The 55,206-nt window shown below is 69.7% G+C and carries 56 protein-coding genes, 1 tRNA gene and 1 other RNA gene (2 of these 58 only partly in view); 33 read left to right on the top strand and 25 right to left on the bottom strand.

The window, feature by feature from the left end; all coding sequences use genetic code 11:
- Positions 1-484: the 5' portion of an SDR family NAD(P)-dependent oxidoreductase gene (locus G406_RS0141420; protein WP_028938448.1), read on the bottom strand. Its footprint begins 254 nt before the window's first position; only the first 484 of its 738 coding nucleotides appear in the window; it begins with the start codon at positions 482-484; its stop codon lies off the left edge, out of view.
- Positions 485-654: 170 nt separating this feature from the next.
- On the opposite strand from G406_RS0141420, the gene G406_RS0141415 reads away from it, so the two are divergent.
- The 9 genes from G406_RS0141415 to G406_RS0141375 all read left to right on the top strand — a co-directional run bounded on the left by G406_RS0141415 (position 655) and on the right by G406_RS0141375 (position 9,199).
- Positions 655-1,266 carry a glucose-6-phosphate isomerase family protein gene (locus G406_RS0141415; RefSeq protein ID WP_037081226.1) on the top strand — a complete coding sequence of 204 codons (612 nt, stop codon included), beginning with the start codon at positions 655-657 and terminating at the stop codon, positions 1,264-1,266.
- Positions 1,263-1,898 (top strand): bifunctional 4-hydroxy-2-oxoglutarate aldolase/2-dehydro-3-deoxy-phosphogluconate aldolase, encoded by a 636-nt coding sequence (gene eda, locus G406_RS0141410; RefSeq protein WP_028938446.1) that lies wholly within the window; start codon positions 1,263-1,265, stop codon positions 1,896-1,898. The genes G406_RS0141415 and eda overlap by 4 nt, the downstream gene beginning before the upstream one ends.
- Positions 1,898-2,800 carry a shikimate dehydrogenase family protein gene (locus G406_RS0141405; protein WP_028938445.1) on the top strand — a complete coding sequence of 301 codons (903 nt, stop codon included), beginning with the start codon at positions 1,898-1,900 and terminating at the stop codon, positions 2,798-2,800. Before eda ends, G406_RS0141405 begins: the two co-directional genes overlap by 1 nt.
- A gap of 62 nt (positions 2,801-2,862) precedes the next feature.
- Complete coding sequence (locus G406_RS0141400) at positions 2,863-3,777, top strand: NAD(P)-dependent oxidoreductase (RefSeq protein WP_211241422.1); 915 nt, start codon at positions 2,863-2,865, stop codon at positions 3,775-3,777.
- A complete protein-coding gene (locus G406_RS0141395) occupies positions 3,774-4,643 on the top strand; it encodes an SIS domain-containing protein (RefSeq protein WP_028938443.1) in 870 nt (289 codons plus the stop codon). Before G406_RS0141400 ends, G406_RS0141395 begins: the two co-directional genes overlap by 4 nt.
- Entirely contained in the window at positions 4,636-6,147 is a 1,512-nt protein-coding gene (locus tag G406_RS0141390) for a sugar ABC transporter ATP-binding protein (protein ID WP_051343414.1), read from the top strand. The genes G406_RS0141395 and G406_RS0141390 overlap by 8 nt, the downstream gene beginning before the upstream one ends.
- Positions 6,144-7,121, top strand: coding sequence for an ABC transporter permease (locus G406_RS53025; RefSeq protein ID WP_084216812.1), 978 nt, complete (start codon positions 6,144-6,146; stop codon positions 7,119-7,121). Before G406_RS0141390 ends, G406_RS53025 begins: the two co-directional genes overlap by 4 nt.
- A 28-nt stretch (positions 7,122-7,149) precedes the next feature.
- A complete protein-coding gene (locus tag G406_RS0141380; protein ID WP_037081224.1) occupies positions 7,150-8,166 on the top strand; it encodes a substrate-binding domain-containing protein in 1,017 nt (338 codons plus the stop codon).
- 10 nt (positions 8,167-8,176) lie between these two features.
- Positions 8,177-9,199, top strand: a complete 1,023-nt coding sequence (locus tag G406_RS0141375; protein ID WP_028938440.1) for a zinc-dependent alcohol dehydrogenase — start codon at positions 8,177-8,179, stop codon at positions 9,197-9,199.
- Between the two features lie 42 nt (positions 9,200-9,241).
- Here the strand turns inward: G406_RS0141375 and G406_RS0141370 are convergent, their stop codons facing one another.
- From G406_RS0141370 to G406_RS0141360, 3 genes are read right to left on the bottom strand one after another with little or no spacing between them, the layout of a single operon-like run.
- On the bottom strand, positions 9,242-9,613 hold the full coding sequence (locus G406_RS0141370) for a hypothetical protein (RefSeq protein ID WP_028938439.1): 372 nt from the start codon (positions 9,611-9,613) through the stop codon (positions 9,242-9,244).
- Positions 9,610-10,542: a carbon-nitrogen hydrolase family protein gene (locus tag G406_RS0141365; RefSeq protein ID WP_028938438.1), complete on the bottom strand. Its 933-nt coding sequence runs from the start codon at positions 10,540-10,542 to the stop codon at positions 9,610-9,612. The genes G406_RS0141370 and G406_RS0141365 overlap by 4 nt, the downstream gene beginning before the upstream one ends.
- A 40-nt stretch (positions 10,543-10,582) precedes the next feature.
- On the bottom strand, positions 10,583-11,215 hold the full coding sequence (locus G406_RS0141360; RefSeq protein ID WP_028938437.1) for a TetR/AcrR family transcriptional regulator: 633 nt from the start codon (positions 11,213-11,215) through the stop codon (positions 10,583-10,585).
- A 314-nt stretch (positions 11,216-11,529) separates the two neighbouring features.
- On the opposite strand from G406_RS0141360, the gene G406_RS0141355 reads away from it, so the two are divergent.
- Together G406_RS0141355 and G406_RS53020 are read left to right on the top strand one after the other, a co-directional pair.
- Complete coding sequence (locus tag G406_RS0141355; protein ID WP_245607425.1) at positions 11,530-12,312, top strand: ion transporter; 783 nt, start codon at positions 11,530-11,532, stop codon at positions 12,310-12,312.
- Positions 12,313-12,371: 59 nt separating this feature from the next.
- A complete protein-coding gene (locus G406_RS53020) occupies positions 12,372-13,397 on the top strand; it encodes a YVTN family beta-propeller repeat protein (protein ID WP_064743171.1) in 1,026 nt (341 codons plus the stop codon).
- 44 nt (positions 13,398-13,441) lie between these two features.
- On the opposite strand, the gene G406_RS0141345 is transcribed toward G406_RS53020, so the two are convergent.
- Both G406_RS0141345 and G406_RS0141340 read right to left on the bottom strand, forming a co-directional pair.
- Positions 13,442-14,644 (bottom strand): hypothetical protein, encoded by a 1,203-nt coding sequence (locus G406_RS0141345; protein WP_156935443.1) that lies wholly within the window; start codon positions 14,642-14,644, stop codon positions 13,442-13,444.
- A gap of 97 nt (positions 14,645-14,741) precedes the next feature.
- On the bottom strand, positions 14,742-14,981 hold the full coding sequence (locus G406_RS0141340; RefSeq protein WP_028938434.1) for a hypothetical protein: 240 nt from the start codon (positions 14,979-14,981) through the stop codon (positions 14,742-14,744).
- A 117-nt stretch (positions 14,982-15,098) separates the two neighbouring features.
- On the opposite strand from G406_RS0141340, the gene G406_RS0141335 reads away from it, so the two are divergent.
- Together G406_RS0141335 and G406_RS53015 are read left to right on the top strand one after the other, a co-directional pair.
- Positions 15,099-15,830 (top strand): DUF6879 family protein, encoded by a 732-nt coding sequence (locus G406_RS0141335; RefSeq protein ID WP_028938433.1) that lies wholly within the window; start codon positions 15,099-15,101, stop codon positions 15,828-15,830.
- An 18-nt stretch (positions 15,831-15,848) separates the two neighbouring features.
- The gene (locus tag G406_RS53015) at positions 15,849-16,694 is read left to right on the top strand and encodes a helix-turn-helix domain-containing protein (protein ID WP_037081222.1); all 846 of its coding nucleotides are present in this window, start codon (positions 15,849-15,851) and stop codon (positions 16,692-16,694) included.
- Between the two features lie 8 nt (positions 16,695-16,702).
- Here the strand turns inward: G406_RS53015 and G406_RS0141320 are convergent, their stop codons facing one another.
- A complete protein-coding gene (locus tag G406_RS0141320) occupies positions 16,703-17,110 on the bottom strand; it encodes an ankyrin repeat domain-containing protein (RefSeq protein WP_028938432.1) in 408 nt (135 codons plus the stop codon).
- A gap of 11 nt (positions 17,111-17,121) precedes the next feature.
- Positions 17,122-18,270 (bottom strand): hypothetical protein, encoded by a 1,149-nt coding sequence (locus G406_RS53010; protein WP_037081220.1) that lies wholly within the window; start codon positions 18,268-18,270, stop codon positions 17,122-17,124.
- 211 nt (positions 18,271-18,481) lie between these two features.
- Between G406_RS53010 and G406_RS0141310 the strand changes: the two genes are divergently transcribed.
- Positions 18,482-19,009, top strand: coding sequence for a hypothetical protein (locus G406_RS0141310; protein ID WP_028938431.1), 528 nt, complete (start codon positions 18,482-18,484; stop codon positions 19,007-19,009).
- Positions 19,010-19,029: 20 nt separating this feature from the next.
- A complete protein-coding gene (locus tag G406_RS0141305) occupies positions 19,030-19,944 on the top strand; it encodes a hypothetical protein (RefSeq protein ID WP_211241421.1) in 915 nt (304 codons plus the stop codon).
- A 76-nt stretch (positions 19,945-20,020) separates the two neighbouring features.
- On the opposite strand, the gene G406_RS0141300 is transcribed toward G406_RS0141305, so the two are convergent.
- Entirely contained in the window at positions 20,021-22,048 is a 2,028-nt protein-coding gene (locus G406_RS0141300; protein ID WP_156935442.1) for an ABC transporter ATP-binding protein, read from the bottom strand.
- A gap of 825 nt (positions 22,049-22,873) precedes the next feature.
- On the opposite strand from G406_RS0141300, the gene G406_RS0141295 reads away from it, so the two are divergent.
- Both G406_RS0141295 and glmS read left to right on the top strand, forming a co-directional pair.
- Positions 22,874-23,158, top strand: coding sequence for a hypothetical protein (locus G406_RS0141295; protein ID WP_051343373.1), 285 nt, complete (start codon positions 22,874-22,876; stop codon positions 23,156-23,158).
- 43 nt (positions 23,159-23,201) lie between these two features.
- Entirely contained in the window at positions 23,202-25,001 is a 1,800-nt protein-coding gene (gene glmS, locus G406_RS0141290; RefSeq protein ID WP_028938427.1) for a glutamine--fructose-6-phosphate transaminase (isomerizing), read from the top strand.
- A gap of 57 nt (positions 25,002-25,058) precedes the next feature.
- On the opposite strand, the gene G406_RS0141285 is transcribed toward glmS, so the two are convergent.
- Positions 25,059-25,547, bottom strand: a complete 489-nt coding sequence (locus G406_RS0141285; protein WP_028938426.1) for a methylated-DNA--[protein]-cysteine S-methyltransferase — start codon at positions 25,545-25,547, stop codon at positions 25,059-25,061.
- Complete coding sequence (locus G406_RS53005; protein WP_051343372.1) at positions 25,544-25,948, bottom strand: hypothetical protein; 405 nt, start codon at positions 25,946-25,948, stop codon at positions 25,544-25,546. The genes G406_RS0141285 and G406_RS53005 overlap by 4 nt, the downstream gene beginning before the upstream one ends.
- 48 nt (positions 25,949-25,996) lie before the next feature.
- Between G406_RS53005 and G406_RS0141275 the strand changes: the two genes are divergently transcribed.
- From G406_RS0141275 to G406_RS0141255, 5 genes are all read left to right on the top strand, one after another.
- Positions 25,997-26,920 (top strand): LysR family transcriptional regulator, encoded by a 924-nt coding sequence (locus G406_RS0141275; RefSeq protein ID WP_156935441.1) that lies wholly within the window; start codon positions 25,997-25,999, stop codon positions 26,918-26,920.
- A gap of 90 nt (positions 26,921-27,010) precedes the next feature.
- Positions 27,011-28,240: a cytochrome P450 gene (locus G406_RS0141270; RefSeq protein WP_028938424.1), complete on the top strand. Its 1,230-nt coding sequence runs from the start codon at positions 27,011-27,013 to the stop codon at positions 28,238-28,240.
- Positions 28,237-29,199, top strand: coding sequence for an MBL fold metallo-hydrolase (locus G406_RS0141265; protein ID WP_028938423.1), 963 nt, complete (start codon positions 28,237-28,239; stop codon positions 29,197-29,199). Before G406_RS0141270 ends, G406_RS0141265 begins: the two co-directional genes overlap by 4 nt.
- Positions 29,196-30,833 carry an FAD-dependent monooxygenase gene (locus G406_RS0141260; protein WP_028938422.1) on the top strand — a complete coding sequence of 546 codons (1,638 nt, stop codon included), beginning with the start codon at positions 29,196-29,198 and terminating at the stop codon, positions 30,831-30,833. Before G406_RS0141265 ends, G406_RS0141260 begins: the two co-directional genes overlap by 4 nt.
- Positions 30,834-30,872: 39 nt before the next feature.
- Complete coding sequence (locus G406_RS0141255) at positions 30,873-31,472, top strand: LURP-one-related family protein (RefSeq protein WP_028938421.1); 600 nt, start codon at positions 30,873-30,875, stop codon at positions 31,470-31,472.
- Positions 31,473-31,478: 6 nt separating this feature from the next.
- Here the strand turns inward: G406_RS0141255 and G406_RS0141250 are convergent, their stop codons facing one another.
- Positions 31,479-32,018, bottom strand: coding sequence for a DUF7715 family protein (locus tag G406_RS0141250; RefSeq protein WP_084216810.1), 540 nt, complete (start codon positions 32,016-32,018; stop codon positions 31,479-31,481).
- 685 nt (positions 32,019-32,703) lie between these two features.
- On the opposite strand from G406_RS0141250, the gene G406_RS0141245 reads away from it, so the two are divergent.
- Entirely contained in the window at positions 32,704-33,435 is a 732-nt protein-coding gene (locus G406_RS0141245; RefSeq protein ID WP_028938419.1) for an MgtC/SapB family protein, read from the top strand.
- A gap of 125 nt (positions 33,436-33,560) precedes the next feature.
- Here G406_RS0141245 and G406_RS0141240 read toward each other — a convergent pair whose 3' ends face one another.
- Positions 33,561-34,481 (bottom strand): alpha/beta hydrolase, encoded by a 921-nt coding sequence (locus G406_RS0141240; RefSeq protein WP_028938418.1) that lies wholly within the window; start codon positions 34,479-34,481, stop codon positions 33,561-33,563.
- 160 nt (positions 34,482-34,641) lie between these two features.
- Between G406_RS0141240 and G406_RS0141235 the strand changes: the two genes are divergently transcribed.
- Complete coding sequence (locus G406_RS0141235; protein WP_245607411.1) at positions 34,642-35,391, top strand: enoyl-CoA hydratase; 750 nt, start codon at positions 34,642-34,644, stop codon at positions 35,389-35,391.
- A 228-nt stretch (positions 35,392-35,619) separates the two neighbouring features.
- On the opposite strand, the gene G406_RS0141230 is transcribed toward G406_RS0141235, so the two are convergent.
- Complete coding sequence (locus G406_RS0141230; RefSeq protein ID WP_028938416.1) at positions 35,620-36,588, bottom strand: LLM class flavin-dependent oxidoreductase; 969 nt, start codon at positions 36,586-36,588, stop codon at positions 35,620-35,622.
- 115 nt (positions 36,589-36,703) lie between these two features.
- On the opposite strand from G406_RS0141230, the gene G406_RS0141225 reads away from it, so the two are divergent.
- Positions 36,704-38,056 carry an MFS transporter gene (locus G406_RS0141225; protein ID WP_028938415.1) on the top strand — a complete coding sequence of 451 codons (1,353 nt, stop codon included), beginning with the start codon at positions 36,704-36,706 and terminating at the stop codon, positions 38,054-38,056.
- A 182-nt stretch (positions 38,057-38,238) separates the two neighbouring features.
- On the opposite strand, the gene G406_RS53000 is transcribed toward G406_RS0141225, so the two are convergent.
- Together G406_RS53000 and G406_RS0141215 are read right to left on the bottom strand one after the other, a co-directional pair.
- A complete protein-coding gene (locus G406_RS53000; protein WP_084216808.1) occupies positions 38,239-38,832 on the bottom strand; it encodes a DUF4232 domain-containing protein in 594 nt (197 codons plus the stop codon).
- Positions 38,833-38,861: 29 nt separating this feature from the next.
- Complete coding sequence (locus G406_RS0141215) at positions 38,862-40,271, bottom strand: MFS transporter (RefSeq protein ID WP_028938414.1); 1,410 nt, start codon at positions 40,269-40,271, stop codon at positions 38,862-38,864.
- Between the two features lie 51 nt (positions 40,272-40,322).
- Here G406_RS0141215 and G406_RS0141210 point away from each other — a divergent pair, with 51 nt between their 5' ends.
- Together G406_RS0141210 and G406_RS0141205 are read left to right on the top strand one after the other, a co-directional pair.
- Positions 40,323-40,775 (top strand): TIGR03668 family PPOX class F420-dependent oxidoreductase, encoded by a 453-nt coding sequence (locus G406_RS0141210; protein WP_028938413.1) that lies wholly within the window; start codon positions 40,323-40,325, stop codon positions 40,773-40,775.
- Positions 40,776-40,807: 32 nt separating this feature from the next.
- The gene (locus tag G406_RS0141205; RefSeq protein ID WP_037081214.1) at positions 40,808-41,455 is read left to right on the top strand and encodes an HD domain-containing protein; all 648 of its coding nucleotides are present in this window, start codon (positions 40,808-40,810) and stop codon (positions 41,453-41,455) included.
- Between the two features lie 32 nt (positions 41,456-41,487).
- Here the strand turns inward: G406_RS0141205 and G406_RS0141200 are convergent, their stop codons facing one another.
- The 8 genes from G406_RS0141200 to G406_RS0141165 form a co-directional block, all read right to left on the bottom strand.
- A complete protein-coding gene (locus tag G406_RS0141200) occupies positions 41,488-42,423 on the bottom strand; it encodes an NAD-dependent epimerase/dehydratase family protein (RefSeq protein WP_028938411.1) in 936 nt (311 codons plus the stop codon).
- Positions 42,424-42,484: 61 nt separating this feature from the next.
- Complete coding sequence (locus G406_RS0141195) at positions 42,485-43,102, bottom strand: LysE family translocator (RefSeq protein ID WP_028938410.1); 618 nt, start codon at positions 43,100-43,102, stop codon at positions 42,485-42,487.
- A gap of 36 nt (positions 43,103-43,138) precedes the next feature.
- A complete protein-coding gene (locus G406_RS0141190) occupies positions 43,139-43,414 on the bottom strand; it encodes a hypothetical protein (RefSeq protein ID WP_028938409.1) in 276 nt (91 codons plus the stop codon).
- Positions 43,415-43,429: 15 nt separating this feature from the next.
- A complete protein-coding gene (locus tag G406_RS0141185) occupies positions 43,430-44,527 on the bottom strand; it encodes an EstA family serine hydrolase (RefSeq protein WP_028938408.1) in 1,098 nt (365 codons plus the stop codon).
- A 60-nt stretch (positions 44,528-44,587) separates the two neighbouring features.
- Entirely contained in the window at positions 44,588-44,854 is a 267-nt protein-coding gene (locus G406_RS0141180) for a hypothetical protein (RefSeq protein ID WP_028938407.1), read from the bottom strand.
- Positions 44,855-44,873: 19 nt separating this feature from the next.
- A complete protein-coding gene (locus G406_RS0141175; RefSeq protein WP_028938406.1) occupies positions 44,874-45,665 on the bottom strand; it encodes an alpha/beta hydrolase family protein in 792 nt (263 codons plus the stop codon).
- A 158-nt stretch (positions 45,666-45,823) separates the two neighbouring features.
- Positions 45,824-46,159: a hypothetical protein gene (locus G406_RS57640; RefSeq protein ID WP_156935440.1), complete on the bottom strand. Its 336-nt coding sequence runs from the start codon at positions 46,157-46,159 to the stop codon at positions 45,824-45,826.
- Positions 46,160-46,471: 312 nt separating this feature from the next.
- Positions 46,472-46,561, bottom strand: a tRNA-Ser gene (locus tag G406_RS0141165).
- Positions 46,562-46,642: 81 nt separating this feature from the next.
- On the opposite strand from G406_RS0141165, the gene ffs reads away from it, so the two are divergent.
- Both ffs and G406_RS0141160 read left to right on the top strand, forming a co-directional pair.
- Positions 46,643-46,739: signal recognition particle sRNA small type (gene ffs, locus G406_RS55335), an RNA gene on the top strand.
- A gap of 661 nt (positions 46,740-47,400) precedes the next feature.
- Positions 47,401-49,389 carry a DNA polymerase III subunit gamma and tau gene (locus G406_RS0141160; RefSeq protein WP_028938404.1) on the top strand — a complete coding sequence of 663 codons (1,989 nt, stop codon included), beginning with the start codon at positions 47,401-47,403 and terminating at the stop codon, positions 49,387-49,389.
- An 87-nt stretch (positions 49,390-49,476) separates the two neighbouring features.
- Here G406_RS0141160 and G406_RS52995 read toward each other — a convergent pair whose 3' ends face one another.
- Positions 49,477-50,520, bottom strand: coding sequence for an N-acetylmuramoyl-L-alanine amidase (locus G406_RS52995; protein WP_245607410.1), 1,044 nt, complete (start codon positions 50,518-50,520; stop codon positions 49,477-49,479).
- A gap of 124 nt (positions 50,521-50,644) precedes the next feature.
- Here G406_RS52995 and G406_RS0141150 point away from each other — a divergent pair, with 124 nt between their 5' ends.
- From G406_RS0141150 to G406_RS0141135, 4 genes are all read left to right on the top strand, one after another.
- The gene (locus G406_RS0141150) at positions 50,645-52,462 is read left to right on the top strand and encodes an ABC transporter ATP-binding protein (protein WP_084216806.1); all 1,818 of its coding nucleotides are present in this window, start codon (positions 50,645-50,647) and stop codon (positions 52,460-52,462) included.
- Positions 52,459-54,192 (top strand): ABC transporter ATP-binding protein, encoded by a 1,734-nt coding sequence (locus G406_RS0141145; protein ID WP_028938402.1) that lies wholly within the window; start codon positions 52,459-52,461, stop codon positions 54,190-54,192. The genes G406_RS0141150 and G406_RS0141145 overlap by 4 nt, the downstream gene beginning before the upstream one ends.
- 139 nt (positions 54,193-54,331) lie before the next feature.
- Entirely contained in the window at positions 54,332-55,003 is a 672-nt protein-coding gene (locus G406_RS0141140; RefSeq protein WP_037081212.1) for a TetR/AcrR family transcriptional regulator, read from the top strand.
- Between the two features lie 39 nt (positions 55,004-55,042).
- Positions 55,043-55,206, top strand: partial view of a YbaB/EbfC family nucleoid-associated protein gene (locus G406_RS0141135; protein WP_028938400.1) — the beginning only. It continues 187 nt past the right edge of the window; 164 of the gene's 351 nt are visible here — the first part of the coding sequence; its start codon is at positions 55,043-55,045; its stop codon lies off the right edge, out of view.

Raw genomic sequence — 55,206 nt, 5'->3', positions numbered from 1 at the left:
CGCTGACACCGGCCTTGGACGTGTTGTAGGCGGCTTGGCGCTGCGGATGGTTGACCACCGCGTTGCCGGACATCGAGGCGACGTTGACGATCGCGCCGCCGCCCCTGGCGAGCAGCTCACGGCCGAACTCCCGGCAGGTCAGGAACACTCCGCGCAGGTTCACCCCGAGCACGGCGTCGAACTGGGCGATCGACATGTCCTCGGCCGCCACGTTGTCCTCGACGATCCCGGCGCAGGTCACCAGGTCGACCGGGCCGTCACCCGTCGAGTACAGCTCGCGCACCGCGGCGACGACCGAGCTCTCGTCGGTCAGGTCGAGCGCGACACCGCGCACCTGGTCGGGCAGCACGTCGAGTCTGCGCAGGTCGAGGCCGTACACCTGGGCGCCCTGGTCGGCGAGGCTGGTGCAGATCGCCAGCCCGATGCCGCCCGCCGCGCCGGTGACGGCGACCCGCCGGCCGGCAAATCTTTCGGTGCGCTCCATCGCGCGGACTCCCGTGTCTCGACAACCGTGATGTAGTACTACTAGCTCAGTCAGGGTTGACATGCAAGGATTTCCCGGGTTTCCTGAGCGCATCCCGCAGCTGGACGTGAGTCAGGCCACGGGTTTGCTGTGAAAGATGTAGTGAGACTACAGATCGGGAGTCACTTCTGATGACGGCTACCTCGTCCGTACCGGAACCTGGAGCGCTGCTCGTCGGCGTGGACGGTGCCCTGCACGGCCGAACCGGCGGGTACCAGAAGCGGCTCGGCGAGATGGCGGGCGTCTACCGGGACGCGGCGGCCTACCGGCGAGCGCTCGACGAGCACGGCGCCGGACAGGTCGTCTATCACGTCGAGGAGCACCGCAACTCCGGCGACGAAGGCGCGCTGATCATCGGCACCAGCATCCTGCAGCCGGGCAGCTACGGCGACGAGTTCGCCATGACCAGGGGCCACCTGCACCGCAAGGCTGACCGGGCCGAGCTGTACCACTGCCTGTCCGGCCGAGGCGTGATGCTGCTGGAGACCCTCGACGGCCGCAGCCGGGCACTGCCGATCACCCCGGGCGCCGCGGTGCACGTGCCGGGCCACTGGGTGCACCGCAGCATCAACGTCGGCGACGAACCGCTGGTCACGCTGTTCTGCTACCCGGCGGACGCCGGCCAGGACTACGAGCTGATCGCCGACGCCGGAGGCATGGCGCAGCTCGTGGTGCGCGACGAGGACGGCTGGACCACCCGGCCGAACCCCGACCACACCGGATACCGGGGGCAGCAGCGATGACCGTGCTGGACGACATCGAGCAGCTGGCCGTCGTGCCGGTCGTCGAGATCGAGGACGCCGAGCAGGCCGTCCCGCTCGCCCGGACGCTGGCCGAGGCGGGGCTCCCGGTCCTGGAGGTCACCTTCCGCACCCCGGCCGCACGGGACGCGGTGGCCGCGATCGCCGCCGAGCTGCCCGACTTCCTGCTCGGCGCAGGCACCCTGGTGACCGCAGACCTGGTGGTCGCCGCCGTCGAGGCCGGCGCCCGGTTCGGGGTGTCACCCGGGTTGAGCCCCCGCTGCCTGGCCGCCGCCGACGAGCTGGACCTGCCGTTCGTTCCTGGCGCGGTGACGCCGAGCGAGGTCAACGCGTGCCTGGACGCCGGGGTGCGGCACGTGAAGTTCTTCCCGGCCGGTGCCTACGGCGGCCTCGACACCCTCGCGGCCCTCGACGGGCCGTTCGGCTGGACCGGTATCCGGTTCATGCCGACCGGCGGGGTCCGGCCGGAGAACGCCGCCGAGTACCTGGCCCGCTCGAACGTGTTCGCCGTCGGCGGGACGTGGATCGCGCCGCGCGCCGACATCACGGCGGGCCGCTGGGACGTCATCGCCGACCGGGCCCGCGCCGCGCTCGAGCTGCGTGGAGCGCGCTGATGGAACCTGCACGCGTACCGACGCTGTACTTCATCGGCGTCACCACCGGCCGGTCGTCGATCAGGACGGTGTTCCCGAAGTGGGCCCGGCAGCTCGGTCTGGACGGCGCCGAGCTGGTCGGCGTCGACCTCCCGCTGCACGCGCCGGCCGAGGACTACCGCCGCGTCGTCGAGTTCATCGCGGGCGATCCGCTGTCCGCCGGTGCGCTCGTGACCACACACAAGATCGACCTGTTCCACGCGTGCCGGGACCTGTTCACCGAGATCGATCCCCTGGCGAAGCTGACCGGCGAGGTCAGCTGCCTGTCCAAGCGGGACGGCTGGCTCATCGCGCACGCGAAGGACCCGATCTCCGCCGGCCTTGCGCTGGACGCGTTCCTCCCGGCGGGGCACTGGTCCGAGAGCGGTGCCGAGGCGTTCCTCATGGGCGCCGGCGGTGCGTCGATCGCGATCAGCTGGTACCTCGCCCAGGGCGCCGACGGCCCGACCCGGATCGTGGTGTCCGACCGCAAGCCCGAACGGCTTGCCGAGCTGCGCGCGGTCCACACCGAGCTGGGCACGACGATCCCGCTGGAGACGGTGACCGACAACGACGCGGCACTCGCCGGGCTGACCCCCGGTTCGCTCGTGGTCAACGCGACCGGGCTCGGCAAGGACGGCCCCGGCTCGCCGCTCACCGACCCGCGCTTCCCGGACGCCGCGATCGCCTGGGATCTGAACTACCGGGGTGACCTGGTGTTCCTCGACCAGGCCCGGGCCGAGGGCGTCACGGCCCACGACGGCTGGGTCTACTTCCTGCACGGCTGGACCCAGGTGATCGCCGAGGTCTTCGACATCACGATCCCCACGTCAGGCCCCGCATTCGACACCCTCGGCACGCTGGCGACCGGAGCCCGCCGATGACCCCGGTACCCGTGAGTGGCGAGTGGTCCCCTGAGACCACTCGCCACTCACGGGGTGTGTTGGTGACGCCGAGGTCGTTGACGCAGGCCGGGCTGGAGAACGTCGCTGAGCTGCAGCCGCTGCGCGCGGCGGGGTTCGAGCTGGTCAGCGGTCCGGTCGGCAGGCAGCCGAGTGCGGACGAGCTGCGGGACCTGCTCCCCGGTTGTGTGGGCTGGCTGGCGGGCGTCGAACAGATCACCGCCGAGGTGCTCGACCGCGCCGACGAGCTGGAGGTGATCAGCCGCAACGGCACCGGCACCGACGCGATCGACCTCGACACGGCGCTCCGGCGCGGCATCCGGGTCGAGCGGACGCCCGGCGCCAACGCCCGCGGCGTCGCCGAGCTGGCCCTGGCCCTGGCGCTGGCATTGCTGCGCGAGGTGCCCCGGTCCGCCCACGCGCTGAAACACGGCGGCTGGCAACGCTGGCAGGGCCGCGAACTCGCGGACTGCCGGGTCGGCGTCGTCGGCCTCGGCGCGATCGGGTCGAAGGTCGCGGAGCTGTTCACGACACTCGGCGCCCAGGTGGTCGGCCACGACCCGTACCCGCCGGAGAACCCGCCGGTGCCGCTGCGCGAGCTGACTGACCTGCTCGCCACCTCGGACGTGATCAGCCTGCACGCCCCGCCCCCGCCGGACGGAAAGCCGCTGCTGGACGAGACGAAGCTGGCCCTGTTGCCGCCCGGCGCACTGGTGATCAATACCGCCAGGGCGGGGCTGGTGGACGAGGCAGCGATCCTCGACGCGCTCGACACGGCGAAGCTCGGCGGCTACGCGGTCGACGCCTTCGAGACCGAACCACCGGAGCCGAGCGCGCTGCTGCGTCACGACCGGGTACTCGCCACGCCGCACATCGGCGGCTACACCGGCGCGAGCGTGCGCAGGGCCACCGAGCAGGCTGTCGCCAACCTGTTGGCCGTCCTGGATGGTGCCCGATGAACGACAAGAGCCTGCTGGAACAGATCACCGAGCGCACCGCGCACCTGCGCCCGTCCGAGCAGAAGGTCGCCTCGGTCGTGCTGGCCGAACCGGCGCTGGTCGTCGGCTACGGCATGGCGAAGCTCGCCGAGGCGGCCGGGGTCAGCGAACCGACCGTCATGCGGTTCTGCACCGGCCTCGGGTTCGACGGGTTCCAGGCGTTCAAGCTCGGGCTCGCGCAGGCATTGGCGATCGGCATTCCGGTCACCCACTCCGCGATCGAACCGGACGACTCGGTCGCCGCGATGGCCGCGAAGATCTTCGACCACACGCTGAGCAGCCTGGACCGCGCTCGTCGCTCACTGGACACCGCCGCCGTCGCACGAGCTGTGGACCTGCTGGTCGACGCCAGCAACGTGCTGTTCGTGGGGTTCGGCGCCTCCGGGATCATCGCGCAGGACGCCCAGCAGCAGGGGGTCCTGTTCGGCGTCCCGTGTGCCGCGCCGATCGACCTGCACCAGCAGTACATGGCGGCCGCGATGGCGAGCCGGGGCACGGTCGTGGTGGCGATCTCCAACACCGGCCGCACCTCATCCGTACTGGACGTGACCGAGGCGGCGAAGGCCAACGGCGCGTCCGTCATCGCGGTCACCGGCGGCCCCGGTCCGCTCGCCGACCTCGCCGACCTGGTCCTGGTGCTGCGGACCTTCGAGGACACCGACATCTACACCCCGACGGTGAGCCGCCTCGCCGGGTTGGTGCTGGTCGACGTGCTGGCCACAGCCGTGGCGGTCCGCCGGGGCCCGGAGCACCTGGAGCGGCTGCGGTTGATGAAGGAAGCGCTGTCGACGTTCCGGGGGAGCAGTGGAGGTGCAACAGATGGCTGACGTGGTGTTCTCCGCACGTGGTGTCGGGCAGCGGTATCCCGGCGTACAGGCGCTGACCGACCTCGACCTGGACGGCTATGCGGGCGAGGTGCTGGCGATCTGCGGCGCGAACGGCGCCGGCAAGTCGACCTTCGCCCGGCTGCTCGCCGGCCAGGAACCGCCCGCGACCGGCGAGATCTTGGTGGAGGGCCGCCAGGTGCGCGACCCGGCCGACGCGGAACGGGCCGGCGTCCTGCTGATGCACCAGGAACCCCTCGTCATCGACGACTTCACCGTCGGCGAGAACGTCTGGCTGTACCGGTTGCGCGGCGGACGGGACATCCAGCCGTGGTCCCGCTCGCGCAGCGGGACCGACAATCGGACCAAAGAGGTACTCGCCGAGGTCGGCCTCGGACATCTCAAGGTCGACCAGCTCGCCGCGACCCTCGCCCCCGGCCAGCGTCAGATGCTCGCGCTGTCCAGGGCCGCCGTCACGACGCACAAGGTACTGATCCTGGACGAGACCACCGCGTCCACCTCGGAGGAACACTTCCGCGAAGTGCAGCGCATGGTCGAAGCGGAGAAGGCGGCCGGGACGGCGATCGTGTTCGTGTCACACCGCATGCCCGAGGTGTTCGCGCTGTCCGACCGGATCGCGGTGCTGCGCGGCGGACGACTCGTGCAGGTCCTGCGCACCGAGGACACCGACGCCGACGAGATCACCACGCTCATGATCGGCGACGCGGTCCGTGCGCTGGAACGCCCGCCAGTGCACGTCGGCGGCGCGACCAGGCTCGCGGTCCGCAACCTGCATGCCGGGTCCGCGCGGGACGTGTCGTTCGAGGTGCGCGCTGGCGAGGTCGTCGGCCTGTACGGGCTGGTCGGCAGCGGCCGCAGCTCGATCGCCCGCGCGGTCTCCGGCCAGGGTGAGTCGCGCGCCGGCACGGTCGAGGTGAACGGCGACCCGGCGCGCATGCGCTCCCCGGGAGCCGCGCTGCGCCGGGGCGTCGCCTACCTGACCGAGGACCGCCGCAAGGAGGGCTTCGTCGACGACTTCAGCAACGCCGAGAACCTCAGCCTCGTGACGCTGCCCCGCATGTCCAGGGCAGGAGTGGTCCGGCGCGGCCTGGAGCGGTCCAGGGTCACCGAGCTGATCAGCCGGTTCCAGATCAAGGGCGGGCCGGACACCCCGACCAGGACGCTGTCCGGCGGCAACCAGCAGAAGGTGTGCCTGGCGAAGTGGCTGGAGGCCGAGCCGGACGTGATCGTGCTCGACGAACCGACGAAGGGCATCGACGTCGGTGCCCGGTTGAACATCTACCAGATCGTGCATGGGCTGAGCAGCCAGGACAAGGCGGTGCTCGTGGTGACCAGCGAGGCCGAGGAGGCGCTGCTGCTGTGCCACCGGGTGCTGGTGCTGCGCGACGGGCAGGTGGTCGCCGAGTTCGACCCGGACCGGGCGAGCACCGAGGACCTGATCAGAGCCGCACTCGACGGCCATTCGAACGGAGAGGACGCGGCATGACATCAACGCTGGAGGTCCAGCCAACGGCGGTGCCCGCTGCCCGGGCCAAGGACTGGCTGCGCAACCAGTACCCGCTGCTCATCCTGATCGCGCTGCTGATCTTCGCGAGCAGCACGAGCGACGCGTTCCTGAGCCCGCGCAACCTGGAGAACCTGGTCCTGCAGATGTCGGTCGCCGGCATCGTCGCACTCGCGCAGTTCATCGTGGTGATCTCCGGCGGCATCGACATCAGCGTCGGCTCGGTGCTCGGCCTGTCCTGTGTACTCGGCGCCGGCCTGTTCGGCGGCACGTCGGTGCTGGTCGCGGTACTGATGTCGCTGCTGGTCGGGGTGGCGCTCGGCGCGGTCAACGGCTTCCTGATCGCGTTCCGGGGCCTGGAGCCGTTCATCGTCACGCTCGGCATGCTCGCGCTGGCCAGGGGCCTGGTCTACGCCTATACCGAAGGCGTTCCGGTGACCCCGAAGGCGCCCGGGTTCACCTCGGTCGGCACCGCGACGGTCGCCGGGTTCCCCGCACTCGGCTGGCTGTGGCTGCTGCTGGCACTCGGCATGGGCTTCCTGCTGCGCCGCACCGTGTTCGGCCGCCGGGTGTACGCGATCGGCAGCAAACGCGACGCCGCGCACGCCGCCGGCATCCCGGTGCGTGGCACGCTCGTCGCGGTCTACTGCATCGCCGGCCTGCTGGTCGGCCTCGGCGGGTTCCTGCTCGCCTCCCGGGTCGGCGCCGCGACCCCGACCGCCGGCACGAACTTCGAGCTGGACGCGATCGCCGCCGTCGTCATCGGCGGGACCCGGCTCAACGGCGGCCAGGGCCGCATCTTCGGCGCGGTCATCGGCACCGTCATCTTCGGCGTGATCACCAACCTGCTGGTGCTGCTCAACGTGTCGACGTTCCTGCAGGACGCGTTCCGAGGCGCGCTGATCCTGGTCGCCGTCACGCTCGCCACGATCGGCCGCCAGAAGGCGAAGCGCTGAAGTCTTTCAACGAAGAAGGAGCTGTTCCATGCGTGTTCCCCGTCTAGCGATCCCTCGTCTTGTCGTCACAGCACTGTCCGTGGTCGCGCTGTCCGCCTGTGGCACGGTCGGGTCCGGTTCGGCACCCACCGGGCAGAAGGAGGCGAAGGACGTCCACCAGGTGAAGATCGGCTTCGCCCAGCGTCAGATGGACGCGCCGTACTACGCGGCGATGCAGGCCATCGCGCAGCAGAAGGCGAAGGAGCAGGGCTTCACGCTGCTGTTCCAGAACGCCAACGGTGATCCGGTCACCCAGATCAACCAGGTGCAGACGATGCTCTCCCAGGGTGTCGACGCGCTGGTGGTGGACGCGATCAGCCCGGAGACCGAACGCACCCAGCTCGCGCAGGTCGCCGGCCAGGTTCCGTTGATCTTCATCGACACGTCGATCCCCGGCGTCGGGCTCACCGCGGTGCAGTCGGACAACAAGCAGATCGGTGAGCTGTCCGGGAAGCTGACCGCCAAGCGGTTCCCGCCGAGCTCGACGGTCAAGGTCGGCATCCTCAACGGCGGCCCGAACGACGAGATCGTCGGCCCGGCCCGCCAGCAGGGCTTCCTCGACGGGCTGAAAGCGGGTGGCGTGACGCCGGACGTCGTCGCCTCGGCGACCGCGACCTACACCCAGGAACAAGCGGTCCCGGCGACCGAGTCGATGCTCGCCGCGCACCCGGACATCCAGCTCGTCCTCGGCCTCAACGACTCGATGGCGCTCGGCGCACTCAAGGTCCTGCGCGACCAGCACAACACGACGACGCTGGTCGCGGCGTCGGCCGACGGGCAGAAGGAAGCGCTCGCCGAGATCTCCAAGGGCGGCTGCTCGGGCCAGTACGTCTCGACCGGGCTGAACTCACCCAACCTGGCGGCCGAGGGCGGTTTCGACATCGCGGTCAAGGTGGCGACCGGAGCGCTGGACCCGAAGAGCGTGCAGCCACAGACTTACACCAAAGCCGCCGGCATCGGGTGCGACAACATCGCCGAGTACTACAAGCCGGACAGCATCTTCTAGAAGGAGCGGTATGCGTCAGGTCGTGGTGGGTTCAGCCGACGACATCCGGATCGAGGACGTGCCGTGGCCGGCGGCACCGGGTGACGGGCAGGTGCTGGTGCGCAGCGCGCTCGTCGGTATCTGCGGCTCCGACCTGCATGCCTGCGCCGGGCACCACCCGTTCATCGACCTGCCCTACCGGCCCGGCCACGAGGTGGTCGGGGCGGTCGGCGCGGTGGGCCCCGGTGTCGATGGGTTCGCCGAGGGCGACCGGGTGGTGCTCGAACCCAACGTGGTGTGCGGCAAGTGCCGGCAGTGCCTCGACGGGCGCTACAACATCTGCCGAGAGCTGGCGGTGATCGGCTGCCAGACCCCCGGTGGGATGGCGGACGCGTTCCTGGTCGCCGCCGACCGCCTGCACCGGCTGCCGGCCGAGGTGGACAACACCCTCGCCTCGCTCGTCGAACCGCTGGCCACGCCGGTACATGCGGTGCGCAGGTCCGGCATCGGTCCGGGCAGCAAGGTCGCGGTGCTCGGCGCCGGGCCGATCGGGCTGCTCGTCCTGGTGGCGGCCCGCGCGGCCGGTGCCACCGAGATCGTGGTGACCGACGTGCTGCCCGGCAAGCTCGAGCGTGCCAGGAAGCTGGGTGCCGCCGCGGCGCTCGACGCGACCGGGCCGGACCTGCTGGACGTCGCGCGCGGGGCGTTGGGTGATGCGGCCGACGTGGTGTTCGACTGCGTGGCGAACCAGGCCTCGATGGGCCAGGCGCTGGAGCTGGTCGACAAGGGCGGCACGGTCGTGGTGGTCGGGGTGGCGGCCGGCCCGACGACCGTCGGTCTGCATCTCGTTCAGGACCGGGAGATCACCGTGCTCGGCAGCCTGATGTACACCCGCGAGGACATGAGCCGGGCGATCTCCCTGCTGGCATCCGGAGCGGTGACCGCCGACGACCTGGTCACGGCGGTCTTTCCGCTGGCCGAGGCCGCTCGGGCGTTCGCGGCTGCCCGCGATCCGGAGCAGATCAAGGTCCTGATCAGCGTCGACAGCTCGTGAGTGTTGAGTGTGGCTATAGCCACACTCAACACTCACGAGGGGTCAGGCCAAGATTGCCACTGCTGTCAGGCCGCCGGAGACGGCTATGAAGGACAGGGTGCTCAGGAGCTGGAACCACTTCGCGGTCGCCGAGCGCTCGTTGAACATCAGGGGGACGAACAGCGCTGGGTTGACGATCGTGCCCGCCGCCAGCACCACTGCGAGCCAGGTGGGGATGCCCGGCGCGACCAGGGCGACCGCGATCAGGATCAGCCCCATGATGATGAAGTCCAGATGGGTCTGAAGGATCCGCCGCGGGCTCACGATGCCGATCCGACGGATCAGGTCGGGAGTGGTGAACGACAGGAGCACCGCCCAGCCCAGCAGCGCGCCGAAGGCCAGCTCGATCAGCCCGACCCGGGCCAGCCCGCTCATCGGTTCACCAGCTGACCGGCCGTGTGCTTCTGGTACCAGCGGGTGCCGTGCCAGCGTTGGTAGTGCCAGAACGCGGTGGCCGGCGCACCCCTGCTGTGCAGCCAGAAGCCGCGCGGCGTGCTGGCGACCGGGGTGCGTCGACCGGGCGTGACCTCGGCGAGGATCACGCCTTCGCCGTCGTCGCGCCCCAGCTCGGCGAGCACGGTGCCGTCCGCCTCGGTGATCACCGAGGACCCCTCGAAGCGCCCCCGGTAACGCAGCGGCAGCCACGGCATGTCGCAGTCGAGTGTGCCGGCATGCGCGGCATGAACGCAGGGCGCGCCGATGAACTGCGCGAACGTCACGGCGGCGGTGCGTGCGGTGGCGGTGTTGGCCCGCTCCAGACGGCGGAACAGCGGCGCCGGCGCCCACTCGGGCACCGACCACCAGCCGGACCCGGTGAGCAACAGATCGACCTGCCCCTTCAGTCGGTGCACGGTCTGGGTGCGCATCAGCTCCCAACACACCGCCGCGCCGACCCGGTACCTCCCGGCGTCGAGCACACCCGGATCGCTGCCGCCCACGTAGAAGGCGTTCTCCCACATGGTCGGCAGGTCCTTGTCGTGCCGCCCGAGGACGCCGTCCGGCCCGGCGAGCAGGTAGGCGTTGCGCACCTGACCGTCGCCGTCCCGGCACAGGAACGACCCGCCGACCAGCGCGCCGAACCGGGCCGCGAGCGAACACAGCAGCTCGGTCGCCACACCGTCGGGAGGCAGAGCCGCGCGGGCGAGCCGCTCGTCGAAACCGATGCCGGTGGTGAAGAACTCGGGCAGCGCGATGACCTCGGCGCCCGCCTCACCCGCCCGCACACCCAGTCGTTCACACGCCGCGAGGTTGGCGTCGACGTCCGCCAGCACCGCTTCGAGTTGCACCGCTGCGACCCGCACCATGAATCGAACGGTACTACGAAACTGAACGCTACTACAAGAACTACTGGGCAAGCCCCCGAAACACCAGGTCACGGCCGATCGTGATGACCTCATGCAGCTCGTCGGCGTCCAACGCCAGTCGGTCCGGTCGCATCCGCAACGACAGCACGCCGTTCCACGCGCCCCACAGGAACACCGAGGTCCGCTCCGGCTGCGGGCAGGTGATCTGGCCCGCGGCATCCGCCCGGCGCAGCACGTCGGCGACCGCCCCGACGAGCGTCTCGACCTTGTCCGCGATGCGCTGTTCGATCTCGCTGGCCAGGTCACCCGGAGGCACGTCCAGGACCCGCAGCGCGATCATCCGGAAGTAGCCGGGGTTCTCCAGGTGGAACCGGCAGTAGGCGTCGCTCGCCGCGTACAGCTCCTCCAGCGGCGTGCGGCCCTGCCCGTAGGCGCGCGCCATGTGCTCTTCGTTGACCTGCAGCGCCCGCTCCACCAGCGCCAGGTACAGACTCTCCTTGCTGCCGAAATGGTGGTAGATCGACCCGACCGCGATACCCGCCTCGGCGGCGATCGCATCCATGCTCGCCGCGTGGAAGCTGGAGGCGGTGAACAGCTTCTCGGCGGCGTCCAGAATCGCCGCCGTGGTCCGCGCGGTCCGCCGATCCACCCGCCGGGACGAGGGTGCGCTCATACCCAGAGCCTATGTCTGCTGGCCGATGGACCCCATACAGCTGCTGAAGTCGGCTCCGCGAGTCTCCCGGAGGGAGTTCCGGCGAAGGCCGGCGTAGTGAATGCCGGCGACCAGGCCCCGCAACGTAAGGTGGCGGCTCTCAAGGTGGGCACAAGCGCGCGCCCGGCCGACGAAGGAGGCTTGTTTTTCTGATGACACCCCCGAAGCGAAGCGAGCGGGGTGGCGGCAGAAAAACTCCGCGCGGGACAGGCCCGGAAGGAACAGAGCTGAACAGCGGCATCTTGCCGGGCAACGTGCACGCTGATGACTGGATCATGTTCGTCCTGGCGATCATCTCGGTCGGGCTGCCCAGCTATCTGCTGCTCAGCCCGGCGCCGCCGCCGCACATCGCGCGGTGGATGTTCTACGCCGACTGCGCGATCTGCGGGATCTTCTTCCTCGAGTTCCTCTGGCGCTGGCACAAGCGTCGCTGGCGCAAGAAGTTCCTGGCCCGCAACTGGTACGAGATGCTGGCGATGATCCCCATCGCGCACGTGGCGATGGTGCCGCACCGCTTCACCATGGTCGTGCTGCTGCTCATCCGCATCGGCAGGGCGGCGGACCGCGCGGTCGGGGAGCAGTTCACCTACCGGCTGGTGGACACGTTCTCCGAACCGATCGTCCGCGCGATCAAGAAGCCGATCACGGTCGCGGTGCTCGACGAGGTGGTCAAGGTCCTGGAGACCGGCAACTACCCGGAGAACCTGGCCAAGTCACTGACCGAGAACCAGACCGAGCTGCGCGCCATCATCAGCGAGAAGATCGCCGCCGACGAACAGCTGGGCAAGCTGAGGCACATCCCGTTCCACGGGGAGATCGTCCAGGCGGTCATCGACACGGCCTTCCGGGTGATCCTCGAGGTGCTGGCCGACCCGCGCATCGACGACTTCTTCTCCTCGGTCGTGCGGGACAACCGCGAGCAGATCCGCTACGCGGTCGTGCTCGGGCTCAACGACGTGGACTCGGCGGAGCAGGAGCACGAGCTGCGCACCCGGACCCAGCGTTCGGCCGCCCGGGAGTACGACGAGCTGCACCGGCGAGGAGACCCGAGGCGGTGACCGGTTAGGTTGACTCCGATCGAGTAGCCCTGAACGGCTTTCATGAGGAGTTGCCGGACATGACTCGGCCGAGACGGCTGGTGACCGTGGTGCTGGTGGTCGGTGCGGCGTTGGCCGGATGCACCTCGCAGCCACCGCCGACCGTGCGGCCCGCCGCGCCCGCGCCGCCATCTGGTTCGGCGATCGAGGTGGGGTCGAACCCGTCGGACGTGGCGATCACCCCGGACGGGCGCACCGCGTACGTCACCAACTACGACGCCGACTCGGTCTCCGTCATCAACACCGCCGATGACACCGTGGCCGGCACGATCCCGGTCGGCGACGCCCCGGAGCGGCTGGCGATCAGCCCGGACGGCCACCGGGTGTACGTGGCGAACAACAGCTCGCGGTCGGTGTCGGTCATCGACACCGCGACCAACACGGTGACCGGCACCATCGGTGGGTTCGTGGTGCCCCGCGCGATCGGTTTCTCCCCGGACAGCCGCGTCGCCTTCGTGTCCGACTTCGGCGTGAACAAGGTCCTCCTCGTCGACACCGCGACGTTGAAGGTCGTCGGCGGCATCGCCGTCGGGCAGGCACCCGGCGGCATGGTCGTCACCCCGGACGGCCGCCGCGTCTACGTGCTCAGCAACTCCGACCCCGGCAAGATCACGGTGATCGACACCGCGCGTCGCCGGGTCACCGGAATCATCCCGATCCACGACGGACCGCTCTGGCTGGCGATCACCCCGGACGGTCGAGTCGCGTACAGCGCGAACGCGGCGGGCTCGGTCTCGGTCATCGACCTCGCGCGCAACCGCGTCCGGGCGACCCTCCCGCTCGCCCAGGCGGCCAACAGCATCGCGCTGGCCCCGGACGGCCGGCATGCCTACGCCGCCGACAACACCGGCACGGTCACGGTCATCGACACCGCCGGCGACAAGGTCGTACGAACCATCTCCGCCGGCGGGTCGCCGGACGCGCTGGCGATCACCCCGGACGGGCACCGCGGCTATGTCACCAACTTCGGCGCGAGCACCGTCTCGGTGATCGACGTCCGCGCCGAGGAGAACAAACCGATCGCCGAGGGCCCTCGGAGCCGATAGCTCCCACGCGGTGCCGGACAGGACCGCCCGCACCCGACGGTGGTTCAGCCCGGGATGACGGTGGCGCTGTCGCCGCTGGGCGCTGCCGGGGGCTGAGTGGGCTTGCTCGTGACGGGTGCGCTGCTCGTCGAGGGTGAGTGGCTCGGGGCGGCCGCACGGCTGGGCGTCGCGGACCGGGTCGGCGTCGCCGAGGTGGTCGGGGTGGCGGCCCGGCCGGACTGGCTGCTGCTGGTGGTGCTTCCGGTGGACGTCGAGCTCTCCGTGCCCGTCGAGTTGCCCGTACCGGTGGAGTTCCCGCTGTTGGTGGAGCTCCCGCTGTTGGTCGAGCTCCCGCTGTTGTTCGAGTTGCCGGTGCCCGCAGAGCCGTTGCTGGAGCCGCTGGTGCCTGTGGAGCCGTTGGTGCCGGTCGAGCTGCCGGTGGAGGACGAGTCGTCGTTGCCGGTGGTCGAGCTGCTCGGCGTGGACTGGGAGGTCGAGCCGCCGGTCGTGGACTTCTGATAGCAGATCACGTCGTTCGGCCCGGCGGTCTGCAGTACCTGCTTGAGGGTCGCGGTGTCGGTGACCTCCTTGGTGCACGTGGCGCTGACGTCGGCGCTCGTGCCGCCGGAGCTGGTCCCGCTCCCGGTCGAGGTCCCGCTGCTCGTACCGCTGCTGTTGGTGCTGGTGCCGCCTCCGGTGGAGGAGCCGTTCGACGTGCTCGTGGAGCCGGTGCCGCTCGGGGTGTTCATGCCCGTCGGGCCTGCGCCGGAGTCGTTGGACCCCGAGTCGTCGCCGCCGGTGCTGGTCGAGGTCTCGCCGCCCGTATCCCCTGAGTCCGAGCCGCTGTCCCCGCTGTCCCCGTCGTCCGAGTCGCCCTTGTCGGAGTCGCCCTTGTCCGAGTCACCCTTCTCGGAGTCACCCTTCTCGGAGTCACCCGAGTCCGAGTCATCGGAACCGGAGTCGTCCGAGCCCTTGTCCTCGGAGTCGTCGGAGTCCCCGGAATCGCCCGAGTCATCGTCCCCTGAGTCGCCGGACTCGTCGTCCGAGCCGGAGTCCGAGTCCTCGTCGTCGCCCTTGTGCTTCTTCGACATGACCGGCCCGTTGAACGCCAGGAACCCGTGCTGGTCGGAACCGGAACCGAACAGGCTGGCGATGGCGGCGAGACCGATGACGACGGCGGCGAGGACCGCGCCGACCACGACGGCCGTGCGCGTCACGTCGCGCCGTCCGTTGAACGGGCCCTGTCCCCGGTAACCGCCACTAGCCATGACACAGAGCAAAGCGGCAGACGCCCAGGTAGCGCACGTTTTCGGCGCACAACCGGTGCGATCGCGAACGAAAAACGCCAACTTTGAGTAGTTGCCCCTATAGGCGCGCCCCTCGGGTGGTCGACTCGGCGGCGAGCAGCTCGAGCGCTCGGAGCGCGACCTTGGCCAGAAAACACGGGTGCTCCGGCGACCGTCGACACCCGGCACACGTGCTGCCGTTCTCCTCGCGTCGATGCGCGGCCAGCGTGCGCTCGGCACAGCCAGGTTCGCCGGCCATGAACAGCGCGGCTGCCTCGAACCCGTCGGACTCCTCGTGCAGCCGTCGATCCAGTGACATGCTTCCTCCTCAATCCATTATCAAAATGAATCTAACAGAATATCTGTCTCGAACTTGACTAGTTGAGGATAAGTGATAACACTTGCCACGTCGGTCGGTTCGGGGAGGGAGAACGTGATGACCAAGGTGCTGCGCGCTGAGTCCTGCGACGTCGGGCAGACGTGCGCACGAATCGATCGGGTGGAGGGGAGCTACGAGATCGTGGGGACACATGTGCCCGATGCGGGGCTGCCCGCACACGAGCGAAAGGTGCGTGTCCCGGCCACGATGCTCCCTGAGCTGGGCCCGTTGGACATCCCTGACTTCAGCCTGTGGCAGGCGCGGCATCGACGTGCGCCGGGAGACATGATCCGGGTCCAGACGTTGAACTCCTACGCGGTCGCCAGCGACGACGCAGACTTTGTCGGCTACCTGAACGGAGCGCCCGAGCCCACCTCACCGTTCCGTGAGCCGTGGTTCAAGCAGATCCGCGACGAGCTGGCGATGGGTATGAGACGGCGCAATCTCACCGTCGTGAACGGTTGGCCATCGGACTATCGGCGATACGGATTCGAGTGGGTCTGTCAGGACAACGTTGACGCAGGACAGGAGACCCGCGTGTTGGACCTGGTGGAACATCCGAGTGCGGCCATGCTGCTGCGCACCGGCGACTTCTGGGTCGTCGAAAGCAAGTACGTCGTTCTTGTGCGGTACGACGACGACGGTCGCCATCTTGGCGAGGTCGCGGTAGAGGACTCGGGTGCGACCGGCTACGTCGCCGCCGCCGAGTTAGCCTGGCACCTCGGCACGCCGTTCACCGAGTGGTGGGCGGCCCATCCGGAATATCGGCGCGGAGCAGGCGCCGCCTGAGCAGGACGATGAGGAGCTATGCCCGACCGGAGCGGCGGCCGTGACGAGCTCTCGCGCAGGTTGCGAGAGCTGCGCGATGCCGCCGGGCTCCGCCAGGTCGACGCGACTGGTGAGTCGGGCATCAGTCAGCCGACCATCGCCCGGTTCGAGACCGGCAGGCAGATACCGCGACCTGATCAGGTCGACAAGCTCTGCGCCACCTACCGCGCTTCGGACATCGACCGCGACGAGCTCATGGCGATGGCTGAGGACCTGCGAGCCGGCAATCGTCGTGTGGTGCTGCGCAGGGAACCAGGTGCCGCGCAGAGCCAGATCGCACGGATTCGAGCCACCTCGGCGTTGGTCCGGACGTTCTCGCCGAGCGGTATCCCCGGGCTGCTGCAGACCCCCGCGTACTGTCGCGCGGTGTTCGGTGAGGGACTCACCGATCGGGCTGCCGAGGACGGGATCGCTGCCCGCATCGCCGGCCAGGCGATTCTGGACGACCGCGAGTCCGGGCGGCGATTCGAGCTGGTGATGAGCGAGGGGTCGTTGGGCTGGTCAGTGCTCCCGCCGACGGACATGGGCGAGCAGATAGATCACATCGCGGCTGCCACCTACCTGCCCAATGCCCGGGTCGGCATCATTCCGTGGGGTGTGACCGCGTCGGTCCTGCCGCTGCACTCGTGGACGATCTTCGATGAGCGTGCCGTCATGGCGGGTTCCACCACCGGGGTTGCGCTGCTGACCGAGCGGGCGGATGTGGATCGGTATGTGGAGCTGACCGAGCAGCTGGAGCGCCTCGCGGTGTTCGGCGCCGAGGCTCGGGCGATTCTGGGTCTGGTCGCGGATCGGTACCGGCGGATGGCCGAAGAGGGGCGCTGAGCGGCGGCTCAGTCGGGCGGCGATGCCAGGAGGTCGAGCAGGTCCTGGCGGCCGAACATCGACGCCGTGTCCAGAGCGGTCGGATGGCCCGCCGCCGGGTCGGCACCGCCCGCCAGGAGCGCGCGCACCACGTCGTCCTCACCCTTGAAGACCGCGCCGGCGATCGGCGACTGGCCCCGGCCGTTGAGCCGGTTGACGTCGGCGCCCCGGTCGACCAGTGCGGATACCGTGTCGGCGTGCCCGTGGTACGCGGCGAGCATGATCAGGCTGTCGCCCTTGTCGTTGCTCAGGTTCACCGGAACCCCGGCGTCGACATAGGCGACCAGCGAGCCGGTGTCGCCCTCCCTGGCCATCGCGAACAGGCGGGAGGCCAGCTCGACCAGCTTCTCGTCGGGTTGCTCCGGTACGACATCCATCGGAGCCGATCCTACGACGCGAGCTTCGCCGCCAGGGCCGCTTCTCGCAGCGCCACGTTGCTGGCCCCGGGGTGGATGCCGTGCGCGGCCATGCCGGCCAGCACCGGGTCGGTCAGCTCGGGGTCGGCGGCCAGCAGCGCCTCCAGCAGGGTGGAGACGTAGCGGCGCTGCTTGAGCGCGAGCTTGGTCCGCTCCTCCTCGCTGCGGCCGTCCTCCGGCAACGCGCCGGACAGATGCAGGCCCTGCAGCAGCATGCGGTCGAACCGGGCGCGGTCGTACCCGGCCGCCGCGACACTCTCCCTGGCCGTCCAGCACCCGGACGCCCAGATCGTGCCGTCGAAGTGCGGGTCGAACGAGCCGCCCTCGAAGCGGGCCATCGTCCAGCGCGGGTGCAGCCCGCGACGCCTGCGCTCCCACTCCGGGGTGGTGGCGCGGTGCCAGCCGTAGATGTCCGGGCGGTCCAGCATGATCGCGGTGAGGATGTCGCAGGTGCCCTCGTCGACGGCGACCTTCTTGTTGGTCTGCTCGGTCGGTGGGCGCAGCTGGTTGAGGCGGAAGTCGGCGGTGTGCCGGCAGACGTGGTGGCCGATCTCGTGGTACACGATCGCCAGGTTGTGCGAGGGCGCGCCGAAGTACGGCTCGCCGCCGTCCGGGTCTGGAATCTGGCCGTCGCCGCCGCCGAGGTGGATCTCGCCGGTGACCTGGGCGTCGCCGAACTCCGGCGGGTCGTAGGACCGCGCGGCCACCCGGTAGTGACCGCCGCGCCAGCGCCGGGGGCTCTCGTGCATGCCGATCCGGATCAACAGGTGCGGCAACGGCTGGCCGAGCAGCTCGGCCATCGTGCGCAGCATCCGCTGCGCGTTGACCGCGGTGTTGGTGAGACCGAAGACGCGCGCCTGGAAGTCCTCGTCGGCGGTGACCCTCGGGCCGCCGCCCTGGGACGGCTCGGACAGCAGCTGGGTCTCGTTCGGGTCGAGCAGCGGCACTCCGCGCTCGTCACGCACCGTGACCTCGGGGAGAACGAGCTCGGTGGGGCCGACGGACACCACCTCGAGCGGGACAGTGGTGAGCTGACCCGGGCCGAGCCGACCCGGGGTGCGTCGACCGTCCGGCAGGTAGGCGGAGACATCGACGAAACGGGTCATCTCGGGGCTCTCCATCGGGGGTCGTCAGAGTCCGAACGAGGTGTCGAACGAGGCGCGGAGGTAGGACACTGAACCGAGCCTAATCAGAGCCCTTTACCACCTATCACATCGGTACCCGTAACTTTAGTGGAGGACGCTTCGTTCTCTATTTCGCCAGGGATTATTCTCACCCAGAAACGTTGAGGTTCTCTCAGGCCGGTCACGTTGTGTAACAAGGCGGTGGATCATGGATGCAGAGAGATGGGCACCGCGCGAGCGCGGGAAGGCCACCCTGCTCGCCACGGTGATGCTCGGAGCGATGCTGTACCCGTTGCGCCAGCACTTCCGGTCGGCCGAGAAGAAGGCGGACGGGTTTCCGCTGTCCTACTACCCGATGTTCAGCGCGCGTCGACGGCAGTACGCGAACATCAACTACATCGTCGGCGTGATGGCCGACGGCAGCCGCGGCTACCTGCCGCACCGGCTGCTCGGGACCGGCGGTCTGAACCAGGTTCGCCGCCAGCTCAACCGGGTCGTCCGCGAGGAGCGCGCCGAAAGCTTCGTGGAGCTGCTGGCCGCGCGGGCGAGCCGCGAGATCGGTCTCGAGGACGTCGTGCGGATCGAGATCGTGAAGGGCGAGTTCGACCTTGACAACTGCATGTTGAAGCACCAGATCGAGGGCGAGGAAACGTTCATCGCCGGTGCCGACGTAGTCCGGGTACCCGGACTCGAAACCCTGTTGGACGGTACGGACGTGGCGGCGGTTCCCCAGTGAGGGCACGCAAGACGAAGGCCGTGAAAGAGAAGACCCCCGGCAAGGGGCTGCGTGCCCTCAAAGGCCTCGGTGGGGTCGTAGCGGCCCCACCGGCCCGGCTCGGGATGGTCCGGCTGCTCATCGGCGGCTACACGTTCTACTACCTGCGTAAGCGCCGCGACGCCTTCCACCGGCTGAACCGCACCGACCCGGCGCTGTTCGCTCCGGTCGGCCCGGTCCGGGTGCTGCGCAAGCCGATCCCCGCGCCGGTCGCGGACGCGCTCAACGACGCGACCCTGGTCAGCACCGCGCTGTTCGCGCTCGGCGCCGGGCACAAGGTCGTCGGCCCGGTGCACTCGTCGTTGCTGAGCTGGACACTGTCCTACCGCAACTCCTGGTCGATGATCTTCCACAGCGACAACTCGCTGGTCATGCACAGCATCGTGCTCGGCGCGACCAGGGCGGCCGACGCCGTGTCGGTCGACGCGCTGCTGTCCAGTGCGAAGACACCCGAGCCGCACAAGCGCTACGGCTGGCCACTGCAGCTGATGAACGCCGTGTCGACGGCGGTGTACCTGCTCTCCGGCGTGTCCAAGGTCGCCGGACCGCTCGGCTGGTCCTGGGCGAAGGGCAGCTCGATGCGGCGCCAGGTCGCCGTGGACGGCGTGCGCAAGGAGGTGTTCGGCTCCGAGGCGCCGGCCGCCGCGTACGCGACGTACAAGCACGAGCACCTGTTCACCGCGTTCGCCGCCGGTTCGCTCGCCATGGAGCTGGGCGCGCCGCTCGGTCTGATCAACCGCAAGTTCGGCAAGCTGATGGCGCTGGCCCTGTTCGGCATGCACTGGGGCATCCGGGTCATCATGGGCATCAAGTTCCGCTACCAGATGTCCGGCGTGAGCTTCGCCCCGTGGTTCGACGTGGAGAAGATCCTGGAGATCTTCACCCGCCGCCGCTGACCAGCCTGCACCGAGCAAGCAAAACCCCAGCTCACTGCCCGTGAGTGTTATGGGCTGCCATAGCAGCCCATAACACTCACGGGGTGTGGTCTGGGGTTTTCTGCTGTTCCGGTGCGTCCGCCTGCTCGATCGGGGCGGGCTGCTGGACGGGCTGCCGGGGACGGCCGGGAGGCGGCGGGCGCATCTGGCCCTGCTGCATCGGACCCTGGGGGGCGAGTGCGCCGCGCTGGAGCTGGACCGTGCGGGTCGCCAGGCGGGTCAGCGCCGGCGTGTGGGTCGTCATCACGACGGTACGGCCCTGTACGAGCTTCGTGAGGGCCTTCACCACGAGCTCCTCGGCGTTCACGTCGAGACCGGTGGTCGGCTCGTCCAGCAGCACGACCGGCGAGTCCAACAGCAGTGCTCTGGCGATGCCGACGCGCTGACGCTGACCACCGGACAACCCGGTGCCGCCATCGCTGAGCTTGGTGTTCATGCCGTCCGGGAGTTTCGCGGCGAACTCGGTGACCAACGCGGCCTCCGCGACCGCGAGGACCTCCTCGTCGGTCGCCTCGGGCCGTCCGTACCGGATGTTGTCGATCAGCGTGCCGGAGAACAGGAACGTGTCCTGCAGGACGACCGCGACCTGCCGGTGCAGCCACCATTCCGGAACGTCGGCCAGCGGGAACCCGTCGAGGCGCACCGAGCCACGGGTGGGCGGGTACAACCCGGCGATCAGGGACAGCACGGTCGACTTGCCCGCGCCGTTCTGACCGAACAGTACGATCCGCTCACCCGGGTAGATGGCGAGGTTCAGGTTGTTCAGCACCGGGCCACGGCCGTAGTCCAGGCCGACATCCCGCAGCTGGATGCCGCCCAGGGTCCGCACCGGGAGCGGCTGGCGGATGTCGATGACCGGGCGGGTCTGGTCGATGATCGCCGATACCCGCTCCGCCGACGCCGCGCCCTTGGTGAACGTCATGGTCAGCTTGGACAGCTGCCGCATCGGGGCGAGCATGCTGCGCAGGTAGCTCGTGACGACGATCAGCACGCCGACCTGCCACCAGTTGTTCACCACACCGATGCCACCGACGAACAGCAGCGCCGCACTGCCCAGCGCCGCGACGGTCTCCAGCAGCGGAGTGAACCGCGCGCGCAGCTCGACCGCGCGCAGCCCGGTCTTCAGCACCTTCTCGTTGTCCGAGCCGAACCGCTCGTCGTGCAGGTCCTGACGGCCGTACGCCTGGATGGTGCGGATGCCCTGCAGCGACTCGGCGACGAAACCGGACAGCACACCCTCCGCCGCGCGCTGGCGACGGGCGGACTTGCGGGTCAGCCGCGTGTAGCGGATCGCGGTGAAGAACACCAGCGGCGCGGCACACAGCGCGATCAGACCGAGCCGCCAGTCCATCGCCAGCAACATGCCGGTGATGCCGAGCAAGGTCAGCGTGCCCGGGATCAGCGTCGAGAAGATGCCGACCAGGCTGTCCTCGATGCGAGCCGTGTCGGTGGCGATCCGGCTGGTCAGCTCACCGACCGCGTGCTTGTCGTGGTAGCGCATCGGCAGCCGCTGCAGCTGGCCGAAGACGTCCGTGCGGATGGCGGAGGTGATGCGCTCACCGGCGCCGTTCATCATCCGGTCGCCGAGGTAGTCGAACAAGCCGGAGAAGCCGGTGATCACCAGCACGGACGCGGCAGCGACCGACAGGATCGCCAGCGGCTCGTCACCGGCGAGAGTGGCGATGTACTGGACCGGCGCGGCCAGCGGCTTGTGCTGGAACAGGTGATCGATCACCAGCGCGAGCGGCCACGGGGTCGCCAGGTCGGCGAGCAGCTCACCGATGCGCATCAGCAGGCCGACCAGCAGCGCGGGCATCTGGGTCCGGCCGTAACGGCGGTAGCGCCAGAGCTGGCGCAACAACCCGATGTCCTTGATGTCGCCCTTGACCTGCTTGGCCGACGACTTCTTCGACTTACCCGGCTTGGGTGCCTTCGCCGAAGCGGCGGACTTCGCGGAGGTGGATCCGGTCGAGGACCGGGCACTCGACTTCGAGCCGGAATCCTCGGCCCGAGGTGAAGTGCGCCGCCCGGTTGCACGCCGCAGCGGGGCCGCTCCTAGATCCATACTGAGGCCAACGAACAGGAACTCCACAGGGCGCGGTGCATCGCGGCCTGCCTCGACGGGCGGCCTTCGAGAAGCGATGAGAACGCGATCTGCTGGTTCGGAGAGACTAGGCCAACCGGGTCATCTCGTCTCAGCGGGGTGCTTTGATGCGCCCAGCGGTCACCCGATGGGTAGTGCCGGCTGAGGAGGTGCGGTGTCGGTGTGTGCATGACCGTCAGAGCGCTACGCTCGCTTCGTCGCCCGGAGGTGCTGGTTGACGCATGCAACTGATCATACGCGGCCGGTGTTTCAGCATAATCACCGTACCGGGGCACCCCGGAGGAGTGACGGGATTTCCGGCTGGCCCTCGCGCGTCCCAAGTTCCCGGCAGGGACCCCACTCCGCTTCGCTCCGGGGGCCCGCAACCGGAAACACTGAGCCCCCTTCGGGGAGACTCGCGGAGCCGGCTTGTCAGGGAGTGCTGGCGCTTTCGAGGCCGGGTTTTCATGGTCACCACCGTGTGAGGGCTGTTTTCCGCCCGAAAAACAGCCCTCAGACGGTGGTGATCATGAAAACGGCCCGTGCGGGCTGGAAACAGTCACCCTTCCACGCATCTGCACGCGGTGGGGACGCGGCGCAGCCGTGGTCTAAAGAGCGCCGCAGACTGCTCCTTTTCCCCGCGATCCTGGCCTGCCCACACCAAGACACTGGATGGCCAGCGGGGGACACCCTGCAACCCCTGACCACTGGATGGCCAGCGGGCACACGCCCTGCATTGTGGATTCCTGCCCGAAATCGGGCAGGAGATTGGCCAACTGGGGCCATCCGGTGCCAGACTCGGCTCTTGTGAGTCTCCCCAGCGGCCCTGCGGTCCGGCACGACGAGCTGATTCGTCACGTCGTGGCGTCCACCGGGCTGGCTCCGGAGATCGCGGTGCGGCTCGTCGCCGACGTGCTCGGCTACTTCGGTGAGACCACCGAGGAGTTCGTCCGGCGCCGGCACGCCGAGCTGCACCGGCGAGGACACCCCAACGCAACGATCTGGCCGCAGATCGGCGCCGAGCTGGCCGGGCGACGAGTCGCCGCGAGCCCGCTGACCGAGCGGCAGCTGCGCCGGCTCGTCTACGGCTGACCCACTCTGCTCGACCACCCCTGAAGCCCCAGAAAGGGATCACATGTGCGGAATCGTCGGCTACATCGGCCATCGGCAGGCCGCCCCGGTGCTGCTGGAGGGCTTGCGCAGGCTCGAGTACCGCGGCTACGACTCGGCGGGCGTCGCGCTGGTGCAGCGGCGCAGGCTGAAGGTGCACAAGACCGCCGGACGGGTCGAGGACCTGCGCAGGCTCGTCGGTGAGACCGCGCCGGGGCCGGTCGGCATCGCGCACACCCGCTGGGCCACCCACGGCGAGGTGACCGACGTCAACGCGCACCCGCACACCGACACCTCCGGCCGGTTCGCCGTCGTGCACAACGGCATCGTGGAGAACGCCGACCGGTTGCGCGCGCAGCTCGTGGCCGACGGCGTCACGCTGGTGTCCGACACCGACACCGAGGCGCTCGTCCACCTGATCGCGGCCCGCGCCGAGCAGACCGACACCCTCGAAGCGGCCGTGCGGTCCGCGCTGTCGGTCGTCGAAGGCACCTACGGTCTCGTCGTGCTCGACTCGCAGCGCCCCGACGAGCTGGTCGTCGCCCGCAACGGCAGCCCGCTCGTCCTCGGTGTCGGCGAAGGCGAGACGTTCATCGCCTCGGACGTCGCCGCGCTCGTCCGGCACACCCAGCGGGTCGTGTACCTGGAGGACGGCGAGATCGCCACGGTGCGCGCCGACGACTTCCGCACGAGTGGCCGCGCGGAGACCGTCGAGCTGTCCGACGAGGACTACCAGCTCGGACAGTTCGAGGACTTCATGCGCAAGGAGATGGCCGAGCAGCCGGAGGCCGTCCGGCGTGCGCTGCGCGGCCGGCTGGACAACCGGTTCAACACGGCGCGCCTCGGCGGCCTGCGCCTCGACCCGCGCGACCTGCGCGGCGTGCGCAGGGTGAAGTTCCTCGGCTGCGGATCGGCGTACTACGCGGGCCAGCTCGGCGCGACCCTGGTCGAGGAGCTGGCCAGGATGCCCGCTGACGCCGAGCCCGCCTCGGAGTTCCGCTACCGCAACCCGGTCGTCGACTCCGACACCCTGTACGTGGCGATCAGCCAGTCCGGCGAGACGCTCGACACGCTCGCCGCCGTGCAGGAGCTCAAGCGCAAGGGCGGCAACGTGATCGGCGTGGTCAACGTCGTCGGCAGCGCCGTGGCCCGCGAGTGCGGCAACGGCGTGTTCCTGCACGCGGGGCCCGAGGTGTCGGTCGCCTCGACCAAGGCCGTCACCAACATGACCGTCACGTTCGCGATGCTCGCGCTGCTGCTCGGCCGGGTCAGGGACCTGTCGGCGGCGCACGGTGAGCGGCTGGTCGCGGCGCTGCAGGCGCTGCCCGACCAGATCGCGCAGGTCCTGGAGACCGAGGACCAGGTCGCCGACGTGGCCGGCAAGTTCGCCTCCGCCGAGCACATGTTCTTCATCGGCAGGGTCCGGGCGTGGCCGGTGGCCCGCGAGGGCGCGCAGAAGCTGAAGGAGATCTCCTACCTGCACGCCGAGGCCTACCAGGCGGCCGAGCTCAAGCACGGCCCGCTGGCGCTGATCAACCCGGCGATGCCGAGCGTCGTGCTGGTGCCGGACGACGAGCTGCTGTCGAAGAACATCTCGACGATCGAGCAGATCAAGGCACGCGGTGGGCCGGTCATCGCGGTCACCAACGCGCAGCTGCCGGCGGGTCTTGTCGACGCCGAGCTGCGGGTGCCGAAGAACTCACCCGAGCTGGACCCGATCCTGCTGACCATCCCGCTGCAGATGTTCGCCTACCACGTGGCGAACGCGCTGGGCCGCGACATCGACAAGCCCCGCAACCTGGCCAAGAGCGTCACCGTCGAGTAAAAGCCGTGAGTGGCGAGTGGTCCTATAGGACCACTCGCCACTCACGGGTCTCTGGGGTCACCAGAGGGCCAGCTCGGCCCGGTCGTGGGACTCCAGGTCCAGCAGCTGGCGCTTCATGTCCAGGCCGCCCGCGTAGCCGGTCAGCTTGCCGTTCGCGCCGACCACGCGGTGACACGGCACGATGATCCACACCGGGTTGCTCGCCATCGCCCCGCCGACCTGCTTGGCGCCCTCGTATCCGCTGGTCAGGCCCAGCTGGGTGGCGAGCTTGCCGTAGCTGGTCGTCTCGCCGTACCCGACGGAGGCCAGCCCCTCCAGGATGCGCCGCCTACCGTCGTCGACCCTGGACAGATCCACCGGCACGGTGAACTCGCGCAACCGGCCGGCGAAGTACATGTCCAGCTCGGCCCGCGCCAGGTCCAGCCAGTGCTGGGCCTGTTCGGTCGGCACGGCGGAGACGCGTGCCGGGCGGGTCGTGCAGCGGGTCAGGCCCGCGTCGGACGCGGCGAGTGTCAGCCGTCCGGCCGGGGTCTCGTGGGTGATCATGAGGTCCTCCTCGGATCGGCGTCGGTTACCTCAACAGAACACCGGTCAGCCCGGGTCGGTTGCAGGGCCGTCAGCCATAGGACGGTCCGCGCGGCGTCCCAGCTGTCCGTCGCGGCCAGCCGGGGAGCGATATCCCGCCAGCCGTCGGGCCGATCCGCGATCAGCCAGGCATCCGCGTCGCCTGCCAGCCTGCTCGCCGGACGCAGCCAGGACGCGGCGGTCGCCGGCCAGGAGACGATTCGCCCGACCACTCCGCCCCGGTCCGACCAGGCGCGCCCGAGCGTCTCCGCGCGGGCGACGGATTCGGGGTCCCTGCCGTGCCCGATGTTCAGTACCGAGGGCTCCAGTTCGGCCACCAGCCGCAGCGCGGTCTCCAGGTCTTCTGTCGCTTCGGGGGACACGCCACCAGCCTGGCCGGTCGGGCGGCGCGGAGCTGGCGGAAATCGGACGTGAGGGTCGAGGATGCGCGAGTGATCGAGGAGCTGAGCCTGCGCCAGTTGTCCTACTTCGTCGCTGCCGCCGAGGTGGGGACGATGACCGGTGCGGCGGCGACGCTGCACGTCTCGCAGTCGGCGGTGTCCCTCGGGCTCGCCGACCTCGAACGGCAGCTGGGCGTGCAACTGGTGCTGCGCCAGCGGTCGAAGGGATTGACGCTCACCGCCGCCGGGCAGGAGCTGATCTCGCCGGCGCGCACCCTGCTGCGGCTGGCGGAGGAACTGCGGTCCGGCGCGCACGACCTGGGCGGCGCGCTGCGCGGACGGCTCGTGATGGGCTGTTTCCAGACGATCGGGCCGTTCGTCATGCCGACCCTGCTGGACAGCTTCGCCCACGCCCATCCGGAGGTCGAGCTGGACTTCGTGGAGGGCTCGGTCGTCGACCTGGAGGCGATGCTGCTCGACGGCCAGTGCGAGGTGGCGCTGCTCTACGACATGGACCTCAGCCCGACCGTGCACCGCGAGACCGTCTACCTGACCAGCCCGCACGTGTTGCTCGCCCCGACGCATCCGCTGGCCGACCGATCGTCGATCGCGCTGCGCGACCTGGCCGACCACGACATGATCATGCTGGACTTCCCGCCGAGCAGGCACCATTTCAGCGCACTGCTGGCCGAGCACGGCGTCACCCCGAGGGTGCGGCACAGCTCGGTCAACTTCGAGATGGTCCGCTCGCTGGTCGCCCGCGGCCACGGCTTCTCGCTGCTCATCCAGCGGCCGACGGTGGAGGTCAGCTACGAGGGAAGGCCGCTGGTGGTGCGCCCGCTGGTCGACGACGTCGAACCGACCGCGGTGGTGCTGGCCTGGCCGTCGACGGCGCCACCGACCCGCCGGGCCCGCGCCTTCGCCGACCACTGTCACGCGGTGCTCACTTCATGAGCTTTGCTCATGGACTTGCGTAGATCTGTGTGCTTTACAGCGTTTGTGAGTGGGGTCATCCTCGATGCACGGTGAACGAAGGAGTTACCCGTGCCAGCCACCTGCCCGGTCACGTTCGACCCGTTCGACGCCAGCTACCTGCTCGACCCGTACCCGACGCTGGAGCGGCTGCCCGCCGCCTTCCACTCGGCCGAGCTCGACATGTGGGTGCTCACCCGGCACAGCGACATCGACGCGGTGTTCCGCGACCCGGCGACGTTCTCCGCCGCGATCGCGCAGGACCCGCTGTTCCCGCTCAGCGACACCGCTCGCGCCGCGCTCGGGCCGCACTTCCCGCTGCCGAAGACGATGTCCAACAACGATCCGCCCGACCACGCCCGGATCCGGCACTTCACCATGCGGGCCTTCTCCGCCCGGCGCACCGCCGTATTGGAACCCAGGGTCAGGGCAGCGGCCACCGAGCTGGTCGATGCGCTGCCCTCCGGTGAGTTCGACCTGGTCAGCGCCCTGAGTCACCCGCTGCCGGCATTCATGATCTTCGCGCTCATCGGGTTCCCTCCCGAGGACACCGAAGTGCTGACCAGCTGGTGCGGCAACCGGATGGCCTTCTCCTGGGGACGACCGGCGCTCGCGGAACAGGTCGAGATCGCCGGCAACATGCGCCGCTACTGGGAGTACTGCACACGGTTCGTGGCCGAACGGGTCGCCGAGCCGCGCGACGACTTCACCAGCGACCTCGTCCGCTGGCACCTCGACGACCCCGATCGGCTGACCCAACGGGAGATCACCAGCATCATCTACGGGCTGAGCTTCGCCGGCCACGAGACGACCACGAACCTCACCAGCAACGCCCTGCGGCGGCTGCTGGAACACCGCGACCAATGGACCGAACTGTGCGCGGACCCGTCGCTCATCCCCAGCGCCGTCGAGGAAGCACTGCGCTACGACACCAGCGTCATCGCATGGCGACGCATCACCACCCGAGACGTGTCCATCGCCGACGTCGACATACCGGCAGGCTCGAAGCTGTTGCTGCTGCTCGGCGGCGCGAACCGGGACCCCGACCGGTTCGCCGACCCGGACCGGTTCGACATCCACCGCCCCGACGCCGCCCGGCACCTCGCATTCGGCAAGGGAATCCACTTCTGTCTCGGCGCCCCGCTGGCCAGGATGGAACTGCGGATCGTCCTCGAACTGCTGACCGCCCGGACACCCGATCTCGAACTGGTGCCCGAACAAACACTGGACTTCCCGCCGAACGTGTCGTTCCGCGGTCCCCACCGGCTACTGCTGCGCCGCACCACCCAGGAGGCCCCATGACCGCCAAACCGTTCGCCTCGTCCGCCGACCTGACGACGAAGGAACAGACCCTCGAGGTCCTCGCGGACGGCGTGTACGCGCTGACCGCCGAAGGCGACCCGAACATCGGCGCGATCGAGGGCGAGGACTTCCTCGTCTGCTTCGAAGCGCTCGCCACCCCGGTCGCCGCCGCCGACTGGCTGAAGATCCTGCGTCAGCACACCGACAAGCCCATCCGCTACCTGGTCCTCAGCCACTACCACGCGGTGCGGGTGCTCGGCGCGTCCGCGTTCGACGCCGAGGTGATCGTCGCGCACGAGAACACCCGCGCGCTCGTCGCGGAACGCGGCAAGCAGGACTGGGAGAGCGAGTTCGCCCGGATGCCGCGCCTGGCCAAGGGAGCCGAGTCGGTGCCGGGACTGACCTGGCCGACGCTGACCTTCTCCGACCGGCTCACCATCGACCTCGGCGGTGACCGAGGTGACCTGGAGCTGCGTTACTGCGGTCGTGGGCACACCGAAGGTGACATCGTCGCCTGGCTGCCCCGGCACCGAATCCTGTTCGCCGGCGACCTCGTCGAAGCCGAGGCCGCGCTGTACACCGGCGACGCGTTCCACCGGGAGTGGTCCTCGACCACCCTGGACGCCGTGTCCGCCTTCGGGGCGGAGGCGCTCATCGGGGGGCGAGGCGGGGTCAGCCGAGGGCGGGAAGCAGTCGGCGCGGCGATCGCGCAGACCCGCAACTTCCTCGACGTGATGATCCGCGAGGTCGGTGCGGTCCAGCAGCGCGGCGGCACCCTGCGCGAAGCCTTCGAGGCCTCGCACGCCGCGCTGGTCGACGACTACGGCCGCTGGCCCATCTTCGAACACTGCCTGCCGTTCGACGTGTCCCGGCTGTGGGACGAACTGTCCGGGGTGGACCGCCCGGTCATCTGGACCGCCGAACGTGACCGCGAGGTCTGGGACCAGCTCCAGTCATGACCGGTTCCTGGCCGCTCGACCCGGTCGTGGTGCTCGGCAACGGACCGGTGGGCCAGACAGCCGCGCTGCTGCTGGCCCGCTGGGGCGTGCCGACCGTCCTGCTCGACCAACGCCCGGAACGCGACCTCGTCGGTTCCAAGGCCATCTGCCAGCAACGGGACGCCCTCGACGTGTGGCACGCGCTGGGCGTCCCGGTCGCGGACCTCGGGGTCACCTGGACGACCGCGCGCACCTTCTACCGGTCCGCCGAACTGTTCGCGCTGACCCTGCCCGACCCCGGCCGTTCACCGCTGCCGCCGTTCGTCAACATCTCGCAGTCCCACACCGAGCAGCTCCTCGACTGCGCGATCGCCGCCCAGCCGCTGATCGACGTCCGCTGGGGTCACCGGGTCGAGACCATCGGCCAGGACGACTCCGAGGTCACCGTCGCCGGTCCCGGGTTCGAGCTGCGCACGCCGTACCTGCTGTGCTGCGCCGGCGCGCGATCCGACGAGCTGCGCGCACAGCTCGGCGTCGACCTCGCCGGACACTCGTTCGACGACCGCTTCCTGATCTGCGACATCCGCGCCGAACTGCCCGGGTGGGCGACCGAACGGCGCTTCTACTTCGACCCGGACTGGAACCCCGGCAGACAGGTACTCATCCACCCCTGCCCCGACTCGACCTACCGCATCGACTGGCAGGTCCCACCCGACTACGACCTCGACGCCGAGGTGTCCTCCGGCGCGTTGGACCGACGCATCCGGCAGATCATCGGCGCGCAGCCGTACGAGGTCGTGTGGAAGTCGGTGTACCGGTTCCACACCCGCTGCGTCGACCGCATGCGGATCGGCCGAGTCCTCCTGGCCGGCGACGCCGCGCACCTGTACGCACCGTTCGGCGCCCGAGGCCTCAACTCCGGGGTCGCCGACGCGGAGAACGCCGCCTGGAAGATCGCCTGGACGGGCAGAGGTCAGGCAGGCGAAGACCTGCTGGACAGCTACCACGCCGAACGGCACGCGGCCGCGCTGGAGAACGTGGCCGTGACCACCGCGACCATGGACTTCCTCGTCCCGAGGTCCGAGGCGGCCGCGCGGCACCGCCGCGAGGTGCTGACCCGCGCCGTGACCGACCCCTCGGCCCACCCGCTCGTCGACTCCGGCCGCCTGGCCGAGCCGTTCTGGTACGTCGGCTCCCCGCTCACCACCCCCGATCCGACCCGGCCCGACGCCTGCCGCCCACCACGCAACACCCCCGTCCCGCCGTCACCCGGCGTCCTCGTCCCCGACCTGCCCCTGTCCGGCGGCCGCTCACTGCGCGGCCTGTGCCGAGAAGGGCCCGTCGTGCTCGCCGCTCCCGGTGCCCCGGCCACCCCGTCCCTCGGATGTGACTCGCCCCCCGCCCGGACACTGCCGATGACCTCACTCAGCGCCGACCTGCCCGCGCTGCTCGGCGCACGCGACGGCGAGTGGTGGCTGATCCGGCCGGACGCCCACATCGCGGCCGTCATCCCCGCGCTGCCGTCCACCACGAACCTCGCCGCGTCCGGCGAGACCGCGCTCGCCGATGCACTGCGGCGCAGCCTCGGGCATCACGTCGCTCGCCCAGTCAACGGCACGGATGAGCGAATCCGGCAGTCCGCCCCGGCATTGTGACGGGACCGAACGACACCCGCGCTGACACACTCTCGATCCATGACCGCCCCGATGCACATCGAGCGCTTCCTCATCCGGCAGAAGGTCACCCTCATGGTGAACCGCTACCTGATCTTCGCGGCCAACCCCGACGGCAGCGAAGGCGCTCTGCTGGCCTTCGCCCAGCAGAAGCGGATGAAGCTCAAGGAAGAGGTCGTCTTCTACACCGATGAATCGAAGACCCGCCAGGTGTTCTCCTTCAAAGCTCGGCAACGGCTGGACGTACACGCCGAACACGACGTCTACGACGAGTACGGCAACCGGCTCGGCTACTTCAGCAAGCAGTTCGGCGCGAGCCTGCTGCGCTCCACCTGGAACCTGTCGGCGCCCACCGGAATCACCGCCGTCGGACAGGAGAGACGACTGAGCATCGCCATCCTGCGCCGAATCTGGGACTTCATCCCCTACCTCGGCGACATCTGGATGCCCTTCGTCTTCCACTTCGACTTCACCGACAGCAACACCGGCCAGATCGTGCTCAGCAGCGAACGCAAGAAGGCCATCCGGGACCGCTACATCATCGACGCTCCGGACCCACGCCTGGACTTTCGTCTCGCCGCCGCGATGGCCGTGGCCCTGGACGCGCTGCAGTCACGCTGAACCAGGTCAAGGCACCGAACCGATCGGCGGCAGCTTCCGGACACACAGCTCCCACCCGCGACGCTCCACCACCGTGCCCGGATGCCAGTCGGCCACCATGTCCAGCATGTCCAGCGCCTCGACACGAGCGTCCCGCGCGGCCTCCTCCTCCGACACACCGCAGGTACACATGTTGTGCCGGAACAGGTCGATGTACTCCGCCTGCGTGATCGGCACGAGCGCCACCACAGCCGTCGTGGTCGCCGACTGCGAACTCATCCCGTAGAACGCCCGACCGCACCCACACGGCCCGTCGGGATCCTGCTTGCCACTCGGACAGATCGAATCCAGACAGACCAGCTCGCCCTTCACACAACCGTGGAAATCGCTGGTCCGGTGCCCCTGCGACTCACTGGTCGCCACCAGAACCTTCGACAACACACCCCTGGCCGCCTCGTTCACCTGCTCCGCCAGCCCACGCAACATCTCGAGCTGATCCATCGCGTCCCCGGGCCCGAACAATCCCTCCAGATCGATCGGCCCCCGCCGCTCCGGGTTCTCCTGCATCACTGCCTCCTCTCGGTAGAGACCAAGAGATACCAGCGGGGACCGACAGTATTGTTGGGCCTGTTTCGCGCGCGGAGTTTTTCTGTGACCACCCCGGCTCGCGTAAACGCTCGCTGGGGTACTCCCAGAAAAACAAGCCTCGTTCCTCGGCCGGGCGCGCGCTTGTTGTCGCCCTGGGAGCCGCCGTCCGGCTGGGGAGCCTGGGTGCGGACATTCACTACGCCGGCCTTCGCCGGAACTCCTTCGGAGCTCTCGCGGAGCCAACTGTGTGGGTTGGCGTGGTCCTGCCCCCCAGGGCGACGCCGCGCACCCTAAGTGCACACCGCGCTATGTGCACGTGGCGCGGCGTGCACGGAAGGTGCGCGGTGTGACCGGTGTTGATCACCCAGCAGGCGCACGGCTCGGGGGACATACCCCCGATCGCCTCACAAGTGTTTGACCGGTCAAGGGTCGCGGGGTCTACTGGACTTGAGTCGCCCGCCTTCTTGAGCGGGCCCCCGGATGGTGGATGGGAGGTGGGCCGGATGACCGGCGAGGGAAGTAGTCGCAGCCACGCGGACGTCCGGCCGACCTCAGCGGCCTGAGACCTGGCCCAGGTCCCGTCGGCTTCGCGTGGTGATCAGGCACGGGCGCGCGCAGGTGATCGCGCCGATCGCATGTCGAAGACATCCGAGGGGACAGACAGATGAACAACGTGGAGATGGTGCTGCGCCTCGGCGCGGGCGTCGGCTTGGGCGCGGTGATCGGCTTCGAGCGCCAGTACCGCGCGCGGATGGCCGGATTGCGCACGAATGCACTGGTGGCAGGCGGTGCGACGCTGTACGTGCTGCTGTCCGCGCACGGTTTCGGTGGACCGGACGCGGACCCGACGCGAGTCGCAGCGCAGATCGTGTCCGGCATCGGGTTCCTCGGCGGCGGGGTGATCCTGCGTGAAGGACTGACCGTGCGCGGGTTGAACACCGCGGCGACCCTGTGGTGCTCGGCGGCGGTCGGCTCGCTGGCCGGCGCCGGGCTGTTCCAGATCGCGGCGGCGGGCACGGTCGCCGTGGTGGCGGTGAACATCGTTCTGCGGCCGGTGGGGCGAGCGGTGGACCGCAGGCCGGACACCGGGACCGAGACCCCGACCTCGTACGAGTTCCTCGCGGTGACCACCGACGAGGCCGAAGCCCACGTACGCGCGCTGCTCGTCCAGGCACTCGCCCGCACCGACTTCGCGCTGCGCTCGGTGACCAGCACCAACATCACCGGGAACGAGAACGGGAGCGGCCGGGTCGAGGTTCGTGCACACCTGGCCGCGGAGCAGCGAGACGACAAGCAGATGGAGACCGCGATCAGCCGGCTGTCGATGGAGCCGTCCGTCACCAGCGTGAGCTGGCAGGCCGAACTGCCCACCGCCGACGCCGAGGCAGAGCACTAGCCCGCCCCGCGAGTCGGGCACGTCAGCACAGCGAGTCGGGCACGTCAGCACAGCGAGTCGGGCACCTCGGCACAGCGAGTCGGGCACCTCGGCACAGCGCCGAGGTGCCCCGCCCGCCGAACCGGTCAGGACTTCGTGAGCAGGTGCTCCACGAACCAGTCCCTCGCGGCGCCGGAGGAGATGTCGAAGCCGGGACCGGTGTAGGCGTCGAAGTGGCCGCCGTCGACCAGCTGCAGCTTCTTCGGCGCCCGGGCCGTCTCGTACGCGGCCGCGGCCAGCTCACCGGCAGCCAGCCGGTCGTTCGGCGCGACCACCATCAGCAGCGGCGTCGGCGAGATGAGCGGCAGGTACTTGGCGGGCTCGTAGCCTCGGAAGTACTCCATGGTCAGCAGCGTGACCTCGTTGCGCCAGGCCGGTGCCCGCTGCGCGGAGACCTCGCTGAACCACTGGTAGGAGTCGGCCGTCGGCAGCGCGGCCACCGCCGTCGGGTCCTCGGCGACGACCGGGATCAGAGTCGGCTCCGCGCCGCCCGCGATCGCCTGGCGTTCCGCGGCGAACATGGCGTCCATCGCGGCCCAGTTGTCGATGCGCACCAGCTCACGGAAGTGCTGCGAACCGGAGATCGCCGGCACCTGACCGACGATGGCCTTGACCCGGCGGTCGATCGCGGCGGTCACGTAGGCGTTGCCGCCGCCGTAGCTAGACCCCCACAGCCCGATGCGCTCCGCGTCGACGTCCGGCCGGGACTGCGCGTAGGTGATGGCGTGCTGGATGAACCGGATCTGCTGCCACGGGTCGACCTCCTGACGAGGCGTTCCCGGTACCGCGTCGCTGGCACCGAAGCCGGGGTGGTCGTAGACCAGACAGTTCAGGCCGGCCGCCGCGAACACCTCCGCGTACCGGTCCAGGAACATCTCCTTGACCGCCGCGAAACCGTGCTGCAGCACCACGCACGGCGCCTCGCCGCCCGCCGAACCCTCGGCCGGGTAGAACCAGCCGCGCAGGGTGGTGCCCTGCGCACTGAACTCGACGTCTTCGCGTGCCACGTGATCCTCCTCGATCGGGTGCTCGCCGCACATCCTGCTCACGCACGGGCCACACGGATAGACGTGCCGGTGCCACAACGTGACGCATTCCTCGGCCTGAACCGACAAAAGCGCATCGCTGGAGAAGTCGGACTGTCGAACATCTGAGAGCATCGACGCCATGACGTCCCCGATGACGACGGTGACATGGCACGACCGGGTCGCGCTGCTCACCATCCACCGGCCGGAGAAACGCAACGCGTTGAACATCGCGCTGTGCCAGGAACTGCACGAGGCACTGGTCGGCGCGCTCGCCGAGGGCGCCAGAGCCGTGGTGTTCACCGGCGAGGGCACCAGCTTCTGCTCCGGCGCCGACCTGGACGCGGTGTACAGCGCGGAGTTCCGTGACGCGCTCTACGGCATGCTGGGCGCGGTGACCAACGCCCCGGTGCCGGTGATCGCGGCGGTCAACGGACCGGCGATCGGCGCTGGTACCCAGCTGGCGATCGCTGCCGACCTGCGGATCGTCGCCCCTACCGCGGTGTTCGGGGTACCGACCGCGCGCATCGGTCTCGCCGTCGACCCCTGGACCATCCGCAGGCTGTCGCTGCTGGCCGGTAACGGGGTGGCCCGAGCATTGCTGCTGGCCTGCGACCAGCTGCCCGCCGAACAGGCGTTGAACAGTGGACTCGCCGAGAAGACGGGCTCGCTGGAGGACGCACTGGTCTGGGCGGCAGGTATGACCGAGCTCGCGCCGCTCACCGTCGCCTACAACAAACAGGTGCTGAACTCGGTGTTCGAGCCGGAGTTCGACCCGCTGACCGACAAGGAGCTGTTCGACTCCTTCGAAGCCTGCTGGGAGAGCGAGGACTTCGCCGAGGGCCGCCGAGCCAGAATCGAGAAGCGCCCCCCACGCTTCTCGGGTAGCTAATGAGACACATGCCGGCAACAGCTAAGCCGGCTCCGCGAGTCTCCCGAAGGGAGTTCCGGCGAAGGCCGGCGTAGTGAATGTCCGCGACCAGGCTCTGCAACGTGATGTGGCGGCTCCCCAGGTAGGCACAAGCGCGCGCTCGGCCGAGGAACGAGGCTTGTTTTTCTGGAAGCGCCCCCGAAGCGAAGCGAGTGGGGTGGTTACAGAAAAACTCCGCGCGGAACGGGCTTACAGGACCGCCTTGGCGAAGGCCTCCAGTTCGCGCGCGACGTCCGGGCCTGCTGGCTGGTAGGCGATCTCGGTTGCGCCCTGCTCGGCGAGAGCTGCGACGCGTTCGCGCAGCGCGTCTGGTGACAGTGCCAGGCCCGTGCTGCTCAGCACCTCGCCGGTCACGAACGGCTTGTCGCGTTCGTTGAGTACCGCCAGGTGACCGTCGTGCAGAGCCAGGTGCTTGACGTCGGCGGGGACGTCGTCGTAGGCGGCCGCCCAGTCGTGGCCGTTCGGCAGGTCGTCCAGCAGGCCGAACTCGAGGCAGTAGTGCAGCGTCACCGAGGCGCCGTGGCCGGCTGCTTCGAGGGCCCTCGGCGAACCGGGGTCCTCGCCGTCCTCCAGGACCGTGCCGAACGTCAGGACGATGCTGCGGTCGAAACCGGGGATCGGGACCGACGCGGCGAACACCCCGTCGCCGATCTCGTGCGCGACACCGATGCCCTTCGGACCCGCCGCGCCGACCAGGATCGGGACGTCGATCGGGCGCGGTGAGCCGAACCCCGGGTACTGCATCATCCGGATCTGGGCGCCCTCCCATTCGGTCTGCTCGCCGCGCAGCAGCGCACGCAGGGTCCGGATGTACTCGGCGACGAAGGCCCACTTCGCCGGACGCTGGCCCAGGGTGAGGCGCCCGGTGAAACCCGAGCCGACCGTGACCGCCACCCGGTCCTGCCCGGCGATCGACACGAGCGTGGAGATCGCCGACGCGCTCGCCATCGGATGGCGCAGCGTCGGCACCAGCACACCGGGTCCGAGCTGGACCCGTTCGGTGCGCTCGGCGGCCCGGCACAGCTGCACCCACACGTCGGCGTACAGCGCGGGGGAGTCGTAGAACCAGACCGTGTCGTAGCCCAGCTGCTCTGCGATGCGGGCGTGCTCGTGGCTGTCGAGCGAGGTGTTCAGTGCACAGGACAAGGTGAGTGGCATCTCTCGATGCTGGCCCGGGCCGCGCGGCGGCGCAGCGCGAGTTCGGGATCTTCCGCCTCCCGGGTGCGGTTACTCGGTTGACTGCGGGCCGTGTTCAGGATGTGGTGTGCACGAGATGAGTGATCAGGGCGAGGCGGCGAAACCCGAACGAGGTGAACTGTTCGGACCGCATCGGCGCAACACCACGATCGGTGTGCTGCTGCTGATCAGCATGGTGGCGTTCGAGTCGATGGGCGTCGGCACCGCGATGCCGGTGCTGGTCGCCGAACTTGGCTCGGTGTCGATGTACGCCTGGCCGTTCGTCGCGTTCATGGCGGCGGCGGTGTTCGCCACGGTGCTCGGCGGACGGTGGTGCGACCGTGCCGGGCCGCGTAACCCGCTGCTGCTCGCGCCGATGCTGTTCACCGCGGGACTGGTCGTGGCGGCGACCGCGTCCGGTATGCCGCAGCTGCTGGTCGGACGAGTGTTGCAGGGGCTCGGCGCGGGTTGTGTCACGGTGGCGATCTACGTGCTTGTCGGACTGATCTACCCGGAGCAGGTGCGGCCCGCGATGTTCGGGCTGATGTCCTCGGCGTGGGTACTGCCGTCGCTGATCGGGCCGCCGATCTCCGGGCTCGTGACCGAGCGGTTCTCCTGGCGGTGGGTGTTCCTCGGTCTGGTGCCGGTGGCGTTGCTCGCGCTGGCACTCGTGACCCGCGCGGTGCGTGGGCTCGTCGTGCCCCAGCGGGAGAGCACCCGTCGAGGGGTGGTGGTGGCCGCGCTCGGCGCCGCCGCCGGGGTCGCCGCGCTGACCTACGCCTCGGAGAATCCGAGCGTCACGTCGGCGGTCATCGCCGTCGTCGCGCTGGCCATGTTGGTGCCCGCCATGCGGTGGTTGCTGCCGGCCGGGGTGTTCCTGGCCCGTCGAGGCATTCCGACGGTCGTCGCCTGCCGAGGGTTGTGCGCCGCGCTGTTCTTCACCGCCAACTCCTACCTGCCGCTGATCATGACGAGCACGCACCACTGGTCGCTCGCGGCCGCCGGGCTGCCGCTCGTGGTCGGTTCGCTGGGTTGGTCGGCAGCTGCGGCGTGGCAGGGACGGCATCCGACGCTGCACCGCCCGACGCTGCTGCGGATCGGATTCTGCCTGCTCACCGGTGGAGTGCTGGCGCTGCAGCTGGTGGCATCGACCTGGGGTGTGCCGTGGCTGGTGCTGCCGGTGTGGGCGTTCGCCGGGTTCGGGATGGGGCTGGTGTTTCCGTCCGTCGCGTTCCTGCTGCTACGTCAGTCCGGGGCGGGGGAGCTGGGCTATCACACGTCGGCGGCGCAGATGTCCGACCAGCTCGGGTCGGCGACCATGGTCGGTCTCGGCGGTGCGCTGCTGGCGTTGCTGCACAGCCCGGCGCACGCGATGCCGGTCCTGCTCGCCGTGCTCGCGCTGCTCGGTGCGATCGGAATCCTGATCGCGGGCCGCAGCCTCAACCCGTGAGTGCTGCGGCCGCCCATAGGTGGCCGCGGCACTCACGGGTGCCCACGTTCCCGACTCGCGGTGCTGTGGTGCGCGCGTCGTCTGCACCCTCCGCGAGTCGGGACTTTCAGCACCGCGAGTCGGGGACGTCAGCTCCGCGAGTCGGATGGGTGGACACATCGGGGCCGCGTGGGGGCGGTGGGTCAGCGGGCGGTGAAACTCTCTACCCAGGAACCGGGGTGGGTCGCAGCGTCCTGGCGCAGGACGCTGACCGTGGCGGGCCACGGCGCGGTGAGCGGCGTCGTCTCGCCGGGCGGGATCGTGACCAGCTTGGTCGGCGTCCACTTCTTCGAGCCGGAACTTCCCACCGAGCCTTCCTCGTAGGACAGCACCACGATCCGGGCAGTCGCCCGGGCCCCCGGCGCCAGGGTGATCGTCTTGCCGAGGTCCTTGCGGGGCAACGAGTACACCGGGCCGTTCGGGTCGTCCGGCCCCTGCAGGTCGAGACCGGGGACGCCGTGCAGCTGGCACGGCTTGTCCGAGGTGTTGGTGTACGCCAGCGGCACCATGTTCTGGCCCGGCGACAGCTCCGAGGGCTGACCGAGGTCCACCGAGAGCTGCGCGGTGTGACACCTGGCCGTGGCGCCGCCGGAGGCCTTCGGCGTGGTGCTGGGTGCCTCGGAACTGGACGTCGCCTGCGTGGACGGCGACGGCGGAGCCTCGGTCGGAGCCGGGCCACCGCAGCCGGCCAGCGCCATCGCGGCGGTCGCAGCGGTCAGCCCCATGAGAATGCGCATCGTCCATCCCCTCGCCAGAAGCCCGCACGCTACTCCAAGTGGGTGGCGCACCAGGCGAACGTACCCGCGAGCAGCGCGGCGCAACCCAGCAGCAGCGTGTCGAGCGCGAACGCGTGATGCGCCGCGGCCTCCACACCCGCCATCGGGGCGAGCGCCAGGTACAGCGTGCCGAACAGGGCGACCCCGGTCGCGCCACCCATCTGCATCGTCATGGTCGACGCGCCGCTGATGTCCGAGGCGTACCGGTCCTCGACCGCCCTGGTCAGGTGCCCGATCATGGTGGAGAACTGGGTGCCGAGACCGAACCCGCCGACGGTCAGCAGCACGACCAGCAGCGCCATGGGGTGCCAGCCGACGAACAGCGCCCCGCTGACCCCGAGGAACGCCGAGGCCAGCAGCACACAGCCCAGCCAGGGCAGCTGCCGGTGCATCGAGACCGGCAGCCGCGCGGCGACCTTGCCCGCGACACCGAACGCCGCGACCCAGGTGACCAGCATCAGCCCGGACTCGACCGCGCTGTGACCGAGCCCGAACTGGACGTACTGGGCCAGGGTGAACAGCAGCGCGTAGTAGGTCGAGGTCGCGGTGAACAGCCCCGCCAGCCCGAGCACGATCGGGCGCCGGCGCAGGGCGTCGACGCTGAACAGCGGGCTCGCGCCGAGTGCCTCCGCACGGCGCATCACGGTCAGGAACAGCCACGCCGCCGGCGCGGCGGCGATCAGGCTCAGCCACGTCCACAGCGGCCATCCCTCGGTCCGTCCCAGGCACAGCGGCAGGACCAGCAGCAGTACCGCGACGGCCAGCGCGACCACGCTCGGCGGGTGCACCCCGGCCGACGTCGTCCGACGCTGGTCCGAGGGCAGGTAGCGCAGCCCGGCGACGAGGACGATCGCGCACACCGGCACGTTGACCAGGAAGATCGACCGCCAGCCGGTGCCAGCCAGGTCCGCCTCGATCAGGACGCCACCGAGGATCTGCCCGAGTACCGCGCCGCAGGACAGCGCGACCGTGTAGTAGCCGATCGCCCGCGCCCGGTTCTCGGCGGTGAAGTTGAGCTGGATGCCGGTCAGTGCCTGCGGGAACATCAGCGCGCCAGCCGCGCCCTGCAACGCCCTGGTCAGGACGAGTACCGGTGCGTTCGGGGCCAGTCCGCACAGCAGTGACGTGACGCCGAACAGCGCGACGCCGAGCAGGAACATGCGCTTGTAGCCGTGTGTGTTGCCCAGCCGCGCACCGGGGATGATCAGCACCGCGAAGGCGATCAGATAGGCGCTGACCACCAGCTCGATGGCGGACTCGGACGCGGCGAGACCGGTGCGGATCGCGGGCGTGGCCACGTTGGCGATGGTCGCGTCGGCCTGCGCGAGGAACGGCCCCATCACCAGAACGGCGAGCAGTGCGCCCTTGAATCTGGTGGCGAGCGTGTTGGGTGAGGTCACGTCGCGCTGAACCCCGGGCCTGCCGCCTCGGTTGCACCTACTCTCGGGACGGTGAACCTGACCGAGATCGATGCGCGGGCCCGGTTCACGGCGTCCCGCCACGCCTATCTGGCCACTGTGGACGGTGCTGGTCAGCCGCACCTCGTGCCGGTCACGTTCGCGGTGGACGGTGGCACGGTGCTGATCGCGATCGACCACAAACCGAAGCGCTCGACGGACCTGAAGCGGCTGCGCAACATCGAGGCCAACGAACGGGTGTCGCTGCTGGTCGACGAGTACGACGACGACTGGTCGAAGCTGTGGTGGGTCCGTGCCGACGGCACCGCGCGGGTGCTCACCGAGCCGGCGGACCGCTCGGGGCCGCTGCGGCTGCTCGCCGCCAAGTACCCGATCTACGCCGACCGGGTGCCGTCCGGGCCGGTCATCAGCATCGACATCCGCGCCTGGACCGGCTGGGCCTACGGCTCCGGAAACTCACCTGGTGCCGGGTCAACGATCGCCTAGGGTCGAGGCGAGGGACATCGAGGGGAGTACACGTGAGCGTCGAGGAAGGTCTGCTGGTCGACCGCATCGGGCAGCCCACCGGGGTGGCCGCCAGGTTGGCGTCGCAGATCGGGTTCATCCTGGAGGTCGACCGGCTCAAGACGATCCTGCGCCGGACTCCGCTGGTCGCGGCGGACCGCAGGGAGAACGACGCGGAACACTCCTGGCACCTCGCCCTGATGGTGATCGTGCTCGCCGAGTACGCGGTCGAGCCGATCGACGTCGTCCGGGCGCTGAAGCTGGTGCTGATCCACGACCTGGTCGAAATCTATGCCGGTGACACGTTCGTCTACGACGCGTCCGCCCAGGTCGACCAGGTCGAACGCGAGCAGGCGGCGGCCGCGAGGCTGTTCCCCCTGCTGCCGGACGACCAGGCGTCGGAGTTCCGGGCGCTGTGGGACGAGTTCGAGCTGCGGCGCACGCCGGAGGCCCGGTTCGCCAAGGCGATGGACCGCCTGCAGCCCATGCTGCTGAGCTTCCACAACGAGGGCGGCACCTGGCGGACCCCCGGCGTGACCGACGCCGAGGTCCGCCGCCGCATGTCGGTGATCGGCGACGGCGCACCTGAGCTGTGGACCTACGCGCAGCGGCTGATCGAGCTGGCCGCCGACCGAGGCTGGGTAGCCACCGCCCCCTCGTGAGTGTTGCGTGTGGCTATGACCACATTCAACACTCACGAGCTGAAGGCGGCTGTTCCTTCGCGGTAGCTGGGCACGGACGGTCGCCAGCCCAGCTCGGACCTCAGCTTCGCATTGGACACCCGCATGCTGGTGGCGTCCATCTGGTCGACCAGGAACGGCGCCGCGAGTCGCAGCAGCCGAGCGGGCACCCGACGAGGTCGTGGGGCACCGAGCGCGGCGGCGAGCGCGTCGAACATCTGACCCCAGGTCGCGGGTTCGTCGTCGACGACGTTGTACGCCTCGCCTGCCCGGCCCCGTTCGAGGACCGCCCGGGTCGCGGTCGCGGCGTCGGTGTGCCACAGCCAGCCGAACCGTCCGCCGTCGCCGCTCGGAACCGGGAACCGGCCCTTGCGCAGCAGCTTCACCATGGCGTCCGACGCGGGACCGGGGCCGTAGACGAAGCCGTAGCGCAGCGCGATGCCCTCGAGCCCTTCGGCCATGCGCACCTGCTGTTCCGCCGAGGCGAACGCGGCCGTCGCGGCGTCGGACTTCACCCCGCGCGGCCGCCCGAACGGGGCGTCTTCGCTGATCAGCGCCTCACCGTGGTCGACGAAGCCGTAGCCGAAGATCATCGACTGGGTGACCATCCTGGTCGCGCCGACGTGCCGCGCCGCCTCCACCAGGTGCGCGGTCCCGGTGGTGCGCAGCCGGTTCGTCTCGGTGATGCCGCGCCCCCGGTAGCGGGTGGGCGCGTTCTTCAGCGCCGTCGCCTCGTGGATCACCGCGTCGGCCGCGACACCGTCGAGCGCGCGCAGCAGGCCGTCCCGGTCCAGGACGTCGGCGACGATCGGTCGGGCGCCCAGCTCGGTGATCAGCCGTGCACCCGCCGCGCTCCTGGACAGCCCGATGACCTCGTGGCCACCGCGACGGAGCTCGGCCACCAGTTCCCGCCCGATCGCACCGCTGGCGCCCGCGATGATGACCCGCATCGACTCTCCTCTCGAGAAGGCTCATGGGGGAGACGGCGGCGCCGGCCGAAGTGTGACGCCCTCAGACCTCGGCGCCGGCCAGGCCGACACCGAGGGCCACGAAGACGCCACCGGTGACCCGGTCCAGCATCCGCCGGACCCGGTCGCGGGTGATGAGGGCGGTGAGCGTGCCGGCGAACTGCACGAAGATCAGCCAGTAGGCGACACCGACCACCACGTCGAGCGTGCCGAGCAGCAGGATCTGCGGGGTCACCGGCGCGTTGTGGTCGACGAACTGCGGCACCAGGCTGAGGAAGAACAGCGCGGCCTTGGGGTTGAGCACGTTGCTCAGCAGGCCACGGACGAAATGGCCGGCCAGGCTCGTGTCGGCGGCCGGGGCGACCGTCGTCGACGCACCGCCGCGACTGGCCAACAGAGCCCGAACGCCCAGGTAGCAGAGGTAGGCCGCGCCGAGCAGCTTCACGACGGTGAACGCCTCGGCGGAATGGGCGAGCACCGCCGAGATACCGAGAATCGCGGCGAGCATGTGCACGCACAGACCGGTCTGGGCACCGAGCGCGGCGACCCTGCCTGCCCACATGCCGCGACCGGACGCGCGGAGAACAACCGCGAAGTCCGGCCCCGGCACGAGGTAGGCGAGCAGTACGACGGTCAGGAACCCGGCCAGTGCGCCTGTCATGACATCAGGCATGCCCGTCAGGTGGCGGCCGTACTCCTAGATCTGCTCCCCGGAGTTCTTCGCCGCGTTCGCGCCGAGCATGAGCAGGTACGCACCGACACCCGCGATGCTCAGCTTGCGCAGCGCCGACTTGCGGCTGCGCAGCCCCAGTCCGAGAGCCAGCTCGGTCGCGCCGTTGCGGTACACCCAGGATCGCGTGTCGTTCGGGAACACGGACGCGGTGAGCGGCTCGTATGCCGTGGGCGCGACGAAGTGGCTGGCGCCGACACCGGCGAGCAGCGTGCCCGCGGTGCGTAACGAGAACAGTGCCATGTCGGTGGGGGCTCCTCAGCGTGCGTTGTCGATGATCTGGACGATCTGGTTCACCGAGCTGAAATCCATCGAGAGCATATTCTTGGTGACCGCGATCGCCAGACCGCTTTTCGTGTCGGCTCCGGCCCAGCTCCCGCCCGCTCCGGCCATGCCGAACACCGTCTCCCGCTCCTCGCCGGCCGGGAACCCGACCGCGTAGCCGAGCCCCCAGACCGCCTCGTTGCCGAACACCTCGTCGGTCCCGGAGAACGCGGGTGCGGCGACCTCGGGCAACCGGTCCGGGCTCAGCAACCGCACCCCGTCGACCTCGCCGAGCAGCGCCGCGTACATCCGGGCGATCGCGCGGGCCGAGGTCTTCCCACCGGCGGGAATGTCCGCGACCAGCATGTCGGCACGTGTGCCCAGCTCGGCGGTCGGCAACAGCGACAGCGGGGTGGCCTTGAACATGGGCAGGTCCGTCGGCATGCTCGCCATCATCTCGTCGGCTCCCGGCTGGTTCTCGAGTACCGCGAGTCGATGGTGCTCGGCGACCGGCATCCCGAAGTACAGCTCGTCCGCGACCCCCAGCGGGCCGGCGACCTGCTCGGCGAGCACCTGGGAGATCGCCTTGCCGGTGGCCCCTCGGACGATCTCGCCGACGATGTAGCCGAACGTGTAGGCGTGGTAGCCGGTCCGGGTGCCCGGTTCCCACCACAGCTCGGCGTCGGCGATCGCGGCGCAGATCGTCGGCCAGTCGCACACGTCCTCGGCGGTCGTTCCCGGCGGCAGCCCCGGAACGCCGGCGGTGTGGGTCAGGACGTGGCGCACCGTCACCTTGTCCTTGCCCCGGGCGCCGAACTCCGGCCACAGCCGCGCGACCGGCGTCTCGTAGTCGAACAACCCCTGCTCGACCAGCACGTGGGCCACGGTCGCGGTGGCGCCCTTGCCGATGGAGAAGTTGTAGAACGGGGTGCCCGAGGTGACCGGCCTACCGCTGCCCGGATCCGCGACCCCGGCCACCGCATCGACGATCGACTCGCCGTCCCGATAGGCGGCGACCTGGATGCCGCGCTCCGTCCCGGATGCCACCAGCTCGTCGATCGCCCGCTGTACCTGCTGCTGCACGGTGCTCATGCCCGCCTCCATCGTCGTGGTCGCAGAGGTAGACCTGTCCCGCGCGCGAAACTGATCGGGTCAGTCGGTGGCGAGGGTGAGGGCGATCCATCGGGTGTGCCAGGTCGGGCCCCGCTCACCCCAGGTGTGCACCGCGACGACCATCGCCTCGCAGCTCGTGCACGTGCCCAGCGTGGTGCGGGCACGCAGACCGATGACGTCGCGCTCGGTCAGCTCCGACGGCTCCCAGGGCAGCCCCGTGCCGAGACCATCGGTGTCCGGTTCACCCCGGATCCACCCGTCGACCACAGCATCCGGATGTGCACAGTCCTCCGGCTCGATCGGCACAGCGAGAGCCTCGCACAGATCAGGCGGGCAGGTGCCGTCGAAACCACGCGGACAGGCCGGCGTCCACCTCGGCGGCCAACGGTGACTGTGGCGCGGGCTCGATGCCGGGCTCCTCGGCGAGCGGATGAGCCAGCCCCGGGATCGACAGCAGCTCGGACCGTTCACCCACCGCGCCGACCAGCTCAGCCGCATCGGAACGCAGCGCCGGATGGTCCGACTCGCCGCTGACGACCAGCAGCGGCGCACGGCCCGCGATGACATCCGCGCTGGTGACGGCGTCCAGGTCGTCGACGATCTTCTCGGTCTCGACGTCGTACGGATACTCGCCGGGGAACAGATCGACGACGGACCGCATCCGGATGGCGGCGTTCACGAGCGCGCCGGCGAACACCGGGACGTCGGTGCCGATCAGCACGCGCAGCGCGACCGCCCCGCCCAGCGATCCGCCCAGCACCCCGATCGGACCGTCCCCGACCGGCAGCTGCTCACGGATCGAGGCGAGCGCGGCAGGGAACTCCTCGACCGCCTGCCGGACGAACGGCCCCAGGAACAACCGCACCGGGTCTTCCTGGAACAGCGCGACGATCGCATCGGTCCTTCCGTCGACCATGCGTGCCCCGCACATCGGCATGCCGAGATGCACCCGCCAGGCCGGCACCTCGCGCATCGGCAACGCGGCCGCGAACGCGGCGTCCGACCGAGGCGCATCCAGCATGTGCCAGGTGACGATCAGCGGCGCCGGCCCGTTGTCCGAAGGCGGGAGCGCGGTGAACGGAACGCCGGCGGCTGTGCCCGTGATCGGTGACTGCATGGGCTCACGCTAGGGCCGAGGTCCCACGCCCCGAGCCGGTTATCGCCGACGGCGAAAGATATCGCTGTCAGCGAACCCGTTGAGCCTGCAACGAGGAACGCCCGGCAGGCCGTCGTTGGCTCACCGGGCGTCGATGCTGCTGCTACGGCACGTTTCCCCTAGTAATTGTACCGTCCGGTGCCCTTCTTGTACGTGGACTTCACACTGCCGCAGTTCGCGGTCGACCAGACCCTTTTATTGGCGACGAGTGTGGTCTCCTTTCCGTTTACCCATTTTCCATTCGTGCACCCCGCGCGCGCGGTGAACCAACTTCCTACGTCCGATTTCGAACCTGGCATGCACCCGGCCGAGAACGTGGTTGACGTCGACTTGTACTGACAATTCAGCCCCGGAAGGGCTGTTGGCGATGCCGCCATCGCCGGCGTGACGGTCGTGACCAGCGTGAGAAATAGCGTGGCCACCCCGAGCGACGCGACGGAAATTCGCTTCTTCACCGGGTTCTCCTTCGTTCTCGTGAGAACTTGATCATGGTGATCCGACGAGTCCCCGGTCAAGCGTCCCTAACGTAGACGTCGAGAACCTTTACAAGTCGAGGCAACACGCGGTGGATGTTCCGTGCTAGAAATATCTGGCCCGGTAGGAATGGCGCGGGCTACTCGTCCAGCATTTTCCGCACAATGAGAATTTCTCTCGGGGAGTATTACGCACGGACGTCCTGCCCCGACGCCTCGGACCGGCGACCGAGACCAGGCAGACGAACGCCCGGTAGACCAGAGTCGGTCTGCCGGGCGTTGGTACCGCTCACGTGGCGGAGGATGCGGGATTCGAACCCGCGAGGGCTGTAACACCCAACACGCTTTCCAAGCGTGCGCCATAGGCCACTAGGCGAATCCTCCGTCGCAGAGTGTAGCGGTAGCCCGCGAACGGCTTGTGCCCCGTCCGGGTCCCACAGCATCGACCCCAGCCACTACACTGGCCGACGGACCCCGCGCGGCGTCCATCCTGTGAACTCCCCCAGGGCCGGAAGGCAGCAAGGGTCAACGGGCTCTGGCGGGTGCGCGGGGTCCGCCTTACTTTTGGGCCTGTTTCGCGCGCGGCTCTTTTCTGTGACCACCCCGGCTCGCTTGCGCTCGCTGGGGTACTCCCAGAAAAGAAGGCTCGAGGACTCGCCCGGGCGCGCGCTCGGGGGAACCCCGAGAGCCGCCCTGGCAGCTGGGTGGGTGGTCGCGGACATTCACTACGCCGGCCTTCGCCGGAACTCCTTCGGAGACTCGCGGAGCCGGCTTCACAGACGCATGTACACCCGCGGCCGGGTAGGGAGCCGTGAGTGTTTTGGGTTGCCCTGGCAGCCCAAAACACTCACGGCTTCTTGTTGCCTGCGCAGGTGGGTGTTCGTCTGGGAGGCGTATCGCGCCTGCAGCCCGCTGCCTGCTCAGCTTGCACCGGGAGTGTGGTGGGGCTCGGTGCATGAGGTGGCCCCGCACAGGTGCCCGGAGGGGTTCCGCCGCAGGCGGGTAGTGCATGAGTGGCGGCTCCCAAGCCGGGGCACGAAGCGCGCGCGTCGCCGAAGGCGACATTTTTCCGAGTGGTCCCCCATGCCCGAAGGGTATGGGGGGCCGCGAGGAAAAAACCCAGGCAGCGGGCCCGTCAGGGCCCGCCGCCTGGATCGTTCCCGGTTGGCCCGCCAGGGCCCTCCGGGAACGATGGCGCGCGAGGCAGGGCCTAAGCTAGAACAGTGGCACTCGCTCTGTATCGCAAGTACCGCCCGGCGAGTTTTGCTGACGTGGTCGGCCAGGAGCATGTCACCGAACCGCTGCGTACCGCGCTCGCCGCCGGTCGGGTCAATCATGCGTACCTGTTCTCCGGTCCTCGGGGCTGTGGGAAGACGTCCAGCGCGCGCATCCTGGCCCGGTCGCTGAACTGCGAACTGGGGCCGACACCGGACCCGTGCGGGAAATGTCCCTCGTGCATCGCGCTCGCCCCCGAGGGGCCGGGCAACATCGACGTCATCGAGCTGGACGCCGCCTCGCACGGTGGTGTCGAGGACACGCGTGACCTGCGGGACAAGGCGCATTACGCGCCCGCTGAGTCGCGCTACCGGGTGTTCATCGTCGATGAGGCGCACATGGTCACCACGCAGGGTTTCAACGCCCTGCTGAAGATCGTCGAGGAACCACCCGAGCACCTGGTCTTCGTGTTCGCGACGACCGAACCGGAGAAGGTGCTGCCGACGATCCGGTCGCGCACCCACCACTACCCGTTCCGGCTGATCCCGCCGGGCACGCTGCGTGCGTTGGTCGAGCGGATCTGCGAGGACGAGAAGGTCACCGTCGCGCCGCCGGTGTTCCCGCTGGTCATCCGCGCGGGCGGCGGTTCAGCGAGGGACACGCTGTCGGTGCTCGACCAGCTGATGGCGGGCGCGGGCCCGGACGGCGTGACCTACGAGCGGGCCATGTCGCTGCTCGGTGTCACCGACGTGGCGTTGATCGACGACACGGTGGACGCGCTCGCCGCGCAGGACGGTGCCGCGGTGTTCGACGCGGTCGACCGGCTCGTCGAGGCCGGGCACGACCCGCGCCGGTTCGCCGCCGACCTGCTGGACCGGCTGCGTGACCTACTGCTGATCCAGGCGGTTCCGGATGCCTCGGCGCGCGGCCTGGTCGACGCGCCCGCCGACGAGCTGAACCGCATGGCCGACCAGGCGGCCCGGCTGGGTGCCGCGACGCTGGTGCGGTTCGCCGAGATCGTGCACACCGGGCTTACCGACATGCGCGGCGCGACCGCGCCTCGGCTACTGCTGGAGCTGCTGTGCGGGCGCATGCTGCTGCCCGCCGCCTCGACTACGGACGAGGCGCTGCTGCAGCGGCTGGAACGTATGGAGCGGCGCGCGGACATCGTCGTCGAGCCGCGAGCGGACGGCGCACCCACACCCACACCCGCGCCTGCTCCCGCGCAACCGGCGCCGGCGAGAGCGGCCGCCCCGGCGTCGTCGGCGCCGTCTGAGGCACCGGGCAAGACGTTCCAACGCCCGTCCCGGTCCTCGGAGCCGGAACCGGCCGCGCAGCAGGCCCCCCGGGCCGAGCCGGTGCCACCACCCGTTGCCCGCCCAGCCGAACCCGCTGCCGCGACTCAGGAAGAGCCACCGCCTGCGCCGGAACCGCTGCCCGAGGGCTCGATCGCGGTCGGCATCGACGCCGCGGCCGTGCGCAGGGCATGGCCGGGCATTCTCGATCGGGTCAAGGGTTCCATCCGCAGCACCGCCGCGATGCTGGCGAACGCGACCGTCAAGTCGGTCGAGGGCGACACGCTGGTGCTGTCGATCGCCGCCGCTCCGCTGGCCAGAAGGCTCTCCGAGCAACGCAACACCGACGTCATCTCAGCCGCACTTCGCGACGAGCTCGGTGTGGCCTGGCGGGTCCGTTGCGAGCACGGCGAAGGCGGCTCCGCACCCGCGGCCGGCCGCGCACCGGCCGCTCCGGCGCAGGCCCCGCCCCAGCCGCCCGCTCGCCCGTCGTTCACCCCGCCCCAGCGTCGCGGCGCCCCGGTCTCGAACAACGAGCCGCCACCCCCCACGGAACCTCCACCCGACGAGGAGGAGGAGATGCGGGCCGAGGCGGCAGCGGACAGAGGCCAGCAAAGCGCCCGCAGGGACCCCGAAGAGGTAGCAATAGAACTGCTCACCTCAGAACTGGGCGCCCGAGCCCTCGACGACCCTCGCCGCTAACCTCCCCGACCGCCCCTCATGGCACGAATGTGGCTTTAGGGACGTTCAACGTCCCTAAAGCCACATTCGTGCCACGGGCCAGACGGGTTAGTTGGCGGTGCTGGACTTCGTGGTGCTGGTGGACGAGCTGCTGGTGGATTTCGGCGTCGACTTCGTGGTCGAGGTCGTCGACGAGCTCTTGCTCTTCGCCGTCGTCGTGCTCTTCGTCGTCGCGGTGGACTTCGTCGAGGACGACGCCGACTCCGACGTGGTCGACTTCGTCTTTCCGCTGCTCACCGCACGCAGCGACTGTGCCGAGTTGTGCGTGAGCCAGTCCAGGATGCCGGCCGCGATGCCCTCGGCGAACCGTGCCCGTCCCTGCGGGTTGGACATGGCGACCTTGTCGTCGTGGTTCTTCATGTTGCCGCACTCGACCAGGGCGGCCGGGCGTTTGGACAGGTTGAGCCCGGCCAGGTCGTCCCGCGCGGACAGGCCCTGCTTGCCGATGTAGGTGGAGATGATCAGACCTTCGGCGCTCATCGAGTCCCGCAGTGCGGTCGCCAGGCTGACCGAGGGCGGACCCTGGGCCGCGTTGAGTGGCGGCTTCGAGTAGGCGATGTGGAAGCCGTGTCCGCTGGCCGCCGCGCCGTCGGCGTGGATGGAGATCATCGCGTCCGCGTTGACCTCGGCCGCCATCTCGGCGCGTTTGTCGACACACGGGCCGATGCCCTTGTCGTCCTCCCGGGTCATCTTCACGACGACCCCCTTCGACTCGAGCAGCCCCTTCACCGACTCGGCGACGACGAAGTTGAACGCGTGCTCCGGGAGGGCGAGGTACTCGTCGTCCTCGTCCGTCGTCGTGCCGGTCGTGTTGCACGCCTTGGTGCCGCCGCGACCGTCCGGCACCTTCTTGTTGATCGCGGAGGTGTTGGTCGCATTGCCGCCGTTGTGTCCGGGGTCGAGCAGAACGATGCGTCCGGCGACCGGTGAGGGTGCCGGGGTGGGCTCGACCGAGCCGTCCGCGACCGAGGCGCCGTCGGACACCGACGCGGCGGGGGCAGGGTCCACCGCGTCGCCCCCACCGCACCCGGCAAGCAACGCCGCCACTAGCACAGCTGCCAGTGCCGGGACGGCGCGACGCGCGGGAGTCACAAGTTCACCATCGCATGCCGCTCCTGAGGTCCGAGCAGCGCCACCCTCTGTAGCTGAGAAAGTTAGGCTTACCTAAAGCAGACAGGCTGTTGTAAATTGATGCACGCCGAGAGGAGACGCAGACATGGCGACAGCACTGGCGGAGCAGGCCGACGCACGAGACACCATCGAGACCGAGGGCTCGCCGTCGCCGCCGGGGCCCGGCCGGGCGAAGCGGGAGTCGGCGGCGCTCGCCGAGCTGCGTCGCCCGATCATCGGCGTGACCAGGTTCGCCATGGTCATCGCGGCGGTCGGGGCGCTCGCCGGGCTGGTGCCGTTCGCCGGGCTCGCCGAGCTGGGTGGGCTGCTGTTGGCGCCCGGCCCGGTCGACCGATCGGCGGTGACCCGGCTGGTCTGGCTGATCATCATCGGGCTGGGGCTGCGGGGTCTGCTGCTCGGCGGTGCGCTGGCCGTCACACACCTGGCGGACGTCAGGCTGCAGGCGTTGCTGCGGCGCCGGATGGTCGACCATCTCGGGCGCGTCCCGCTGGGCTGGTTCTCAGCAAACTCCTCCGGCCAGGTGCGCAAGGCGGCACAGAACGACGTGTCCGACATGCACCAGCTCATCGCGCATCATTCGGTCGAACTGACCGCGGCGTGTGTTCTGCCGCTCGGCGGGCTCGGCTACCTGTTCTGGCTGGACTGGCGCCTCGGCCTGCTCGCCATCGGCACGTTGCCGGTGTACGCGGTCGCCTACGCCTGGATGATGCGCGGCTACCAGCGGAAGATGGATCAGCTGAACACCGCGTTCGGGCGGATCAGCGCGGCGGTCGTCGAGTTCGTCACCGGCATCGCGGTGGTCAAGGCGTTCGGCCGGGCGCGCAGGGCGCACGAGAGCTACCGGCGCGCGGCCGAGGAGTTCGCCACCATGTACGCCGCCTGGGTGCGCCCGATCCTGCGGCTGGAGTCGTTCAGCTCGATGGCGCTGTCCGCCCCGGTCGTCGGTCTGATCAGCGCACTCGGCTGTTTCTGGTTCGTCGGTGAGGGCTGGGTGACGCCGGCGCAGGCGATCGTCGAGGTGCTGCTCGCCATGGTCATCCCGACCACGGTGACGGTGCTCGGGTTCGGTGCGCAGGCACGGCGAGGGGCAGCGGCGGCGGCGCTGCGCATCCACGAGCTGCTGGACACCCCGGCACTGCCGGTCGTCGAGCGGCCGGAGACCCCGGCCGGAGACGTCGTCGAGCTGGACGACGTGCGGTTCAGCTACCCGGGCACCGACACCGAGGTGCTGCGTGGGGTGAGCGTGCGGCTCGAACCGGGGACCGTGACGGCGCTGGTCGGACCGTCCGGTTCCGGCAAGTCGACGCTGGCCACGCTGCTGCCCCGGTTCTACGACGTGACCGGGGGAGCGATCCGCCTCGGTGGGGTCGACGTGCGGCGGATCGCGCCGTCCGAGCTGTACCGCCGGGTCGGGTTCGTGCTGCAGGACGTGCAGCTGATCCATGGCTCGGTCGCCGACAACATCCGGCTCGGCAGGCCGGAGGCCTCCGACGAGGAGGTGCGCGCCGCCGCCGAGGCGGCCCAGATTCATCGCGCGATCGCTCAGCTGCCGCGCGGCTACGAGTCGGTGGTCGGTGTCGACGCGCAGTTCTCCGGCGGTGAGGCACAGCGGGTGTCGATCGCGCGGGCGCTGCTCGCGGACACCCCGATCCTGGTGCTCGACGAGGCGACCGCGTTCGCCGATCCGGAGTCCGAGGCGGCGATCCAGGATGCGCTGTCGGTGCTGGTCGCCGGCCGGACGCTGCTGGTCATCGCGCACCGGCTGAGCACGATCACCGGCGCCGACCAGATCGTGCTGCTCGACGGCGGTGTCGTCGCCGAGCGCGGCACCCATCCCGAACTGCTGGACGCCGACGGCGGTTACGCCCGGATGTCGCGCACCCACGAGGAGAGCGCACGATGATCAACGATCTGCTGAGGATCCTCGGCCCGGCCCATCGCCGGGCGCTGCACGTCTACCTGGCCTGGGTGATCGGCTACGGGGTGCTGCAGGGCGTGGCGATGGCGCTGCTGGTCCCGGTGCTGGAGCGGCTGATCGCCGGAGACGCCTCGGGCTTCCTCGGTTGGCTCGGTGCGCTCGCGGTGGCCGTGGTCGTCACCTGCATCGCGCACTACGTGCAGGCCATGAAGGGGTTCGCGGTCGCGCTGACCGTGTTGTCCAGCATGCACAACCGGCTCGGCGACCACATCGTCGGACTCCCACTGGGATGGTTCAGCACCGAAAGGGTCGGGCGGCTGTCGAAGCTGGTGACGACCGGGACCGTGATGGTCGGCGGGTTGTTCGCGCACCTGCTGACGCCGCTCGTCGTCGGGATCGCCACCCCGGCGACGATCGCGGTGGCGATGTTCTTCTTCGACTGGCGCCTCGGCCTCGCCGTGCTGATCTGCGTGCCGGTGCTGTACGTCGCGTTCAGCTTCTCCGCGCGGCTGATCGGGCGTGGGGACGAGATGTCCGACGAGGCGGCGGTGGCCGCGGCGAACCGGGTCGTCGAGTTCGCCCGCTGCCAACGGGTGCTGCGCGCGTTCGGCCGGGGCGTCGAGGGGCACCGGCCGCTCGAGGACGCGATCGAGCGGCAGCGGGCGGTCGGGCGGCGAGCCGTGTGGCTGACCGTCCCGGGGCTGATCGCCGGCGGGCTCGCGGTGCAGCTGGTGTTCACCGTGCTGATCGTGGTCGGTGTGCTGCTCACGCTGGGCGGTTCGATCGGACCGGTGACGCTCATCGCGGTGCTCGCGCTGGCCGCACGGTTCACCGGCCCGCTGGCGGAGGTCGCCGAGTTCTCCGGTGCGCTGCGGATGGCGCGCAACGACGTGCGGCGGGTCGTCGCGGTGCTCGACGAGCAGCCGTTGCCCGAACCCGCCGCGCCCGCGTCACCATCGAACAACGGTGAGCTGGAGCTGCGCGGCGTGCACTTCGCGTACGAACCGGATCGGCCGGTGCTGCGGGACGTGTCGTTCCGGGTGCCGCCCCGGACGATGACCGCACTCGTCGGCGCGTCCGGCTCCGGCAAGACGACGGTGACCAGGCTGTTGGCCCGCTTCGCCGACGTGGACGACGGCGCGGTGCTGGTCGGCGGCGTCGATGTGCGCGAGCAGAGCAGCGAAGCGTTGATGGCGCAGCTGTCGCTGGTGTTCCAGGACGTGTACCTGTTCGACGACACGCTGCTGGCGAACATCTGGCTCGGCCGTCCCGATGCGCCGGAGTCGGAGGTGCGAGAGGCGGGCCGGCTGGCCGGCGTCGCGGAGATCGTGGAGCGGCTGCCCTCTGGCTGGGAGACGCGCGTCGGCGAGGGTGGCACGGCGCTGTCCGGTGGCGAGCGCCAGCGGGTCTCGGTGGCGCGGGCGATCCTCAAGCGGGCGCCGGTCGTGTTGCTGGACGAGGCGACCGCCGCGCTGGACCCGGAGAACGAGCGCTTCGTGCAGCTATCCCTGCGCGCGCTGATGGAGCATTCGACGCTGCTGGTCATCGCGCACAAGCTGCCCACGGTGGTGGCCGCCGACCAGATCGTGGTGCTCGACGAGGGCACGGTCGCGGAGCGCGGAACGCACGCCGACCTGCTGGCGTCCGACGGCCGGTACGCCGCGTTCTGGCGTGAACGCCGCCGGGCCACCGGCTGGCGCCTCACTGCCCCGTGAGTGGCGAGTGGTTCTACCCCGGAGGGGCGCCGAAGGCGTAGCAACCCTGGGCACTCACGACAGCTTTTCCGTCGTGAGTGCCCAGGGTTGCTACAGGACCACTCGCCACTCACGAAAGGCGACCACCACAATTGGCAAGATGACAGCAGCCGGCGGAAGGAAGACAGGCCGCAAGCCGTCCCTGACCAGGCGCGACGTCGCCCGCGCAGCACTCGAGGCGGGTGCCGAGCGCGGCCTGGAGCAGGTGTCGATGCCGGCCGTGGCCAAGCGCCTCGGCGTCAGCCACTCGACGCTCTACGGATATGTGCACGACCGCGACGACCTGCTGACCTGCGCCGTCGAGCTGGCGGCCTCGGAGCATCCGTGGCCGTCCCCCGACCCGGATTGGCGCGCGATGCTGACCGCCATGGCGGAGCAGCTGTGGACGTTCGTCCAGCGCCACCCGGGTATGGCCGAGACGATGAACGCGCTGCCGAGCATGCCGCCGCCCGCGATGGTCGAGGCGATGCTCGGCTACGCCAAGGCGCTGCACACCACGGGATTCTCGTCCAGGGACTCGGTGCTGGCGATGGACATGATCAACGACCTGATCCTGAGCACCGCGGTGGCGATGCGCCAGCTCGACGAGGTGCACGACACGGCGGACGGCCCCCGGTCGCGGCGCGAGCTGCACCGGACGTCACTGGCCGGCATCGCGGAGCTGGACAGCGAGGTGATGGACCCCTCGATCTGGACCGGCCGGGGCTGGCTCGACGAGAAACTGCAGATCATGCTGGACGGCTTCGCATCCCGGCTGGGCCACGGGCGTTAGGCTGACGACGCACCACAAGGACTGTGAGGAGAGGTACCGATGGGCCAGCCCGACATGAGCATGATCCTTCAGCAGGCCCAGATGATGCAGCAGCAGCTGGCCGAGGCCCAGCAGCAGCTCGCCACGACCGAGGTCACCGGTCAGGCCGGCGGCGGTCTGGTGACGATCACCCGGACCGCGGCGGGCGAGCTGCGCGGCGTGCA

This window comes from Actinospineispora spinosispora DSM 44797 (assembly GCF_000429025.1).
Lineage (GTDB): Bacteria > Actinomycetota > Actinomycetes > Mycobacteriales > Pseudonocardiaceae > Pseudonocardia > Pseudonocardia spinosispora.
This window is presented reverse-complemented; position numbering and strand designations above follow the sequence as displayed.

Bases quoted from the DNA above. Each gene is read 5' to 3' on its own strand.
- G406_RS0141265 (WP_028938423.1), top strand. From the start codon at position 28,237: ATGACCGCCAAACCGTTCGCCTCGTCCGCCGACCTGACGACGAAGGAA.
- G406_RS0141300 (WP_156935442.1), bottom strand. From the start codon at position 22,048: ATGGATCTAGGAGCGGCCCCGCTGCGGCGTGCAACCGGGCGGCGCACT.
- G406_RS0141260 (WP_028938422.1), top strand. From the start codon at position 29,196: ATGACCGGTTCCTGGCCGCTCGACCCGGTCGTGGTGCTCGGCAACGGA.
- G406_RS0141150 (WP_084216806.1), top strand. From the start codon at position 50,645: ATGGCGACAGCACTGGCGGAGCAGGCCGACGCACGAGACACCATCGAG.
- eda (WP_028938446.1), top strand. From the start codon at position 1,263: ATGACCGTGCTGGACGACATCGAGCAGCTGGCCGTCGTGCCGGTCGTC.
- G406_RS0141145 (WP_028938402.1), top strand. From the start codon at position 52,459: ATGATCAACGATCTGCTGAGGATCCTCGGCCCGGCCCATCGCCGGGCG.
- G406_RS0141250 (WP_084216810.1), bottom strand. From the start codon at position 32,018: ATGCAGGAGAACCCGGAGCGGCGGGGGCCGATCGATCTGGAGGGATTG.
- G406_RS0141310 (WP_028938431.1), top strand. From the start codon at position 18,482: ATGGATGCAGAGAGATGGGCACCGCGCGAGCGCGGGAAGGCCACCCTG.
- G406_RS0141395 (WP_028938443.1), top strand. From the start codon at position 3,774: ATGAACGACAAGAGCCTGCTGGAACAGATCACCGAGCGCACCGCGCAC.
- G406_RS0141345 (WP_156935443.1), bottom strand. From the start codon at position 14,644: ATGGCTAGTGGCGGTTACCGGGGACAGGGCCCGTTCAACGGACGGCGC.
- G406_RS0141235 (WP_245607411.1), top strand. From the start codon at position 34,642: ATGACGTCCCCGATGACGACGGTGACATGGCACGACCGGGTCGCGCTG.
- G406_RS0141405 (WP_028938445.1), top strand. From the start codon at position 1,898: ATGGAACCTGCACGCGTACCGACGCTGTACTTCATCGGCGTCACCACC.
- G406_RS0141285 (WP_028938426.1), bottom strand. From the start codon at position 25,547: ATGATCACCCACGAGACCCCGGCCGGACGGCTGACACTCGCCGCGTCC.
- G406_RS53015 (WP_037081222.1), top strand. From the start codon at position 15,849: ATGCCCGACCGGAGCGGCGGCCGTGACGAGCTCTCGCGCAGGTTGCGA.
- G406_RS0141195 (WP_028938410.1), bottom strand. From the start codon at position 43,102: ATGACAGGCGCACTGGCCGGGTTCCTGACCGTCGTACTGCTCGCCTAC.
- G406_RS0141340 (WP_028938434.1), bottom strand. From the start codon at position 14,981: ATGTCACTGGATCGACGGCTGCACGAGGAGTCCGACGGGTTCGAGGCA.
- G406_RS0141370 (WP_028938439.1), bottom strand. From the start codon at position 9,613: ATGAGCGGGCTGGCCCGGGTCGGGCTGATCGAGCTGGCCTTCGGCGCG.
- glmS (WP_028938427.1), top strand. From the start codon at position 23,202: ATGTGCGGAATCGTCGGCTACATCGGCCATCGGCAGGCCGCCCCGGTG.
- G406_RS0141185 (WP_028938408.1), bottom strand. From the start codon at position 44,527: ATGAGCACCGTGCAGCAGCAGGTACAGCGGGCGATCGACGAGCTGGTG.
- G406_RS0141335 (WP_028938433.1), top strand. From the start codon at position 15,099: ATGACCAAGGTGCTGCGCGCTGAGTCCTGCGACGTCGGGCAGACGTGC.
- G406_RS0141415 (WP_037081226.1), top strand. From the start codon at position 655: ATGACGGCTACCTCGTCCGTACCGGAACCTGGAGCGCTGCTCGTCGGC.
- G406_RS0141320 (WP_028938432.1), bottom strand. From the start codon at position 17,110: ATGGATGTCGTACCGGAGCAACCCGACGAGAAGCTGGTCGAGCTGGCC.
- G406_RS53020 (WP_064743171.1), top strand. From the start codon at position 12,372: ATGACTCGGCCGAGACGGCTGGTGACCGTGGTGCTGGTGGTCGGTGCG.
- G406_RS0141380 (WP_037081224.1), top strand. From the start codon at position 7,150: ATGCGTGTTCCCCGTCTAGCGATCCCTCGTCTTGTCGTCACAGCACTG.
- G406_RS53025 (WP_084216812.1), top strand. From the start codon at position 6,144: ATGACATCAACGCTGGAGGTCCAGCCAACGGCGGTGCCCGCTGCCCGG.
- G406_RS0141360 (WP_028938437.1), bottom strand. From the start codon at position 11,215: ATGAGCGCACCCTCGTCCCGGCGGGTGGATCGGCGGACCGCGCGGACC.
- G406_RS53000 (WP_084216808.1), bottom strand. From the start codon at position 38,832: ATGCGCATTCTCATGGGGCTGACCGCTGCGACCGCCGCGATGGCGCTG.
- G406_RS0141175 (WP_028938406.1), bottom strand. From the start codon at position 45,665: ATGCAGTCACCGATCACGGGCACAGCCGCCGGCGTTCCGTTCACCGCG.
- G406_RS0141190 (WP_028938409.1), bottom strand. From the start codon at position 43,414: ATGGCACTGTTCTCGTTACGCACCGCGGGCACGCTGCTCGCCGGTGTC.
- G406_RS0141375 (WP_028938440.1), top strand. From the start codon at position 8,177: ATGCGTCAGGTCGTGGTGGGTTCAGCCGACGACATCCGGATCGAGGAC.
- G406_RS0141230 (WP_028938416.1), bottom strand. From the start codon at position 36,588: ATGCCACTCACCTTGTCCTGTGCACTGAACACCTCGCTCGACAGCCAC.
- G406_RS53010 (WP_037081220.1), bottom strand. From the start codon at position 18,270: ATGGAGAGCCCCGAGATGACCCGTTTCGTCGATGTCTCCGCCTACCTG.
- G406_RS0141365 (WP_028938438.1), bottom strand. From the start codon at position 10,542: ATGGTGCGGGTCGCAGCGGTGCAACTCGAAGCGGTGCTGGCGGACGTC.
- G406_RS0141200 (WP_028938411.1), bottom strand. From the start codon at position 42,423: ATGCGGGTCATCATCGCGGGCGCCAGCGGTGCGATCGGGCGGGAACTG.
- G406_RS0141390 (WP_051343414.1), top strand. From the start codon at position 4,636: ATGGCTGACGTGGTGTTCTCCGCACGTGGTGTCGGGCAGCGGTATCCC.
- G406_RS0141225 (WP_028938415.1), top strand. From the start codon at position 36,704: ATGAGTGATCAGGGCGAGGCGGCGAAACCCGAACGAGGTGAACTGTTC.
- G406_RS0141355 (WP_245607425.1), top strand. From the start codon at position 11,530: ATGTTCGTCCTGGCGATCATCTCGGTCGGGCTGCCCAGCTATCTGCTG.
- G406_RS0141245 (WP_028938419.1), top strand. From the start codon at position 32,704: ATGAACAACGTGGAGATGGTGCTGCGCCTCGGCGCGGGCGTCGGCTTG.
- G406_RS0141140 (WP_037081212.1), top strand. From the start codon at position 54,332: ATGACAGCAGCCGGCGGAAGGAAGACAGGCCGCAAGCCGTCCCTGACC.
- G406_RS0141255 (WP_028938421.1), top strand. From the start codon at position 30,873: ATGACCGCCCCGATGCACATCGAGCGCTTCCTCATCCGGCAGAAGGTC.